This window comes from Aeromicrobium erythreum, from assembly GCF_001509405.1.
In the GTDB taxonomy this organism is placed as follows: Bacteria; Actinomycetota; Actinomycetes; order Propionibacteriales; family Nocardioidaceae; genus Aeromicrobium; species Aeromicrobium erythreum.
Genome location: NZ_CP011502.1, coordinates 1,296,233 through 1,353,903, shown reverse-complemented (window position 1 = coordinate 1,353,903; position 57,671 = coordinate 1,296,233). Strand labels below are relative to the sequence as shown.

Below are 57,671 nucleotides of genomic sequence, written 5' to 3'. Positions count from 1 at the left end.
CGTCGCTCGGGAAGAACAGCTCGGGGTCCTGGCCCGCGCACGCCCAGTCGTCCGCGAGGGCGCGCGGCGTCGGGTGGGCGAAGGCCGCGACCACGCCGTGCGTGGTCAGGACCGACGCGACCGTGCTCTCGGTGCGCGCCACGGTCCTGGCGCGGGTCCTGCCGTTCTGCGTCTCCATCGGTGGTCACCTCCCGGGTGGGTCGTCGGTACGTGCTGGGGTCGTGCCTGCTGCGGCACGGGTCGGGGTCGGGTCCGGATCTGCATCGGTGGGTCCGGACATGCGAAGGGGCCGCCCCCTCGAGTCGTCTGACTCGCTGGAGCGGCCCCGGGCCGGTGCAGGGTGCACCTAGGTCATGGGTCGCTCCGTCGCGGGCAGCTTCTCGCCTCGCGGGTCCTGGTCCTCGAGGGAGACGTGCTGCGAGACCATGAAGGCAGCGTGCAGCGCGCGCGCGGCCCAGGGGCCGTTCGCTTCGAGGCTGCTGCGATACGTGGTCACGGGTGGTCTCCTGCTGCGAGGTGAGGGGTGGCCGAGTGGCGCACCGGGGACCACCGTAGGGGGCGCGGCACGTCGTCGCCAAGCGATTAACCGAGCCGGTGCCGTGAGCGGGCCCGACGCACCACGCCCGGCGCGGTGCGCGGGGCGGCCCTAGGCTCGTGGACATGGCCACTCTCGTCCTGCTGCGGCACGGCCGCACGACCGCCAACGCCTCCGGTGTGCTCGCCGGGCGGACGCCCGGGGTGCTGCTCGACGACCACGGACGCGACCAGGTCGCGCGCGCGGGCGAGCGGCTCACGGACGTGCCGCTGGCGGCCGTGTACTCGAGCCCGATGGAGCGATGCCGCGAGACGAGCGCAGCCGTCCTGGCCCACCAGGACCCCTCGATCGTGCTGCGGGTCGAGGAGGCCGTCAGCGAGTGCGACTACGGGTCCTGGCAGGGACGACCGCTGAAGGAGCTGGCGCAGGAGCCGCTGTGGAAGGTCGTGCAGTCGCAGCCGTCGGCCGCCGTGTTCCCCGGCGGTGAGTCGATGACGACGATGCAGGCGCGCGCGGTCGAGGCCGTGCGCCGGATCGACGCCGAGGTGGAGGCCGAGCACGGCGCGTCCGCGGTCTGGGTGGCGGTCAGCCACGGCGACATCATCAAGGCGGTGCTGGCCGACGCGCTCGGGATGCACCTCGACCTCTTCCAGCGCATCCAGGTCGACCCGGCGTCGATCTCGATCGTCCGCTACACCGAGGCCCGCCCCTACGTGCTGGCCCAGAACACCCATGCCGGCGACCTCGGCTGGCTGCGCCCGGCCGCCGACGCCGCGGCCACCACCGACGCGGTGCCCGGCGGGGGTGCCGGGCCCCGGGCGGCCGCAGATGGTCCCGGCGGGGGTGCCGGGCCCCGGGGTCCGCAGGCCGGGTCCGAGGACGGGACGGCGACGCTGGACGCCCTGGACGACGGGTCGGCGGAGCTGGCGGGCCCGGGCCGCTCCTGACGTCGCCGCACGGCGGTGCGTGGCGACGGACCCTAGAGTGGAGGCATGGCCACCATCGTCCACGGATTCGACTGGCCCGACCGTTTCGTCGTCGGCACGGTCGGCTCACCCGGCGCACGCACGTTCTACCTGCAGGCGAGGGCCGGTCGTGAGCTCGTGAGCGTGGCGGTCGAGAAGGAGCAGTCGGCGGTGCTCGCCGACCGGCTCGACGAGGTGCTCGACGAGCTGATGGCCGAGGACGGCAACCCGTTCAGCATCCCGGCGAGCGCTCCGGACGGCCTGGCCGACCACGAGCCGCTCGACCAGCCGGTGGAGGAGCAGTTCCGCGTCGGGGCGATGGGCCTGGGATGGGACCCCTCGACCGCGCAGATCGTCATCGAGGCGTTCCCTGTGCTCGACGTGGAGGCGGAGGCCGACGCCGAGGGCGTGGTCGAGGTCGACCCGCCGGAGGCTCTGGTCGTCCGCATCCCGGTCGGTAGCGCCCGCGCGTTCGCCCAGCGGACCCGCGAGGTGGTCTCGGCAGGCCGTCCGGCGTGCCCGATCTGCGAGGTGCCGATGGACTCCCCCGACGACCACGTCTGCGAGCTGCCCGACGAGTTCCGGTGAACGAGCTCCCGTTGTCGGCCGACGTCGAGCCGGCGCTGCTGCACGACGAGCTGGTGCTGACGGGCCGGGTCGTCTCGGCCTCGAACGCGACGTTCGTGGCGACGATCGGCGACGTGCAGGTGGTCTACAAGCCGGTCGCCGGCGAGCAGCCGCTGTGGGACTTCCCCGACGGGCTGCTCGCGCACCGCGAGCTCGCGGCGTACCAGGCGTCGAGGGCCACGGGCTGGGACGTCGTCCCGCCCACCTGGCTGCGCGACGGGCCGCACGGTCCGGGCATGGTGCAGCGCTGGCAGACCAGTGATCCCGACCAGGAGGCCGTGACCATCGTCCGCGCCCGCCGCGTCCCCGACGGCATGCTGCACGTGTTCGACGGGGTCGACGAGCGGGACCGACCGGTCGCCCTCGTGCACGAGGACACGCCGGCGTTGCGGCGGATGGCCGTGCTCGACGTCGTGCTCAACAACGCCGACCGCAAGGGCGGGCACGTGCTGGAGATGGCCGACGGCCACCGCTACGGCGTCGACCACGGCCTGACGTTCCACGCGGAGCACAAGCTGCGGACGGTGCTGTGGGGCTGGCTCGGCCAGCCGCTCACCGACGACGAGCTCGACGGCGTGCGTCGGCTGCGCGCCTCGCTCGACGACGCGACCGGTCTGGGCGGCGTGCTGCCCGACCTGGTCACGGCCGCGGAGGTGCAGGCGTTCGGCGACCGGTGCGACGCCCTGCTGTCCGCCGGCACCTTCCCCGCTCCGCACGGACCCATGCCGGCCGTGCCGTGGCCCCCGTTCTAGGAGGAACCATGACGTCCCCGGACACCTTGCTCGTCGGCTGCGGTCGGCTGGGGGCCGACGTCGGCCTGCGCCTGGCCGCGCTCGGCCACCGGGTGGTCGGCATCCGCAGGCAGGCCGACCAGGTGCCGGCCCCGCTCGTCGGGCTCTCCGCCGACCTGTCGCGCGAGGAGCCGACGTTGCCGGACCTCGACCTCGACCTGCTCGCCGTCGTGCTGACGGCGCGACCGCGCAGCGAGGAGTCCTACCGCGCCACGTACGTCGACGGCATGCTGCGGGCGCTCGACGCCCTCGACCGACAGGGCGCGCGCCCACGACGCGCCGTGCTGGTGTCCTCGACCGCCGTGAACGGCGACGGCGACGACGTGATCACCGAGCAGACGCCTCCGGCGCCCGCCGACGCTCCCGCCGCCGTGCTGCTGGAGGCCGAGCAGGCGTTCCTCGACCGGGTGTCGACGGGCAGCGTGCTGCGCCTGTCCGGCCTCTACGAGGGCACCCCGCGCCTCGCCGACGAGGTGCGCGCGGGCGAGGTGAGCGACCCGCACCGGTGGACGAACCGGATCCACCGCGTCGACGCGGCGCGGGCCGCCGTGCACCTGCTGACCCAGGTCGAGGAGCCGGCCCGCGTCTACCTCGGCACCGACGACGAGCCGGCCCTGCGCGGCGACGTTGCCGCGTTCCTGGCCGAGCGGCTCGGGCTGCCCGCTCTGCCGCCGGCAGATCCGGCGCAGGGCCACGGGAAGCGGATCTCGAACGCCCTGCTGCGCTCCACCGGCTGGACGCCCGACTACCCCACGTACCGCGAGGGGTTCGCGAAGGTCGCCGCCACGCACTGACCCGGCACAGCCACCGCGGAGGTGCCGCCAGCGCCGACCGTTCGCGCTGCCGGTTCGAAGGACCGCGACTAGCGTCGAGAGGGCATCCCACCCGATCCTAGGAGGACCCCCGTGACTACCATCGCCATCGTCGGAGCCGGCCGAGGACTCGGAGCCGCAGTCGCTCGCCGCTTCGGCAAGGAGGGCTTCGCCGTCGCCCTGCTGGCTCGCAACGCCGAGCGCGTCGACGCGCTCGCCGCCGACCTCCAGGCCGAGGGCATCGACGCCCGTGGCTGGACCACGGACGTCCGCGACCCCGACTCGCTCGCCCGGACGCTGGAGCAGGCCAACGAGACGCAGGGCCCGATCGAGGTCCTGCAGTACAGCCCGCTCCCCCAGAAGTCGTTCCTGCGACCGCTGCTGGAGACCACCGTCGACGACACCAAGGGCGCCATCGAGTTCTCCGTCTACGGCCCGATCGCCGCGGTCCACGCCGTGCTGCAGAACATGCGCTTCGTCGGCAAGGGCACGGTCCTGTTCATCAACGGCGGCACGGCGGTGCGCCCCGCGCCGAAGTTCGCCGGCACGTCGCTCTCGTTCGCAGCCCAGTCCGCCTACGCGCAGATGCTGCACGACACGCTCGCCGACGAGGACATCCACGTCGCGCAGCTCGTCATCCCCGGGTCGATCGAGGAGGGTCACCCGCAGAAGGACCCGACGGTCCTGGCGGAGACCCTCTGGTCGATGCACACCGGCCGCGACGAGTTCCGCGTCTTCGCGACCGACATGGACGACGAGGTCTCCGAGACCTCCGACTGACCCTGCGCACCGGGCGCCGGGCTCAGTGGCAGGAGCCCGGCCCGGTGTGGCAGGCCGACGTCGGCTGGGGCTCGACGTCGAGCGAGGGGTTGCGGTCGAAGAACCCGACGGGCTTGAGCCAGAACGAGACGATGTCGGCCGGCATCACCGGCCAGTCCTCGGGCCGCGTGATGTGGTGGATGCCGAACGTGTACCAGAGCACCACGTCGGTGTCGGCGGTCGACCGTCCCTGCTGCACCCACTCCGGCAGGCCGTGGTCGACCCTGCTCTGGTTCACGAACTCCCCGGCGGGCCAGCGCTCCTCGGCGTCGTGCGGGGTCACCCAGACGGTGTGGCCGATCACCTGCGCACGCTGCAGCACCGGCGAGGCGGGATCGAAGAACGACGGGATCGCCCCGCCGGGCACGAGCTTGTAGGAGACGGGCGTGCCGAGCCCGTTGAGCGACTGCTCGTTGACCACCTTCCAGGCGCGCTGGCTCTCCCAGCGGAAGTCGTCGTGACCCTCCACCGCGATCGGCGTGCTCACCTGCCGGATGCCGAGACCGAGCGGGTTGTCCGGGCCGATGGGGTCGACGACCGTCTCGCTGCGCACGACGGTGTTCGTCCGGCCGTCGGGCTCGAGGTCGAGCCGCGCGACCAGGAAGTGCTGGTGGTACGGGGCGTACGTGCGCTCGTCGACGAGCGTCCCGTGCGGGTGCGGCTGGCCCTCCTCGACGTGGGTGACGACCATGATGCCGGTGGCGCGCACCTCGCACTCGATGTTGCCGTCCTCGTAGAAGCGCCAGTAGGTGATGTACTCGTAGTTGGCGACCGTGACGTGGAACGACACGACGAACCGGCGCTGCCGGCGCACCTCGGCGCTGGGTCCGTGAGCACCGTGGTCGACGTGCTTCCAGCCAACCGCACTGTCCTCCTCGTGCAGGCAGATCGCGTTCGCGATGGTGTACGGCTCGCCCGAGCTGTCGTGCAGCACGGCGTCGAGGTAGCGGATCTCGCCGAGGCAGTCGCAGCCCAGCTCGAGCGACTGCGTCATGAAGCCGAGCCCCCACTCGCCGATGTCGAAGGCGGTGCGCCGGTAGTGGTCGATGCTGGGGTCGCGGTAGGGCACGACCATCTCGGCGAAGCTCAGCTGGTGCGCGACCTTGCGCGTACGACCGGCGTCGTCGTAGGTGACGGCGTGCAGCGTCATCCCCTCGCGGTGGTTGAAGCCCACCCGCATGGTCCAGTTCTGCCAGCGCAGCTCGTGCCCGTCGACCTCGAACCCGATGCCCTCGGGCTGGACGATCTCCAGCGGCTTGCGCGGCGGGCGATGACCCTTGAGCCGGTCGGGCACGTGCCGGGGCACGTACTCGCCCATCACGTCGGGGCGCGGCACGCTGTGGGTGTCCTCCACGCGCAGCAGCTCCATGCTGTTGAGGTCGATGACGCAGTGCAGGCCGTTGACCGGTCCGGCGTAGGGGTTGGCACCCTCGGCCGCGCGGACCCACGTGTCGGACCAGCCGATGCGGCGGTCCCGCCACTCCTCGGGCATCACGGCGTCGCCGTAGGTCCAGGTGTCCATGAACACGAGCGAAAGGTCGGTGATGCCCCGCTCTGCCAGCGCGGCGACGACGTCGGGATGCGCGCGCAGCACGGCGTCGGCCTCCTCCCACTCGTCGACCGTCACGTTCGCCTGCACGCCAGGCACGTGCGCGAAGTGGGTCACGGCGTCCGTGGAGAGGTCGACGCGCGCGCGGAAGGTGCGGTTGGTGGCGCGCTCGAGGCAGATCGCCTCGACCACCCGTGGCGGCACCGTGCCGTCGGCGGCGAATGCGTCGAGCGCCTGCTTCGAGGGCTGGAGGCCCTCGATCGAGCAGTACCGCCAGCCCTCCCCCACGCCGTGCTCGGCGAGGAGCAGGGCCGTGGTCGCGCGGAACTCGTCGGACGTCAGCGGGTCAAGCGGATGGCTCACCTGCCGATCATGCCTGTCAGCAGGACGCGATGGCGAGGAAAACGTCGCGATGTCATCGGAACGTCACGGAATCGGTACCGCTGACCCGCGAGCGACGTGGTCGTCAGCTGGTGGCGGTGTCGTCGGCGGCCCGCAGCCGCCCACTGCCACCGCGGTCCTGCGGACGCGAGCGCCACTGGATCGCGCCGATCGACAGCATCCGCAGCTGCGTGGCGGTCGTCCGCGCCACCTCGCGCTCGAACGCCGGCGTGCCCGGGCCCTGCAGCAGCCGCTCGACCGCCGCGACCATGGCGACGACGATGAGGTTCGCCGACGTGCGGAGGTCGTCGTTGGACCAGTGGACGGCACCCGGCAGGCGGGCGAAGTCGGTCGCGATCTCGGCCTCGAAGAGGTCGAGCTCGTGGCGGATCGCCGCGCGCACGCCCGGCAGACCGCCGACCCGCTCCCGGCTGATGAAGCCGAAGTGCTCGGGATCGGCGCGGACCCGGTCGACCAGGACCTCGACCGACGGGCCGATGACCCCGCCCACCGACGGCTGCGCGGCGCGCACGTCGCGCAGCGTGCGCCGCAGGCTCGAGAACGACTCGTCGACGAGCGCCAGGCCGAGGTCCTCCGCCGACGTGAAGTGCCGGTAGAACGCGGTCGGCGCGATGCCGACCTCACGAGCCACGTGACGCAGCGAGAGGGCCGACAACGAGCTCTGCTCGGTGAGCGTCAGGGCGGCGTCGAGGATGGCCCGACGGGTGCGCTCCTTGCGCTCGGTGCGCGTGGGGAGCGCGACGGGCTGGTCGTCCATGACCTAGATCATACGCACCGGTGGACACGTGACCACCAACGCGACGCCCTGACCTGCACAAACACCGTACGTGCCCGCAGTCACAGCCTCTGGACGTTGACATCCGGGATGTCACATACCGACAGTTGGTGGACAGGTGTCCACCGACACCATCCATCCCGACCCGTGAAGGACAGCGTCCGATGACCTCCACCGCCGCGCTCCCCCCGCTCGCCCAGCGCGTGCTGGGCTCCCGCCTGCTCGCGTCGCTCACCTCCCCGCACGGGGTCGACCACTACCTGCGCCAGATCAACCCGATGTGGGCCGCCACCGACGTCCGCGCCCGCGTCGTCGACGTGACCCGCGAGACCGACGGCGAGCACCCCGTCGCCACCTTGACCCTCGAGCCGACGAGCACGTGGCGCGGACACCGGTCCGGCCAGTACGTGCAGGTCGGGCTCGAGGTCGCGGGCCGTCGCACCACCCGCTGCTTCTCGATCTCCTCCGCCGCGTCGCTGCCCGGCGAGCGGTTCACCATCACGGTGCGCGCGCACGAGGAGGGCATCGTCTCCAAGTACCTCGTCCGCGAGGCCCAGCCCGGCCTGATCCTCCACCTGAGCCAGGCCGAGGGCGCCTTCACGGTGCACGAGAGCGCGGCGACGCCCACGAACAACCACCTCGTCATGATCTCCGGCGGGTCCGGCATCACCCCCGTCATGTCGCACATCCGCACGTTCCTGCGCGACGGCTACGACGATCACGCCCAGCGCAAGATCACCTTCGTCCACTACGCCCGCTCCCCCGAGGACCAGATCTTCGCCGAGGAGCTGCGCGAGATCGCGGCCGCCGACAACGGCATCACCGTGCACCTGCGCTACGGACCGCACCTGTTCGACGCCGACGAGCTGCGACTCATGGTCGGCGGCGACTACACCGACATGGACACCTGGGTGTGCGGACCCGCCGGTCTGGTCGAGCTCGTGCAGGAGGCGTACGGCGACTCCCCCCGGCTGCGCGTCGAGTTCTTCAAGCCGCCGGCGTTCGCCAAGGACGACGACGCCGAGGGCACCCTCGCGTTCAACCTCGCCGGGTCCACGGCCTCCAACGACGGCTCGAGCATCCTCGAGCAGGCCGAGGCCGCGGGCCTGACGCCCGAGTTCGGCTGCCGCATGGGCATCTGCTTCTCGTGCACGTCGCGCAAGACCGAGGGCACCGTCCGCAACATCCTCACCGGCGAGACCTCCTCGCTGCCCGACGAGGACGTGCGCATCTGCGTCTCGGCCCCCGTCGGCAGCTGCGCCGTCGACCTCTGACCACCGACCTTCACGACCTCCTCATCCCGGAAGGACACGACATGACCACGATCCCGTTCGTCCCTCGCGCCAAGAAGACCAAGACCCGCGCCTCCGACCCGAAGGTGCCGAACCTGACGCCGGAGCAGCTCGAGGCGTTCGGCAACGAGATGGACGCGCTGCGCCAGCGCATCCTCGCCGACCTCGGCGAGGAGGACGTGAAGTACATCCGCGGCGTCGTCAAGCGCCAGCAGCAGCTCGAGGTCGCCGGCCGCGCCCTCTTCTACGTGCCGCCGGCGTGGCCGCTGGCCGTCGCCGCGCTCAGCCTCTCCAAGATCCTCGAGAACATGGAGATCGGGCACAACGTCATGCACGGCCAGTACGACTGGATGGGCGACCCGAACCTCAGCTCGCGCATCTACGACTGGGACAACGTGTGCCCGGGCGAGCAGTGGAAGTACAGCCACAACTACATCCACCACACGTTCACCAACATCCTCGGCAAGGACCGCGACATCGGCTACGGCATCCTGCGCATGGACGCCGACCAGAAGTGGCACCCCTACTACCTGGGCAACCCTCTGTACGCGTTCCTGCTGATGGTCTTCTTCGAGTGGGGCGTGGCGATGCACGACCTCGAGGTCGAGAACATCGTCAAGGGCAAGCGCAAGATCGAGGAGAACGCGCACATGCACTCCGCGATCATGAAGAAGGTCAAGAAGCAGGCCCTGAAGGACTACGTCGTCTTCCCCGCCCTCACCGGACCGCTCTTCCCGCTGACCCTCGCCGGCAACGCCGCCGCGAACCTCGTCCGCAACGTGTGGGCGTTCAACATCATCTTCTGCGGCCACTTCCCCGCGGGTGTCGCGACGTTCACCGAGGAGGAGTGCGAGGACGAGTCGCGCGGCCACTGGTACTACCGCCAGCTGCTCGGCTCGGCGAACATCAGCGGCGGCGAGCTGCTGCACCTGATGTCGGGCAACCTGTCGCACCAGATCGAGCACCACCTGTTCCCCGACATCCCGGCCCGCCGCTACCGGGCCATCTCCGTCGAGGTCCAGGAGATCTGCGAGCGCTACGGCATCGAGTACAACACCGGCCCGCTGCACAAGCAGCTCTTCAGCGTCGCCAAGAAGATTTGCCGCTTCGCCCTCCCCGACCGCAAGCCGCGCCAGGCCGCCCCGGCCCCCGCCGAGGCCACCCCCGCCGCCGCCTGACGGACCAACCCCACACCGCCCCCACCCGCTCGGGTGGGGGCGGTGGTGGTTGATGGGGGGTGGGGATGTTCGCGCCCTCGTTGGTGCGCTGCCTCGGCTGGTGCTGGGGGTGGTCTCCGAAAGGGCCTCGACCGGGCGGCTGGCAGCAGCGTTGGGTTGGGCACTCGGGCTGTGAGTCGCATGGGACGAACGGATCTGCGTTCGTGCGTACGACTCACAGGCTTCTGCGTCTGCTACGGGATCCCGTCACCCATGCAGAAGCGTCCGGCCTCGAGCGCGTGAATGAAGAATCGTGGGTGGACTTGAGGGTGGGGTGGGCAGCGCTTCTCCCTTCTCGTGGCACGGTCCATGAGAAGGGAGAGCCTCTGCCACGCCTGACCCCCTCGGCGGTGAATTCTCCACCTGTACAGCGCTGAGAAGGTGGCTGCTCCACCGCTGGGGGCGATTCGGTGGCACGCCCACCGCTCGACCTCAAGACCAACCCGCAGCCCGAGAACCCGAGCCGCCGCCGCACCCAGCCACCCGGTCGAGGCCCTTGCGGAGACCACCTCCACGACACGCCGCACCAGCGCAGCCCCACCCACGAGAGAATCCGCACCGACGCACCCCCACCCGAGCGAGAAGCCGCACCGACGCAGCCGCAGGTCGGCGCCCCCTGTGGACGAGCACTGGGCCTCCCGGAGTCGCGTGGGGAGGCTGAGGGGATGAGTCCTCTCGACTGCTCGCTCTCGACCACGGCCGCCCTGACCGCCGCGTGGCGGTTCGTCGACGGCGGCTTCGGGTACTCGGCGCCGCAGCTGTTCGTGCTCGTGCTCGACCGACGGGCGCGGATCGTGGGTCCGGTGATCCACCTGTACGACGAGCACCAGGCTGCTGCGCCCGACGACGGGATGCTCGGCCTGCTCGTCGAGCGGCTCGCGGAGACCGTCGAGGAGCTGGCGCCGGGAGGCGGGGTGGCGCTCATGAAGGCCCGGCCCGGTCGCTCACCCGTCATGACGGCGGCCGACCTGCGGTGGTGCCGCGCCCTGCACCGTCACCTGCAGGCCGCGGCGTTCTCGAGCCGGGCCCTCTTCTTCGCCACCGACCTCGGGCCCCGCATCGTCGCGCCCGACGAGCTGATCGGCTAGGTGCGGGCGGCGAGCACCTCTCGGCCGCGCTCGGACTCGGGGAAGCGCGCCACCATCGCGCGCAGCTCGTCGGCGCCGACGTTCGCGCCGAACGGCTCCGTCCCCGGCTCCAGACGCACTCCGTCGGCCAGGGGCCCCACGACCACGGGATCGAAGCCGAGCTCGTCGACGAGCCGCGACGCCGCGGCCACGGCGTCACCGTCGTCGCCCGCGACCGCGATCGCCCGCCGGTCGGCCGAGCCCGACGGCTGCGCACCGTCCTCGAGGTCGTGGTAGCCCATGTGGTTGAACGCCTTCACGACGCGCGCCTCGGGCAGGAACGCCTGCACGACCTCGCTGGTCGACGTGCGGGGATCGGTCAGGTCGTCACGGACGCCGTCGACCTCCCACCAGTAGTTCATCGCGTCGACGACGACCTTGCCGCTCAGCGCCTCAACCGGGACGGTGCGGTGCTTGCCGAGGGGCAGTGCCAGCACGACGACGTCGGCGCGGCGGGCAGCGTCGTCGGCGACGGTCGACGTCGCACCGGGTGCGAGCACGTCGACGGTCAGCTCGATGTCCTCCGCCGGGCCCGAGCCCGCCACCAGCACCTCGTGGCCGGCCGCCACGGCGAGGCGGGCCAGGACGGTGCCGACCTTGCCCGCGCCGAGGATGCCGACGGTGGTCATGCCTGCGCCGCCGCGGCCGGCACCGTCGCGTCGGCCGCCAGCAGCTCGCGTACCCGCGGGATCACCTCGGTGCCATACAGCTCGACCGACCGCAGACGGTCGGCGGCGGGCGTCGACCCGGTCGTGTAGATCATGTCGAACCGACCGACGCCGAGCGTGCGAATGGCCGCAGCCATCTTCTGGGCGACCGTCTCGGGCGACCCGAGGTAGAGCGAGCCGTGCGCGATCTCGCGCTCGTAGTCACGCGCCGTGACCGGCGGCCAGCCGCGGTCACGGCCGATGCGGTCGCGCGACGCCTTGAAGTGCGGCCAGGCGATGCGTGCGGCGGCCTCGTCGGTGTCGGCGACGAACCCGGGCGAGTGCATGCCGACCGGGTGCGCGGTCGTGCCGAACTTCTCCGCGGCCCGGCCGTACAGCTCGAGGTAGGGCGCGAACCGGTCGGGCGACCCGCCGATGATGGCGATCATGAGCGGCAGGCCGTAGTGCGCGGCGCGGACGACCGACTGCGGCGAGCCGCCGACCCCGACCCAGGTGTCGAGGTGGCCGGAGTCCGTCTTCGGGAAGACGTCGGCGCCCTCGAGCGGCGCGCGGGTGGTGCCCGACCACGTCACCGGCTGCTCCTTCAGCAGCTCGGTGAACAGCTGGATCTTCTCCTCGAAGAGCACGTCGTAGTCGGCGAGGTCGAAGCCGAAGAGCGGGAACGACTCGGTGAAGGAGCCGCGGCCGAGGATCACCTGCGCCCGACCGTTCGACAGCGCGTCGAGCGTCGCGAAGCGCTGGAACACGCGCACCGGGTCGTCGGAGGACAGCACGGTCACGCCCGACGCCAGCCGGATCCGCTCCGTGCGCGAGGCGATGCCGGCCAGCACCGTCTCGGGGCTGGAGATGGCGAAGTCGTCGCGGTGGTGCTCGCCGAGCGCCATGACGTCGACGCCGACCCGGTCGGCGAGCACGGCCTCCTCGACGACCTGGCGGATGGCGTCCGCGTGCGACAGCAGCTCTCCGTCGGGTCCGAGGGGGATGTCGCCGAACGTGTCGAGCCCGAACTGCACGGCGGGGGTCGTCGTGGTGTCGTCGGTCTGCGTGGTCATGCTGGTCACCTTCCGCTGTCGTCTCTCGACCAAAAGTAGTTCAAAATTCATCTACTTCAAGCACCGGCCCTCCCCCACTATTCCGCCTGCCCCACCCGCGGCCCGTCAATCCCTGCGGGACAGCCCCGGAACGCGTACGGTTCAGCCACCGACGGTCGTGGAGAGCGAGGGGATCAGACGGTGACGGTGCACGAGGTGGAGCGACCCGCGTACGGACGCCACCGGTCCGAGACGCCGACGGGCGAGCGGCGCATCGTCCTGCGCCGACCTGGCACGTGCAGCCTCTGCTCCAGCGCGCTCGCACCGCGCACGACCGCCGTCGCCGACCCCGACCACGGCTCGGTCCGGTGCGTCGACTGCGAGGGCGGTGCCGCCCTGGCCGCCGCGGCGCGGCACCGTCGGACCGGTGACGACGAGCTCGCGCCGGCCGTCTCTCCCACAGCGCACGCCGACCTGCGGCACCGCCTCGACCAGCTGCGCGACCACGACGTCCGACTGCTCCACGGGCGTCGGGTGCCGGGGTCCTCGACGACCCTCGACCACGTCGTCGTCACGCCCGGCGGCGTCTGGGTGGTCGCCGAGTCCGACCTCGAGGGCGACCTGCGCGTCGTCGTCGAGGGCGGCCGGCTGCGCCCCCGCAGCGAGCGTCTTGTCGTGGGCCGACGCACCGTCTCGCGGCCCGTCGACACGGTGCTCAAGCAGGCCGCCGCGGTGCGCGACGTCGTGGGCGCCGACGTGCCGGTGCATCCCGTCCTCTGCGTCGCCGGCGACGGCCCGGCCGCCGACGGCGTGACCACCCGCGGCGTCGCGGTGGTGCGTCCTGCAGAGCTGGAGAGCTTGCTCCTGCGCTCCGGCGACGCCGGCATCGACGTCCCGGGCGTCCGTCAACGCCTGGCCGTCGTGTTCCGCGTGGTCTGAACGTCGCGCGCCGTCGCCCCCGCCGCGGCGGGCCACCGACTCAGCCCGGCGGGCTCGCCGCCGTCGTGCGCAGCAGCGCGACGAGCGCGCGTCGTGTCCGACGCCCCTCGGGGATCGCTCGGGTCATCCACACGTGGAACATGCTCGTCACCTCGTGCACGCGCAGGTCGACGTCCGCGTCCCGCGCCCGTTCCGCGAGCGTCTCGACCGCCGGACGCAGGATGTCCCGGTCGCCCACGAGGACGTCGACCGGCGGCAGTCCGTCGAGCCTCGTCGCCTGCGGGCTGACCTCGGGGTCGGCCGGGTCGCGTCGGCCGGCCCACCAGCGCCCGGCCGCGCGCAGCCCGGACTCGGCGAGCATCGGGTCCGACGCCTCCAGGTCACGCACCTCGGGCTCCGACAGGGTCGCGTCGAGCCAGGGCGAGAGGCAGACGACACGACGTGGCTCGGGCCCGTCGCCGTCACAGAGGCGACGTGCGACGACCAGCGCGAGCGCCCCGCCGGCCGAGTCGCCCATGACGACCGTCGGCAGCCGGTCCACGTCGTCGGCCGCCAGCGCGACGAGCGCGGGCAGCACGTCGTCGACGGTCGCGTCTGGGGCCAGCGGGTAGGCCGGGACCTCCACGAGGGCCGGCGTCCGCGCCAGGGCCGACACCAGCCTCCAGTAGTCCGACGTCAGCGGGTGCACGTAGCCGCCACCGTGCAGGTAGACCACGCGGACGACGGGACGACGACGTCGTGGCTGCACCGACCACACGGTCATCCCGTGCCGATGCGCGCGTCCCACCCGGTGCACCCACCGGACCCGTCGTGTCGGCGGGGCGTCGCCCGACTGCTGACGCCTCCTGGCGGTGCGCAGCGTGCGCTGCGCGCCCTCGAACGCCTGCTTGTCACGACGCAGCCACATCAGCCGCATGTACAGCACGGTGAACGGATGCCGCCTGCGAGGATCGGTGGACCAGCCGAGCATGTGTTCCCTCTCGTCGACGTCGTCCTCCCACCAGTACCAGGGGACGTCCGAGACCACCACCGGGCCGTCGACGCGAGCGACCCGTGCCGTCGACGAACTCTTGGCGGCTCCTCAGGGACGGACGCGCCCTTCTGACCTGCGGTCCGACGCTGTCCACGCAAGGCTTGACGCATGATCACCTCGCGCCTCCCGAGGTCAGCATCCGTCTGGCGACCGCTGCTCGTGCCGACGATCATGCTGCTCACCTGGGACGTCGGGGTGACCGTCGCGTTCCAGCTGCACTGGTTCGAGTTCCCGGGCATCACGATCCAGTACACGCTCTACGGCACGGCCATCGCCCTGTTCCTCGGCTTCATGGTCAACGCGGGCTACGCGCGGTGGTGGGAGGCGCGCACCCTCTGGGGCAGCATCGTCAACCACTCGCGGAACGTGGCACGCGAGGCGACCACGCTGCTCGACCCGACCGTGCCGAACGCGCGGCGCGAGCTCGGCCCCGACATGGTGCGCGCCCAGATCGCCTACGTGCACAGCCTGCGGACGTCGCTGCGCCAGCAGGACCCCCCGCCGGAGATCGACCGCTACCTCTCGCGTGACGCCGCCGTCCGGGTCAAGAACGCCAGCAGCGGCCCGACGGCCACGCTCACCCACCTGGGTCGGCTCCTCGCCGAGGCGCGTCGTCGCGGCATGATCGACGACTTCGCCCGCGTGCAGGTCGAGTCGACGCTCAGCGTCCTGACCGACGCGCAGGGCGGCCTGGAGCGGATCAAGAAGACCCCGCTGCCCGTGCAGTACCGGCTGCTGCCGTCGTTCTTCGCCCGCACGTTCTGCATCATCCTGCCGTTCGCGGTCTACCAGGACCTGCAGTGGTGGACGCCGATCGGCTCGGGCCTGGTCGGCATGATGTTCCTGCTCGCGGTCCAGGTCGGCAAGGACCTCGCGGACCCGTTCTCCGACGACGTGCACGACGTCCCGATGACGGCGATCAGCCGCACGATCGAGATCGACCTGCTCGAGATGATCGGTGCGGACGCCCCCGGCCCGGTGAACCCCGTCGGACAGGTGCTCTGGTGACACGACGGCTGCCGATCCGGCACTGAGCGGAAGCACCCATCCTGCCTCGTCCGGGGCACGCCGCGCAGCGCTTCGCAGAAGGTGCGCGAAACTTGTTCATTCGCCGGACGTGGCGTCGGACGCGGTCCTAGGGTGCACCGAGTCCTACCGATCGGAAGTCCCCCGTGATCCCACGCCCCGTCCCCCTGCAGCGCGCCGTGCTCGCGCTCGTCACCGCCTCCGCCCTCCTGCTCGGCATCCTCGCCGGCACCGCACCCGCCCAGGCCGCCACCACGGTCGTCACCGGCACCATCACCTCCTTCGACGGCCACCCGGTGTCCACCGGGGTCGAGCTCTACGTCAACATCGCGGAGCCCGGCCAGACCCCGCTGTGGAGCTCGACGCAGCAGGTCTTCAGCGACGAGAACGGCGTCTACCGCTTCGACGAGGGACTGGACGCCACCCAGTACCGCATCGGCGTCGCGCCGCAGTCGCTGTCGAGCTACGACGAGGAGACGGGCGAGACGACCTTCACGAACCTCGCACCCGTCTTCCACCCCGCCGCCCGCACGGTCGAGTCCGCCACGACCGTGAAGGTCCCCGCCGGACGCACCACCACCGTCGACATCACCTCCCCCGAGGGCGGGGTCGTCTCCGGCACCGTCACGGGACAGCCCGACCTGCGCCACGACAACCTCGCTGTCATCGCCCAGTACCGCGACCCGGCGACGGGCACCTGGGGAACGGCCGGCTTCGCACCGGTCTTCGAGGAGGGCCACGCCTACGACCTCGTCCTGCAGCCCGGCAGCTACAAGCTGCGCTTCTACGACGGCAACGGCTACCACTACACGGAGTACTGGAACGACGCCGCCACCCGCGACGCCGGCCAGGACGTGACGGTCACCGCCGGCGGCACCCTCCCCGGCGTCGACGCCGAGCTGGCCCGTGCGGGCCGCATCGAGGGTCGTCTGACCCTGGCCAGCGGCGCCCCGGTCGACACCGACAACTCCTTCACGACGATCGAGCGACGCGACCCGGCCACCGGCACGTGGTCGCAGGTCGACGACGTCGACGGTGGCTACCTCGACGCGGAGGGGCGGTTCGGCTTCGGACCCCTCGTGGCCGGCACCTACCGCGTGAAGGCCGTCTCGAACGAGTACCCCGACACCTACTACGGCGGAGGCACCGAAGGCACCCCGATCACGGTCGAGACCAGCCAGGTCGTCACCGGCATCGACCTCAGCCTCACCAAGCCCGGCTCGGTCTCCGGTGCCGTGCAGCTGCCGACCGGCAAGGCCGCTCCCGGCGCGACCGTCGTCGTCTACGCGAAGGCGGAGTCCGGCACCTGGACCCAGGTCGACGAGTCGTCGACCGACAGCCGCGGCGGCTACGTCATCGGCGACGTCCCGGCCGGCACGTACGCCGTGCAGGTCTTCCCGGGCAACCCGGCGTACGCGCCCCAGGTCTACCTCGGCAAGACCTCGCTGGACGCGGGCACGCCGGTCACCGTCAAGGACGGCACGCGCACCCGCCTGTCGACCGTGAAGCTCGCCGCCGGCGCCACCGTGTCGGGCACCATCACGCTGCCGAAGGGCGTCAGCGACCGGGTCGCGCGCACCGTCGACGTCATCGACCCGGCGTCCGGTGACCTCGTCTCGAGCGTGGTCGCGTCGAAGCGGGGCTCCGGCACCAGCTGGACGTACGCCGTGCCGGGTCTGGCCGCCGGCTCCTACCAGGTGCAGTTCGCACGCTCGAGCGGTTCGTCGCTCGCCACCGGGCTGTACTTCAAGAACGTCCCGGAGACGCAGGGACGCGCGAGCGCCACGGCGGTCAAGGTGACGGCGGGCAAGACGACGCCGTCGGTCAACGCGACGCTGCGCACCGGTGCCACGATCACGGGCCGTGTGCTCGACACGCGGGGCGAGCCGCTGCGCTGCTCGGTCCTGGCCGTGTCGGCCGACGGCACGCTGACCACGCGGTCCGCGGTGTCGTCCTCCTCGACGGGCACCTTCACCATCTCCGGGCTCAGCGCCGGGCAGTACAAGGTCCTCGTCCAGGGCGACGAGTCGGCGTGCGTCGCCGACCCTCAGTCGAACGACGAGACCTCGGGCTACTACTTCGACGGCGACGACACCGCAGGTCGCACGACCTGGGACCCCGCGCAGGCGAACCTGGTGACGGTCGAGGGCACGGGCACGAGCGCCCTGGCCGACCAGTACTACGGCCCGGTCGAGGGTGACACGTTCGACAGTGCACCCGCCCCGACCGTCACGGGCAAGGCCGCCGTCGGCTCGCGCCTGGCGTCGGACACGGCCGGTGACGCCACCCCCGGCCAGGACGGCATCGCCTACCAGTGGCTCCGCAACGGCAAGCCCATCAGCGGCGCCACCGAGACGGGCTACACGGTCGTCGCGGCCGACGCCGGCACGGTCCTGACCGTCCGGTACACCTGGCGCAAGGAGGGCTACGTCGATGTCGTCACGGCCTCCCGCGACGTCAAGATCGGCGCGTCCAACCTGGCCAAGCCGACGATCTCGGGCACGCCTGCGGTCGGCAGGACGCTGAAGGCCGCCCGCGGCACGTGGGCTGGCACGGGCTGGACCTACGGCTACCAGTGGTACCGCGGAGACGCGGCCATCAAGGGCGCCACGGCGTCGACCTACACGCCCACGCGGAGCGACCGCTCCAAGACGCTGACCGTGCGGGTCACCGCTCGCAAGACCGGGTTCGCGAGTGCCACCGCCGCGAGCGCGGGCACGAAGGTCCGCTGACCGCAGCAGGCACGTCGAGGCCGTCCGTCCCCTCGGGGTCGGGCGGCCTCGCCGCGTCGGGCCGGACCGGTGTCAGGCGCGGCGCCGCGCGAGGAGCGCGGCTGCCGTCAGGACGATCGCGACCCCAGCCACGGCGGAGGCGGCGAGCACCGAGGTCGTGCCGTCGGCACGGCCCGTGACCGCGATGCCGAGCATCGCCCACGCCCCGGCAGCGGCGTACGCCACGTTCCCGCCCGTGCGGACCAGCACCGCGAGCAGCGTCACCGCCGCCACCGCGAGCACGCCCAGCTGCCAGCCGACGGACTGCGCCGACACGACCTCGAGGTCGACGAGCGCGGTCGAGAGGTTGAGGAAGAACGCGGCAGTGACCCAGCCTGCGAAGAGGCCGACCGCCGCGCGCGTCAGCACCGCGAACCAGCCGGGCTCGGACGAGGAGCCCCTCGTCGTCAGCCCCACGGTGAGCACGGCGTCGACCGCAGCGACCAGCATGAGGAGCAGCGCGAGCGCGGTCGCGATGCTGCTGTCGAGGGCGGCCAGCAGGATCCACAGCGCCCCGCCCAGGTAGAGGACGACGAAGTCGACCTGCAGACGTCGCGGCACCGCACCGGGGCCGCGGACCAGCGTGGCCACGGCCTGGACGATCGCCAACGTGTAGATGACGCCCCAGATCGAGAACGCCCAGCCGACGGGCGTGATCAGCAGCTCCGGCCCCGAGCCCTGGGCGGGCGACGCACCCGGACCACTGATCGTGACGACGGGCGCCACCACCTCGAGCACCGACGCGACGAGCACCGCCCACGCGAGTCCCTGGGTGCCGGTCCGGGCCGCTGCGTGCGTGCTGCGCGTCGTCGTCGCCATGCCTCGAACGTACCGACGATCTGCGGGTCCGGCCCGCCGAGACGGCACGCGGGCGCGGGTCAGGTCGTGGCTCCCTCCGGCGCGCGGTCCGGGCGCGAGCCCACCTTCTCCAGCCGCACCACCACGTCCTTGTAGGTCGGCTGGTTGCTCGTCTCGGCGACGCTGTCGAGCGGGACGAGCACGTTGGTCTCGGGGTAGTAGGCCGCGGCTCCTCCGCGCGGTGTCGGGTAGGCCACCACCGTGAACCCCGACGCGCGACGGTCCACGCCGTCGTCCCAGACCCCCACGACGTCGACGGTGTCGCCGTCGGACAGGCCGAGGTCGAGCAGGTCGTCGCGGTTCACCATCACCACCTGGCGGCTGCCGTGGATGCCGCGGTAGCGGTCGTCGTCGGTGTAGGGGACGGTGTTCCACTGGTCGTGCGAGCGCAGGGTCTGGAGCACCAGGTGGCCGGCGGGCGCGCGCGTCGCGCGACCGCGGTTGGTGGTGAACCGTGCCGCGCCCGTCTCCGTCGGGAAGACACCCTCGTTCACCGGGTTCGGCAGGGTGAAGCCACCCGGGCGCGTCACGCGCCGGTCGTAGTCGTGGAAGCCTGGGACGATGCGGGAGATGCGGTCGCGCACGTGCCCGTAGTCGGCCTCGAAGTCGGTCCACGGGATCGCCTGGGAGCCGTCGAGCGTGGCCCGCGCGAGGCGGCACACGATGGCGACCTCGCTCAGCAGGTGCGGCGACGCGGGCGTGAGCCGTCCTCTCGTGGTGTGGACCTGGCTCATCGAGTCCTCGACGGTCAGGAACTGGGGACCGCTGTCCTGGACATCGAGCTCGGTGCGGCCGAGCGCCGGCAGGATCAGCGCGGTCTCCCCGCACACCGCGTGGGAGCGGTTGAGCTTGGTCGAGACCTGCACGGTCAACCGGCACCGGCGCAGGGCGGCCTCGGTGGCCTCGCTGTCGGGCGCCGCGCGCACGAAGTTGCCGGCCAGGCCGAAGAAGACGCTCACCTCGCCGTCGCGCATCGCGCGGATCGTCCCGACGGCGTCGCGACCGTGCTCGCGCGGCGGCTCGAAGCCGAACTCGTCGCGCAGGGAGTCGAGGAACGCGTCGGGCATCTGCTCCCAGATGCCCATCGTGCGGTCGCCCTGCACGTTGCTGTGCCCCCGGACCGGGCAGGGGCCCGTGCCCGGGCGACCCACGTTGCCGCGCAGGAGCAGGAAGTTCACGATCTCGCGGATCGTCGGGACGGCGTGCCGCTGCTGGGTCAGCCCCATGGCCCAGCAGACCACGACGCGGTCGCTCTGCAGCACGTCCTCGTGCACGGCACCGATCTCGTCCAGCGTCAGGCCGGTCTCCTCGAGCACCTCCGCCAGGTCCACGCCCCGCACGTGCTCGGCGAACGCCTCGAAGCCGTCGGTGCTCGACTCGATGAAGTCGCGGTCCAGCACCGTGCCCGGCGCCCGGTCCTCGGCCTCCAGCAGCATCCGGTTGAGCGCCTGGAACAGCGCGAGGTCGCCACCGGGACGCACCTGCAGGAGCCGGTCGGCGATCTCGGTCCCCCGACCCACCACGCCGCGCGGCTTCTGCGGGTTCTTGAACCGGCGCAGGCCCGCCTCGGGCAGCGGGTTGACGGCGACGATCCGCGCACCGTTGAGCTTGGCGGTCTCCAGCGCCGACAGCTGTCGCGGGTGGTTCGACCCAGGGTTCTGGCCGACGAGGAAGATCAGGTCGGCGTTCTCGAGGTCGAGCAGGCTCACCGAGCCCTTGCCGGTGCCGAGCGTCTCGTGCAGCGCGAAGCCGCTCGACTCGTGGCACATGTTGCTGCAGTCGGGCAGGTTATTCGTGCCGTACGCCCGCGCGAACAGCTGGAAGAGGAACGCCGCCTCGTTGCTCACGCGTCCCGACGTGTAGAAGGACGCCTGGTCGGGCGAGTCGAGCGACCTCAGCTCGTCGGCCACGAGGGCGAACGCCTCGTTCCAGCCGATCGGCTCGTAGTGGTCGGTGCCCGGTCGCTTGACCATGGGCTCGGTCAGGCGACCCTGCTGGTTGAGCCACCGGTCCGATCGGGACGCGAGGTCGTCGACCGGGTGGGCGCGGAAGAACTCGGGCGTCACCCGACGCCGCGTCGCCTCGTCGTTGATGTGCTTCGCGCCGTTCTCGCAGTACTCGTTGCGCGAACGGTGCCCGACCTCCGGGTCGGGCCAGGCGCACCCCGGGCAGTCGATGCCGTCGACCTGGTTCATGGTGAGCAGGGTGCGGGCCGTTCGGGGAACGGTGGTCTGCTCCAGCGAGTACTCCAGCGCGTGCCTGACCGCCGGCACGCCGGCTGCCCAGGCGCTGGGCTCGTCGACCGTCAGGCCCGTGGTCTCGTCGTCGTGCGGTGCGTCGTCCATGGTGTTCCTCTCGACGTGCTGGTCGGGCGGCTCGGGCTCAGCCGTGCACCCATCCCGGGTGGGCCGGCGGCTCCTTCTCGACGTGCTCGACCCGACCGCGGTGGATGGTGCCGCGCCAGGCCTCGCCGACGTCGCCCACGGTCTCCACGAACGTCCGGAAGCGGTCCAGCTCGGCGCTGACGATCGGTCGCAGCAGGGCCTCGGCCGCTCGTCGGGGCACGACGGGCGGGCACGGCACGCGGAGGGTCAGGGTGACGACGCACGTGTCGGGACCGGTGGCACGGAACGTCGCCTCGCCCTCGTGGACGACGCGGCTCCCGAGCGTGTGCCACGCGACGAGGGTGTCGGGATGCTGCTCCACCACCTCGGCGTGGAACTCGTGGCGCAGCGGTCCGAGCCGGACGAACCAGCGCGTCACGGCCGGACGGACCTGCTCGACCCGGTGCACGTGGCGCGCGAAGCGCGGGAAGCTCTCGTACTGCGTCCACCGGTCGTAGGCGGTGCGTACCGGCACGCGCAGGTGTCGCTCCTCGTCCACGGTCCCCGGGCCCCGGTGGCCCCACGGCCTAGGCGCACGCACGACGCCCTCCTGGTCCCCTCGGGGCTCGGGTGCAGCGCATGTCATCCTCCGGTCGGGTCGGCGTCGACACCCCGGGCGTACCCGCCGCGTCGGCGTCCATGCACTTCCCGCCGATGAACGCAGCCCCATCGACGTGGCGGCTGGTGCCGCAGGGAGCACGTCGGGGCTCGGTGCAGGTCGGGGAAGAATTCCGGGCGAAACCCGGACACCCCGGGTGCGCCACCCCTAGAGTTCAGACGTCTTGCTCAAACATCCAGGGGAACTGTGAAGAACACACGGCTGTCCGTCCTCGCCCTGCTCGTGGTCGCTCTCGTCCTCGGCCTCGCGCCAGCCGCGTCCGCAGCCGACGAGCCGCGCCTGCCGGACTTCGTCGGTGGATCGACCGACGCCCCCGGCGTGGAGGTCCGCATCGAGCGCTCGACCACCGGCCAGACCGACGGGCCCTTCGAGACCGCCGCCACGACGACCACGGACGCGTCGGGACGCTACCGCGTCACGCTCGCGGAAGGCCTCTACCGCGCGACCTTCAACGCCCAGCCGAACGGCTCCGCCGAGTCGAGGCTTCGCGGCAGCGCGACCTACCGGTCGGACTCCTGGTCGGGCGGGGAACCCTACTTCTCCGTCCGCCCCGACTACCGCGGTGGCCCCTGGTCCCAGGAGCTCGAGACGACCTACCTGCCCTCCCGGACGGGCAGGCTGAAGGGTCAGATCACGTCGATCTGCCAGGATGCGCGCCCTCACGGCCGCAGCGAGGTCTACGCCGCTGACGACGCCGACCCGGCCCGGGCAGGCAGCTTCGCCTTCTACGACGCCACCGGCTACGACGTCACCGGCTTCGAGGAGCCCACGAAGGTGCTCGTGCGGGCTGACGGCTACCTGCCCAGCTGGGTGGGTGGCGACGACTTCGCGTCGGCCACGCCCTTCACCCTGCCGACGACCGGCGCGACCCCCACGGCCGACACCCAGGGCCCCGACGTCACGTTGGAGCCGGCGTTCGAGGACGGAGTCACGTCGACCGTGCGGGGAACGGTGGTCAATCGGAGCTACGACGGGGTCTCGGGCCTGGAGGTGCGCCTCTACCGCTCGGTCACCGACACGCCCGAGGGACCCTGGGTCCTCGAGGCGACCCGGACCTCTGGATCGGGCCGCGGCGCCGGGTCCTTCACCGCCCCCGTCCCCCAAGGCCTGTACCGCGCGACGGTCAACGAGATTCCCGACGGCTCGCCGGCCTCGCGCACCTACCTGCCGCGGGCCTGGCGCCACTGGAGCGCGCCGAAGCTCCAGGGGACGGGAGTCGAGGACGCCACCAACATCTGCGTCAACCGGGGCACGGTCGAGCTGGGGGCACAGACCGTCGAGCCCGCCGGCGGGACATTCGCCGGGCGCGTGACCGACCGTCGCGGCGAGGCGCTGAGCTGGGTCGAGGTGGCGCTCTACGCCGACGACGCCACCGATGGCGACCCCATCCGCACCACCCGGACCGACGGGTTCGGCCGGTGGGAGATGCCCGCCATCAGTGGCGCTGCGAAGCTGCGTTTCACGCCCGGGAAGACCTACGTCAACGGGCAGCAGCTCGTCGTCCACCGCACGGCGTGGAGCGGCGGCGCCTCCGACGCCGACTCCGCACAGACCGTCTCGGCCGAGCGCGGCTCGACGACGTCCGTCGACGTCCGGCTCCTGGACGCCCCGCTCGTCGTCCAGAAGAACCCGACCGTCCCGCCCCGGCCCCTGGCCGGGTCGAGGGTGACGGCCAACCCCGGGTACTCCACGGTCAGCGCCGCCACGCAGCGCTACCAGTGGCAGCGCTACGACGGACGTCGCTGGACGACGATCTCCGGCGCGACCCGGCGGGCGTACCACCCCACCGCGTCCGACGTGGGACACCAGCTGCGCGTCCAGGTCACCCACGTGCCGCCCCGCTCCTACGAGGGCGTCGCGCCCGTGACCGTGGCGTCGCGCGGATCGAGCACCATCGTGCGCACCAAGGCCCACGTGCGCGCGAGCGCGAAGGTGAAGGGCAGCAGGAGCTTCGACGTCTCGGCGAGGATCACGCTCGGGGGGACACCGCGACCCACTGGCACCGCCTACGTGCAGTGGATCGCCCTCCGCCCCAAGGGTGACTACCTGTACCCCTCGGGGAAGACCTACGAGCGTCGCGTCCGCTACTCACGAGGAGCGCTGCGCACCACTCTCCGCACGCCGCGCTCGGGGTACTGGGCGTACGCGGTGATCGTCCCTGGGACCAAGACCGTCATCGAGCACTACGACGACCACTACGTGCGGCTCAGGTAGGCGTCGTCGACGCCTCGACCGCCGGCGGAGCCGGACCGACGGTGGATCGGCCCGTCGGTGTCGCCGAGCCCGCGTCCGGTGCCGCCACGACGGACGGCGACGACCTCGGCGAGGATGCTGATGGCCGTCTCCTCCGGCGTGCGCGCGCCCAGGTCGAGGCCGAGCGGCGAGTGCAGCCGTTCGAGCTCCTCGCTCGTCAGGCCGGCGGCGCGCAGCTGCTCGAGTCGCTCCCGGTGGGTGCGCCGCGAGCCCATCGCCCCGACGTAGGCGACGGGGAGGCGCAGCGCGCGGGTCAGCGTCGGCACGTCGAAGCGGGCGTCGTGGGTGAGCACGCACACCACCGTCCGAGCGTCGATCCGACCGGCGGCCACCTCGGCGTCCAGGTAGCGGTGCGGCCAGTCGACGACCACGCGGTGGGCGTCAGGGAACCGGTCGGCGGTCGTGAAGGCGGGCCGGGCGTCGCAGACGGTGACGTCGTAGCCGAGGAAGCGTCCAGCCCCAGCCAGGGCGCGCGCGAAGTCGACGGCGCCGAGGACCACGAGTCGCGGCGGCGGCGTCCACGTCTGCACGAACGCCCGCACACCGGACGCGAGCGGCGAGCCGTCGGGTCCGCAGTGCACGACACCGGTGGCACCGCTCGCCAGCATGGCCTGGGCACGCTCCTGCAGCGCCCGACGTAAGCCGGTCGCGCCGCTCGCCGGCGTCGCTGCGTCAGGACGGGCCGCCTCAGCAGGAGCTGCGTCGAGGGTCGCGCCGTCGACGACCAGCCGCTCCCCCACCCGCCGCCGGTCCGGGTGCTCCAGCACCGTCACGACCGCGACGGCGCCGCCGGTGGCGACCCGCGCCGCCACGTCGGCCAGCCCGTCGTCTGGCCCCACGCGCTGGACGAGCACCTCGATGCGCCCGCCGCAGGTGAGCCCGACGTCGAACAGGTCGTCCGCCGCGAAGCCGAACGTGCGCAGCGTCGGCTCGCCCGACGCCAGCGTGGCCTCGGCGAGGTCGACGACCGCTGCCTCCACGCAGCCGCCCGACACCGACCCGGCGATGCGACCGTCGCCCGCGACCACCATCGTCGCGCCCGCCTGGCGCGGCGCGGAGCCGGACGTGCCGACGACCGTGGCCAGCGCGACGGGCGAGTCCTGCACCCAGCGAGCGGCGCTCGCGAGGGCGGCGTCGGCGACCGTCACCGGCGCATCAGCCTCTCGCCCGTGCGGACCGCCTCGCGGATCCGCGTGTAGGTGCCGCAGCGGCACACGTTGCGGATCGCGTCGAGGTCGGCGTCGGTGATGGCCCGACCCTCACGTTGCACTCGCTTGACGAGCGCCACCGCGGTCATGATCTGGCCGGGCTGGCAGTAGCCGCACTGCGCGACGTCGTGCTCGAGCCAGGCCTCCTGCATCGGGTGCAGGTCGTCTCCGGGCACGGTGTCCGCCAGACCCTCGATGGTCGTGACCTTGTCGGTGGGCCGGATCTTCTCGACCGGCACCGCGCACGGGTTGAAGGCCTTGCCGTTCAGGTGCGACGTGCACGCCTTGCAGACGTTGATGCCGCACCCGTACTTCGGGCCGGTGACGCCGAGGACGTCACGCAGCACCCACAGGAGGCGCACGCCCTTCTCGACGTCGACGGTGACCTTCTCGCCGTTGAGCTGGAAGCTGTACTTGGGCATGTCGGGCTCCTCAGGAGACGAAGGTCAGGCCGTTGGTCGGCGAGGCCGGCACGGGCGGGACGAAGGACTTGGGCGTGAAGTGCAGGGGTTGACGGAAGTTGACGGGGAACTCGGTCGGCATGGTGCCGGTGGCCCGCGCGTAGGCGCAGGCCACGGCGGCAGCCGACGCGGCGACGCCGGCCTCGCCGATGCCGCCCGGCTCGGTGCTCTCGGACTCCATCACCTCGCACCGGAACTCCAGCGGCGTGTTCCACTGACGGGTGTAGGCCGAGTTGTCCCAGCTCGCCTCGAGGAAGTGACCGTCGACGAGGTGGTTGCTGTAGGTCAGGACCTGCGCCATCCCGTCGCTGAACCCGCCCATCATCTGCGCCTCGATGCCGAGCGGGTTGATGGCGAGGCCGCAGTCGACGACCACGGTCGCGCGGAGCACGCGCGGACCGGTCACGGCGTCGCGCACCTTGCGGTTCACCGTGGCCGGACGGCAGTCGAGCTCGACCACCACCGCGGTCGCCCCCTTGTACTCCTTGTGGATGGCGATGCCCTGGGCGACGCCCTTCGGCAGCTTGCGCCCCCACTCGCCGAGCTCGGCGGCACGGTCGAGCACGCGACGGACGACGCCGCTCTTGGTGAACGTCCTGCGGAACTCGACCGGGTCGGTCCGGAAGCGGGCGGCGAGCTGGTCGACGATCAGCTCGTTCGCGACCCTGACGTCGGGTGAGTAGATGTTGCGCACCGAGCTGGTGTTGAACCGGCTCTGGTCGTAGTTCGACTCGTTGAGCAGCTGGGTCACGACGCCGAAGTTGTAGGGCAGCTCCTGCGTCAGCAGGAACACCGTCTCGGAGAAGCCGAGGTTGCCCAGTCCCGACGGCAGCGACGCGACCTCGGCGGTGATGCGCTCGCCCAGCCCGTGCGTGAAGTCGCAGGAGACCGACGTGTGCCGCTGCTCGAAGGTCGCGACCGTGTCGCCGAGGACCGTGGCGCGGATGCGCGACGTCGCCATCGGGTGCACGCGACCCTGGCGCGGCTCGTCGGCCCGGTGCCACATGAGCTTGACCGGGACCCCGAAGGCCTTCGAGACCTGCGCGGCCTCGATGGCGCCGTCGCTGAAGAGCTTGCGCCCGAACGAGCCGCCCCCGGTGACCACGTTCACCTCGACCTTCGACTGCGGCAGGCCGAGCAGCTTGGCGATCTTCGACTGGGCGTCGATCGGCGACTTCAGACCGCTCCAGATCCGCGCGGAGTCCTTGCGCACGTCGGCGACCGCGCAGTTCGGCTCGAGGGCCGACCCGCTGCGGAAGTGGAAGGTGAACGAGCCCTCGACGGTGGTCGCCCCCAGCGCGGGCACCGCCAGCGGCAGCTCGGCCGCCTTCAGCTCGCGGGTGACGTCATCGGCCTTCTTGCCGGGCACGGTCCCCTCGGACCACTGGACGTCGAGCGCGCGGACCGCGTCGATGCACTGGCCGAACGTGCGGGCGCGGACGGCGACGCCGGTGGGCACCATGCCCACGTGCGTCACGCCCGGCATCGCTCTGACCTTCGCGGCGTTGCGGACCTTGACGGGCTTGCCGTTGAGGGCGGGCGCGCGGCACACCATCGTCGGGAGCGCGTTCTTGACCTTGAGGTCCATGGCGAACGTCTTGCGGCCCGTCACCGCGTCGAGCGCGTCGATCCGGCGCTGCGGCGTGCCCACGACCTTGCGCTCGCGCGACTCGTCGAGGGTCACCTCGACCTCCCGCGTGCGCGAGGTGTCGACCTTCTGGGCGGCCTGCCCGTAGGTGACCGACGAGCCGAGCGCGTCGAGGATCGTGCCGCCCTTCGTCGTCAGGCTGGTCACCTGGGCGCCCAGCATGATCGCCGCCGCCTCGAGCAGCGACTGCCGTGCGACGGCGGCGGCCACGCGGATCGGCGTGTACGTCGAGATCGTGGTGTTCGAGCCGCCGGTGAGCTGGTTGAACAGCAGCTCCGGGCGCGCCGGGGCCAGTGTCACGTGCACGCGGTCAAGCGGGAGGTCGAGCTCCTCGGCGAGGATCATGGCCGTCGACGTCGTGATGCCCTGCCCCACCTCCATGCGCGGGAGCGCGAAGTGGGCGTCGCCGCGACGGTCGATGCGGACGGCGACGAGGTTCGACGTCGGGAGCGCGCACTGCGTCAGGAAGTCGTTGAGGTCGTAGGCCTCAGGGATCTGCGGGACCGACGGCAGCACCACGGCGGCCGACGCGGGCGAGGCACCGAGGCCGAGGTCGGCGGCGACCAGCAGACCGGCACCGCCGATCACGTAGCCGAGGAAGGTCCGGCGGGTGGGAGCAGGAGCGGGCAGGGCGGAGTCAGGTGGGATGGGCACTGCAGCACACTTTCGTCGGGGCTGAGGGGATGGACGAAGTGGGGGATGCGCAGCACTGTGTCACGGGTCACGCGGTGGTGCAGACGAACTAGTCCGGTCGGACCATCCTCAGGTGCCCTCGACGGAGGTGTCGCGGTCCTCTCCGGACGCGAGGTCGTCGCACGCGACTGCGGTGGCAGATGCGGCGCTCAGGTACGCATGTGCGCCCCGGTCTCCCACCAGCGTCGCCGCACATGCGGACCAGTGGTCGCGCCCCATCAGCACGGGGTGACCGGGGCGGGAGAAAAATTCTGCGCGGGCGAGCGCGTCGGGCGCCGAACCCTGCGCCGCGACCCGCGCGACGACGTCGGAGCCGACGTCGGGCAGGTCGACGAGATGGATCATCACGGCGTCGGCCGAGGTCGCGGCGACGGCACGCAGCCCAGCGCGCAGCGACGCCGACATGCCCTCGGACCAGTCGTCCGCGACGACGACGCGCGCGTCGGGCGGGACGAGGGCGCGTGCCGTGTCGGCGTCCGCGCCCAGGACCACGTGCACGGGATCGCACCCGCCCTCGCGAAGCACCCGGACGGCGCGCGCGACCCACGGCTCGCCGTCCGCGTCGACCACCGTGGCCTTCGGCCGACCGAGTCGTCGCCCGGCCCCGGCCCCGAGCACCAGTCCGTGCAGCTCACCCACGCGCGCCTCCTCTCCCCCCTGAGTGTGACGTTTGCGGGGCGAGAACGCTGATTCCGCCCCGCAAACGTCACGCTCAGCGGGGGTGGGCGTCCTCCGGGTGTGCGTGCGCCGGGTCGGGGTGGGAGCGCTCGAGCGCGGCACCCTCGACGTCCATGTCGGGCAGGATGCGGTCGAGCCAGCGCGGCATCCACCAGGCCGACTCCCCCAGCAGGTGCATGACGGCCGGGACGAGCAGGATGCGCACGACGAACGCGTCGACCAGCACGCCGAAGGCCAGCCCGAAGCCGACGGACTTGATCATCCCGGAGTCGGCGAAGATGAACCCCGCGAAGACGGACACCATGATGAGCGCCGCGGCGATGACGACCGACCGGCCCGCGTGGAACCCCCGCTGCACCGCCACCCGCGCCGGCGCGCCGTGCGCGTGCGCCTCACGCATCCCTGACACGAGGAACAGCTGGTAGTCCATCGCCAGCCCGAACAGCACGCCGATGAGGATGACCGGCAGGAAGCTCAGCACCGGGCCGGGGTCGTGCACGCCGAACACCGAGCCGATCCAGCCCCATTGGAAGATCGCGGTGAGCCCGCCGAACGTCGCGAGCAGCGACAGCACGAAGCCCAGCGTCGCGGTGAGCGGCACCAGGATGGAGCGGAACACCAGCACGAGGATCAGCAGCGACAGCCCGACGACGACCGCGAGGTAGACCGGCAACGCGTCGGAGAGCTGCGCGCTGACGTCGATGTTGCCCGACGTCGCGCCGGCGACACCGAACGACGCCACGCCGTCCGCGCGCAGGTCGCGCACGTCGCGGACCAGCTGCTCGGTCGCCTCGTCGGACGGTCCGGTCTTCGGCACCACCTGGAACGCGAGCAGCATCTTGTCCTCCGACGCCCCGACGGGTGCCACCGCGGTGACGTCGCCCTGGTCGCGCAGCAGCTCGCCGAGACGTAGCTGCTCCGACGTCAGCGTGGCGTCGGTGACCGGGTCGTCGAGCGTCGCCACGACGAGCAGCGGGCCGTTCGCGCCGGGCCCGAACGCCCGCTCGACCGTGCTGTACGACTGGTAGACGACCGAGTCCTCAGGCTCCGACGTGGCCGAGTTGAGGCCGAGCCGCATCGAGAGCGCGGGGATCGCCACGACGAGCAGCACGACGACGGTCCCCACGACGGTGAGCCACGCGCGGACGGTGCTCATCGGGCGGTCGGCGGGCAGGTGCGCACCCTCGGGCTGCGGCGCCTGACCGCGCTCCTTGCGGGTCAGGGCACGACGGCCGAGCAGACCGAGCATCGCGGGCGTCAGCGTGATGGCGACGAGGATCGCGACGAACACGCAGATCGCGCCGACTGTGCCCATGACGCCGAGGAACCCGATCCCGACGACGTTGAGCGCGAGCAGGGCGATCAGCACGGTGCTGCCGGCGAACACGACCGCGTTGCCCGACGTCCCGTTGGCGAGGCCGATCGACTCGTGCACGTCCATGCCGCGCGCGAGCTGCTTGCGGTGCCGGTTGATGATGAAGAGCGAGTAGTCGATGCCGACCGCCAGGCCGAGCATCACGCCGAGGGCCGGGCTGACCGACAGCATCTCGACGGCCCCGGACAGCGAGAGGCTGGCCAGGACACCGACGCCGACGCCGAGCAGCGCGTTCAGCAGCGGCAGGCCCGCCGTCACGAACGTCCCGAGCATCACCACGAGGACGATCGCGGCCACGACGAGGCCGACGGCCTCGCCCGGCCCGAAGACGTTCGGGATCTCCTGGGAGATCTCGGCGGACGGCAGCACCTCGACGCCGTCGACCGGGTCGTCGGTGAGCGCGGCCAGCACGTCCTCTCGGACCTCCGGCGTCACCTCGACGAGCTCGTCCGTGAACTGCACCTGCGCGAGGGCGGTGGTCCCGTCCTCCGAGACCTGCCGCAGACCCTCACTGAGCTTCAGCAGTGCCGCGCCGTCGTCGAGCGTGCGACCCTGCGCCTCGAGCTCCTCGCGACCCTGCGCGAGCTCCTCCTCCTGGGCGGCGAGCTGCTGGCGCTGCGCCTGCGACACCGAGGGCGCGGCCTCGAGCTGCTGTCGCGCCGCGGCGAGCTGCCGCTCTCCTGCCTCCAGGCGCTCGCGTCCCTGCTCGAGCTGTCGTCGGCCGTCCTCCAGCTTCTGGACCTGCGCGGCGGCCTGCTGCTCGACGGCGAACGGGTCGACCGTGCCCGCGACACCGTCGACGCCGTCGACCTTCTTCAGCACGGCCGCGATGCCGGCCCGCTGCGCGTCGGAGAGCGCCTTGCCGTCCTCGCTGCGGAAGATCACCGTCGCGCTGCCGCCGCTCGCGTCGGGGAACCGGTCCGCGAGCTGGTCTGCCACGCGCTGCGTGGGCGTGTCGGGGATGGTGACGGTCGACGTCAGCGCGCCGCCGAAGAGCGCGAAGGCGCCGGCAGCGAGGGCGAGGACCGCCACCCAGGCGGCCAGCACGGTCCAGGCGCGGCGGGCCGCGAAGCGACCGAGTCGGTAGAGCAACGATGCCATGGTGGTCTCTCTCGGGTCTCGAGCTGACAGGTGGTCAGGCCCTGGCGTGGCGGTAGCCGCGCCCGAGCTGGTCGGTCATGCGGACGACGAGCGACGTCCACAGCGCACGGGAGTCGTCGTCGACGACGCCCCGGGTCTCCTCGCACCAGCGCTGGGCGACGAAGGCGGTCCCGTTCATCAGCGAGGTGACGAGCAGCTCGCGGCCGAAGGTGTCCGTGGTGTCCCCGGGCTCGAGCGCGGTGGCGAGCAGCAGGTCGCGCAGGCGGTGGAAGGCGTCGTCGATGACGTGGCCGTAGCGCCGCGGCAGCGTGTCGTCGACGCTGAGCACCGACCACAGGAACGACATCTGCGGCGTCAGGTCGGTCTGCTCGAAGACGGCGGACATGCGGGCGAAGGTGCTGTCGAGGGTGTCGTCGCCCTCGACGCGACGCGCCGCGGACTCGAGCGCGTCGACGGCCTCGCCGATGCTGCGGGCCAGCACCTCGGTGACGACCGCCTCGAGCGTGGCGAAGTGGTTGAACACCGTCCGTCGCGACACGCCGGCGCGTTCGGCGAGGGCCTCGGTGCTGAGCTGCACCGATCGCGTCTCCGCCACCAGGTCGGCGGCAGCGGCGAGGATCGCCTCGCGGTGCTGCTCACCGCGCTGCTGGCGGCGGTCGACGTTCTCGGTCATCCTTCCAGACTAGGCAGGTCGTTGCACTGAGTGCATCTTCTGTCGATGTCGCCGTGGTCACATGGTGGCGACCGCCGGCGGCGTCTCCGGCTACGCCGCCTCAGCGCTCTCGGCCGGCCCGGAGGACGCAGCGGGCTCGGCGGACTCCGGAGGCTCGGGGGTCTGCGCAGCACGCGCCCGCGTCCGTCGCATGCGCAGCAGCTCGATGCCGAGCGGGACCACGGAGAGACCGGCGAAGCCGATGGTGATGACCTCCACGTGCTGGGCGACCAGCGGGATGCCGCCGAACAACGCGCCGAGCGCCACCATCCCACTCCCCCACAGCACGGCGCCGACGACGTTGTAGGCCGTGAACCGACCACGAGGCATGCGGGCCACGCCGGCCACCGTGGGCGTGAAGGTGCGGATGATCGGGATGAAGCGTCCGATGATGACCGCCGCGTTGCCCCGACGCTCGAAGAAGTCGTGCGCCCGGTCGACGTACTCGGGCCGCAGGAACCGTGAGGTCTCCCGCCGGAAGACGGCCGGCCCGTACCGGCGACCGATGAGGTACCCGAGCTGGTCGCCGGCGGCGGCCGCCAGCACGACCCCGATCATCACCAGCCAGATCGGCACCCCCACGACGTGGGACGTCACGAGCGCGCCGGACAGGAACAGCAGGGAGTCCCCGGGCAGGACGAAGCCGAGCAGCAGGCCCGTCTCGGCGAAGACGACGAGCATGACGACGAGCACCGCGGCCGGCCCGAGGGTCAGCAGGAGCGGGGTGAAGACGGCGGTCATGAGGCGATCGTCCCCGGCTCCACCTGACTGCCACCTGACTGCGCCCTGCCGCCCGTTCCACCGTGGAGGACACCCTCACCGACCGCCTCGGGTCCGGCGTCCTCGCGGAACACCAGCAGCCGGTAGGTCCAGAACCGGAAGACGGTCCCGAGCAGCAGGCCGACACCGTTCGCGCTCACGTTGTCAGCCAGCCGCGACGTGAGGTGCAGGAGGTCGTGCGAGACCAGCAGGCACACCACCGAGAAGCCGAGGCCCACGACGTTCAGCAGCACGAACCACGCGACCTCACGGCGTCCCCACCGTCGTCCCGACCACGTCAGGGCGGCGTTGCCGGCGAACGTCACGATCATCGCGATGCCGACGGCGAGCACCCGGGCGACGCTCGGGTCCCACGACCGGAACGGCGGCAGGACGAGCAGCTCGTTGAACGCGACGACGTCGACGACGTAGCCGGAGCCGCCGACCACGAGGAAGGTCAGCACCTCACGCGTCAGCAGCCGTCGCAGCAGCGTCATGCGGCGCCGACCTCGACCCGGCGTCGTGGGGCGAGGGCGTGGCGCAGCTCCTCGCGGCGCCACACGAGCGGGAGCCGCAGCGCCTCGAGCGCGATGCTCGTCGACATCTTCGACGCGCCGGCCGTGCGCTCGGTGAAGACGATCGGCAGCTCGCGGACCCGCAGTCCGGCGCGCTCCGCCCGCCACGTGTTCTCCACCTGGAAGCTGTAGCCCTCCGACCGCGAGGTGAGCGCCCCGACGGCGACGAGCGCCTCGGCCCGGAAGGCCTTGAAGCCGGCCGTGCAGTCGTGGACGTGCAGCCCGAGCACGGCGCGCACGTAGACGTTGCCCGCCCGCGACAGCAGGCGCCGCCGCCAGGGCCACCCGCGTGACCCGCCTCCCGGCACGTACCGGGAGCCGACGGCCACGTCGACGTCGCGCAGGGCGTCGAGCAGCGCCGGGACGCGCTCCGGCGGGTGCGACAGGTCGGCGTCCATCTGCACGATGCCCTCGTAGCCGTGCTGCAGCGCCCACTGGAAGCCCGCACGGTACGCGGCGCCGAGGCCGTCCTTGCCCGAGCGCTCCAGGAGGTGCACGTGCGGTCCGAAGCGCGGGTGGGCGCGCACCACGTCGGCCGTGCCGTCGGGACTGGCGTCGTCGACGACCAGCACGTCGGCGTCCGGCGCGGTCGCGGCCAGGGCGTCGAGGAGCACGACGATGCTGTCGCGCTCCTCGTAGGTCGGGACGATGACGATGTTCCTCATGGGTCCTCCTCGGGTCAGCCGCAGTCGGCGGCGGGGACGGGACGGGCGAGCCCGTCGCGCAGGTAGACGGTCGAGCCGCACACGTCGGCGACGCGGCGGTAGCGGCGGTGCAGCACGGCGGTGGCGTCGTGGGTGTGCAGGCCCCAGGAGTGCAGGCTGCGTCCGGTGACGACCCAGGTCGGCGCGCGCGGCCCGGCGAGCACCGCCGTGAAGCCGGTCAGGTCGGGGTCGAGGGTCTTCGTGGGCAGGCTCCACAGGGACGGGTAGGGCGACGTCAGCCTGCTGCCCTGCACGACGCCCGGGTGGCCCCAGGCCACGACGAGGGAGTCGGCCCCGACCGAGGCGGCACCGATGGCCTGCCCGACCCGCTGGTCGCGGGTGAGGTCGTCGGCGCGGGCGGACATGACCGTCGCGCTCAGCACTGCCGGCACGAGGCAGCTCGCCGCGGCGACCGTCGCGAGACGGGGTCGGGCCGTGGAGACCAGCCCGACGCCCACGGCGAGGGGCAGGGCCAGCTGCACGAGGTAGTGCGTCCAGAAGTTGCCGCCGATGGCGATCGAGACCGCCGCCCACCCCGCCCAGGCCAGCGTGACGACGGCGACGAGGCGCACGTCGCGACGCATCCGCCGCACGCCGAGGAGCAGGACCGCCAGGGCGGGCACGACGCCTCCGACCACGGCGGCTCCCAGCAGGTGCAGACCTCGCGCGTGCGCGGCGACGCCTCGCGACGACGCCAGCGCAGCCCCGGCGGCCACGCGGAACGGGTACATGGCGTACCAGACGCCACCCGGCGACGTGCCGTGCAGCGCGGCCCACCCGAGCACGACCGCGCTCACGGCGACGCCACCGGCGGCCGCCCCGGCGAGGGCGACGAGCAGGGTGCGCGGACGCAGGGTCCGCGTGACCGCAGCGAGCGCGACCACGCCCGCTGCCACGACGAGCACGTCGACCATGTTCTGCTTCACGAGCAGCGCGGCCACGAGCCCGGCCCCGGCCAGCCCCCCGCCGAGCAGGTGGTCGCGGCTTCGCATGCCGCGCCACGCGAGCACGACGCCGAGGACGCCGAGCGCGGTGAAGGGCGCTGCCAGGAGCTCGCCGTTCACCTCGTAGGCGCCGGCGGCGGGCGAGGCGAGCAGGGCCCCCGCGACGACGCCCGTCCAGGCCGCCGCGGTCGCCGAGCCGGTCGCGCGGCGCACGCCGGCACCGACCGTGACGACGGCGACGAGGACGGCCAGCGCACCCACGACGCGGAGCCCGACGGCGCCGCCGAGCCCGTCGGCCAGCTGGTACAGCGTGATCAGCAGCGGCGGGCGGTCGACCCAGTAGTGCCCGTAGAGCGACGTCCCGGGACTCCACTGTCCCGCGACCGCCAGGAACCCCGCCTCGTCGGACCCGAGGCCGCGGTCGGCCCAGGTCATCCGCAGCAGCCCCGCGAGCACCCCTGCGGCGCACGGCACCCACGCGACCCCGGGCAGGGTCGTCGCCACGCCACGCACACGGGTCGTGCCGGTGATGCTGGTCATGGCGCCACGCTAGGAGCGGCTACCTGTACGCCACCTGAACGTCGCTGCTCGATCACGCCGCGCTCACCCGGACGTCGGGCAGGATGAGGCCGTGGCCAGGATCGGCGTGTGCGAGGACGACGCATCGGTGCGGCGCGTCCTCGTCGAGGGGCTGCGGCTCTCGTCGCACGACGTGGTGCTGGCGCGCACGGGACGCGAGGCGATGGAGCTGTTCGGCGCCGACGCGGAGCTCGACGCGCTCGTCCTCGACATCGGCCTGCCCGACGCCGACGGCCGTGACGTCTGCCAGGCGCTGCGGGCCGGCGGGCAGCACGCGCCGGTGCTGTTCCTGACGGCGCTCGACGCCGTGCACGACCGCGTGTCGGGGTTCCACGCGGGAGGCGACGACTACGTGCCGAAGCCGTTCTCGATCAGCGAGGTGCTGGTGCGTCTCGAGGCCCTCATGCGCCGTTCGCGCAGCGCGCCGGCCGAGGCCACCGGGCTCGTCCTCGACCCCGAGCGCTTCTCGGTCCGCTCCCCCGGCGGTGAGCAGCGGTTGACGCCGACCGAGTTCAGGATGCTGGCGGCCATCGCCGCCCGACCGGGCGAGGTCGTGCGGCGACGCGCCGTGGTCGCGGCCGGCTGGCCCGACGGCGCGATCGTGCACGAGAACACCATCGACACCTACGTGCGCCGCCTGCGCGTGAAGCTCGAGGCCATCGACGCCCCGGTGACCCTCGAGACCGTGCGCGGGGTCGGGTTCGTGCTCCGATGAGCCGCTCGCCCGGGGTGCGCGGACGACTCGTGCTCACGACGGCGCTCATCACGACGGGCGCGATGGCGCTCATGCTCGTGGTGGTGCTGCTCGCCGCGAACCAGCTCATGGCGTCGCAGGTGCAGACCGCGCTCGACGACCGCATCGACACCGTGGCCGCGTCGCTCGCAGCACGCCAGGGACGGGTCGAGGTGCCCGACGTGGGGGCCGACACCGTCCTCGACGGCGTCTGGGTCTTCGACGCCTCCGGCGTGCAGGTGTCGGGCCCCGACGCCAGCGCCCGGACGACCGCGGTGGTCGACGGTCTGGCCGAAGTGCGTCAGGCGACGACGCTCGAGCGCGGCGAGCGGCTGTTCCGGGCCCGACCGGTCGCCGTCCCCGGACCTGACGACCTCACCGCCGTCGTCGTGGCCACCGAGTCGCTCGACGTCTACGAGGCGAGCCGCGACATCCTGCTCGGGGCGCTCGGCGTGGCGGCGCTGCTCGTGGTGGCGGGGACCGCCGCTACGACGGCGTGGACCGTGTCGCGCACGCTGCGCCGCGTCGGCGAGATGACCGAGTCCGCCGACGAGTGGAGCGCGCACGACCTCGAGGCCCGCTTCGACCTCACGGGCGACGACGAGCTGGCCCGGCTCGGCCGGACGCTGGACCGCCTGCTCGACCGCGTGGCGCAGGCGATCCGCGCCGAGCAGCGCCTGACCGGGGAGCTGGCGCACGAGCTGCGCACCCCGTTGACCGCGCTGCGCGGCGAGGCCGAGCTGGCACTGCTCGGGACACCGCCACCCGACGTCCGGGAGCGTTTCGTCCGGGTGCTCGAGCAGGTCGATCGGCTGAACGGCACGATCACCGCGCTGCTGGAGGTGGCGCGCCACTCCACCGGGTCGCCACGCCAGGCCGACGTCGGCGAGGTGGTCGCCGCGCTCGTCGCCGCGCGACCTCCCGCGGACGTCCGGACCGACGTCGCCGCTGCGGCCGGGCTGCACGTGGCGGCCGCCGCCGAGCTCGTCGAGCGGATCGTCGGACCCGTCGTCGACAACGCCGTGCGGCACGCCCGCACGCGGGTCGAGGTCGTGGTGCGCCGTCGCGCGGGCCGGGTCGTCGTCGAGGTGAGCGACGACGGGGCCGGCCTCGACGCTGCGCACGGCGAGGACGTGTTCCGCGCCGGCTTCCGACGCAGCGACGACACGGAGGGCGCCGGCCTCGGCCTTCCCCTCGCGCGTCGGGTCGCGGCGACCGTGGGAGGCACCGTGAGCGTGACGTCGGCGCACGACCCGACGACGTTCACCATCGACCTGCCGCCTGCCTGATTGGACGGGCGCACAGGATCGACCTTCGCTACGGTGCTCGCGTGGACGACGACAGGAAGCGCTCCGCCATCGTGGGCGTCGGGGCCGTGGCGCTGGCCGTGACCGCGATCGTGGCCATCTCGAACGACGGCGGCGCCGACAACCGCGCTGTGTGCGTGGACCGGTCCACCGACACCCGCGTCTCCGACGAGCGCTGCGACGACGACTCCTCGATCGAGGGCGGCTCGTCCGACAGCGGCGGTGGCTCGTCCGGCGGTGGCGGCTACGGCTGGTACTACATCCCGGCGGGCCGCACGGCGCCCGGCGTCGGCGAGAAGACCTCAGGCCAGGGCTCGTACACGCCGCCTCCGTCGTCGGTGAAGCGCGGAGGCGTGGCCTACGACGGCGGCGAGGTGACCCGAGGCGGGTTCTTCTCCGGCAAGAGCTCGTTCGGCGGCTGACGTGCGACGACTCGCGTCAGAGCCGCGGCCCGACTGGCTCGCGAAGGTCGAGGGCGAGGGACTCACGTACGCCGTCGACCGCGCCGAGGACGGCGAGCAGCTGCCCTACTGGGACGAGTCGGCCTGCTACGTGCTGAGCGAGGCCGAGGTCGACCACCTCGAGCGCGTGACCGGCGACCTGCACGCGATGGCGGTGGAGGCCGCCGGCCGGATGGTCACCGATCCGAGCGTCGTCGAGCGCCTCGGTCTGCCGCCCGGGTCGGGCGAGCTGCTGGCGCGGTCCTTGCACGACCCCGACGAGATCTCGATCTACGGCCGCTTCGACCTCGCGTGGGACGGCACGGGCGAGCCCCGGCTGCTGGAGTACAACGCCGACACGCCCGCCGGGCTCGTCGAGGCGGCGGTCTGCCAGTGGACGTGGCTGGAGGAGACGCACCCGGACCGCGACCAGTGGAACATGCTGCACGAGCACCTGGTGAAGCGCTGGGGCGAGCTGCGCTCGCAGGGCGTCGACGTGGTGCACTTCGCCGTCGGGCAGCAGGAGCCGACCGAGGACTGGGTGACGGTCGCGTACCTGCGTGACACGGCGCAGGAGGCGGGCGTGCAGACGCTCGGCGTGACCGTCGAGGACATCGGCTGGCACCACGACCGCGAGATCTTCCTCGACCCCGAGGACGTGGAGATGCGCTACTGCTTCGCCATGTACCCGACGGAGTGGATGCTCGACTCGATCTTCGGGCAGCACCTGATCGCCGGGCGAGGCACGACGCGCTGGATCGAGCCGCCGTGGAAGCTGCTGCTGGGCTCGAAGGCGCTGCTGCCGGTGCTGTGGGACATGTTCCCCGGCCACCCGAACCTGCTCCCGTCCTACTTCGACGCGCCCTACGCGATGCGCCGCTACGTCACGAAGCCGCTGTTCGGCTGGGAGGGCGACGGCGTGGAGGTCCACGGCGAGGGGATCGCCGAGTCCGTCCCCCGCTCGCACACGGAGGGCCAGCAGGTGGTCTACCAGCAGTACGTCGACCTGCCCGACTTCGACGGCCACCACCCCGTGCTCGGGACGTGGGTGATCGGGGGCCGTGCCGCGGGTCTCGGCATCCGCGAGTCACGCGAGCGGATCACCACCACCCGCGCACGCTTCGTCCCGCACCTGATGGACACGCCCCGCTCGTCGCCCGACCAGGTCGCGTCCTGGCTCGCCGACACCGACCACCGCTGACCTCAGCCCCCACCACCCATCCGAGGAGACCTCCATGGACCTGCTGACCTCCGTCGGCTACGCGCTCGCCTACGCCGTCGTCGGCATCGTCGTGCTGGGCGTCGGCTACGGCGTGCTCGACCTGCTCACGCCCGGGCACCTCGGCCGGCACATCATGGCCGGCTCGATGAACGCGGCTCTCGTCGCCGCCTCCGGGATCCTCGGCCTGGGCCTGGTGGTCTACACCGCGATCTGGCACCACGCCGACGCCTCCTTCGGCGAGGCCCTCGGCTACACGATCGTGTTCGGGCTGTTCGGCGTCGTCGTGCAGGCGGTCGCGTTCCGACTCGTCGACATCGTCATGCCCGACGACCTCGCCGCCACCGCGATGGAGACGACCTTCCACCCCGCGACCCTCGTCCCGGCCGCCACCCAGATCGCGGTGTCGCTGGTCGTGGTCGCCAGCATCGCCTGACGGCTTCCCGCCCGCCGGCGCCTGCCCCCAGGCGGTAGATCAGACGCGTCATCGGCCCTGGCGGTAGGTGACGCGCCCCACGCGGGCCCTGAAGGGCGCGAGACCTACCGCCGACCCGGCCAGGGCGCGCAGGACGGCGACGGGCCCGCCCGTGAAGTTCACGGACGGGCCCGACTCCGGGTGTGACTGGTTCAGCGCTGCGCACGCACCGGGATGGTGTGCAGGGTCGAGCCCGTCTTGACGCCGAGCACCCAGTGACCCTTGCGGCTCATGCCGCGGTCCATCCGCACCGGCAGCGAGAAGCGGTTCAGGCCCGCCTGCTTGCCGGCCCGCACGAGGTAGCTGCCCGACGCGGTCGGACGGCTGCCACGCGGTGCAGCGTTGTAGTACTGCGGCCGGGCCGTGCCGGAGGTCAGGGCGACCACCTGGTACGTCTGGCCGTCACGCACCTGCCACGCGCCGTCGCGGAACGTGGCGCCCGCGACGTAGAACTTCGCGACGCGGTAGGTCACCGACGCGGTGCTCGTGTTGCCCCCCCGGTCGGTGGCGCGGGCGGTGACGGTCACCTTCTCGCCCGAGACCTTGCGGCTGGTCTGGCACGACGCGATGCCCGAGAGGGCGTCGCGGCTCGTGCACGTGGCACGGGGCGCCTGGCCGGCGTAGACCCGACCCTTCGACACGCCCTTGACCGCGACCCGCGGAGCCGTGCGGTCGACGTTGATGCCGGCGACCGTGACGGTCGTGGCTCCGCCGTCGGCCGCCATCACCGTGCGCGTGACCGACTGGCCCGCACCGTTGCGGCCGAGGGTGACGGGCGCCGGGCAGCTGCCGACCAGCGCGCCGCTCGTCGGCGCGCACTGGAAGGAGACGGTCACGGGCGTGCGGTACCAGCCGCTCGCCGACTTCTTGACCGCGCTGGTGACCTTGGCCGTGACGACCGGGTCCTGACGTGCCGTCGAGTCCGACGAGCCGACGAAGTCGGCGTCACCGGCGTAGGCCGCCGCGACGGCCCGCTCCTTGCCGGCCTCGACCCGGTACGCGAGCGTCGCGACACCGTCGACGACGGGTGCGGTGCCGACCGTCTCGCCGTCGACCGAGAAGGTCACGGTGCCGGTCGGCGCGCCGGCGCCGGGAGCCGTGGGCTGCACGGCAGCGGAGAGCGTGTCGCGCGAGACCGTGAGCGTGGTCGACGTCGCGGCCTGCGCGACGGTGACCGTCTGGCTCGTCGAGGCCGCGGCGTAGCGGCCGTTGCCCTCCTGGTCGGCGTCGACGACGCAGGCGCCCGGGTGCTCGAAGGTCACCGTGGAGCCGTCGATGGCGCAGACGCCCGCCGAGGCCTCGTCGACGGAGAGGACGACGGGCTGTCCGGAGTCGCCGGCGGAGGTGGTGACCGCGTAGGTCTGGCCGACCACCGCGTTCGCGGGGGCCTCGGACGTGATGGCGACGGTCTGCGTCGCGAGCGACACCGTGACGGTGACGTCCTGCGTGCTCGACAGCTTCGCGTTCGACGCCTCGACCGTGACCGGGTAGGAGTCGGCGGACCCGTCGGCGGGCGTGCCCGCGAGGGTGCCGGTGCCGTCGCCGTTGTCGACGAACGTCAGACCGGCGGGCAGGTCGCCGGCCACGGACAGCGCCGTGTCGGACGGGAACCCGGCGACCGTGGTGACGGTGAACGAACCGGCCTCGCCGACCGTGAACCCGGCGGTGGTGGGGCTGGTGATCCCCGGGGCCTCGTCGACGGTCAGCTCGAGCGTCTGCGTGGCGGCGGGCTCGTTGCCGTTGCTGGCCTTGAGCTCGACGTCGTGGAGGCCGCCGGTGCCGGCGGCCGGGGTGCCGGCCAGCGTGGCCGTGCCGTCGCCGTTGTCGGTGAGCGTGAGGCCGCTAGGCAGCTCGGACGTCGCCGAGATCGTCGCCGCGGGCTTGCCCTTGGTCGTGATGGTGAAGCTTCCCTCGACACCGGCCGTGAACGACGCCGTCGCGTCGCTGGTGAAGCTGGGGGCCTTGACGACGGGCGTGATGGATGCGTTGAGCGCGTTGGCGAGCAGGCGCGTGCCGTCGGTGGACGCGTCCCAGAAGTCTCCGCGGGCGTCGCTCGACGGCGGGAAGAAGTTCAGGAAGATCGACTTCTCGCCGCGGACCACGAGCGGCTCGCCGGAGCTCCAGTGCGCGACGACCGTCGAGCCGTCCCTCGGCGTCGCCGGGTCGTTGCGGTAGCTGCTGCTCCCGCCGTTGAAGGAGGTGACCCCCGCGAGCAGCGGGTCGTCGGCATCGTCGGCGACGAGGGTCAGGCCCGACCCGCCGCTCTGCGAGCCCGGGATGACGGCAAGGTAGCCCTCGGCGGCGAAGCGGCCGCCGATCTGCAGCCCGGAGTCGTTGTAGCCCGCAAACGTGGCGACCACGACGGTGCCACCCTGGTCGGCGTAGTCGGCGAGGACGTCGCCGAGGGCGTCTGGCTCGCGGAAGTTGCAGTCGTTCCAAACGAGGAGCGCGTCGTACTGCTCGAGCTGGGCCAACGTCGGGGTCGGCAGCGAGCAGCCCTGGGCGGGGAACGCGTCGACCGCCGAGAAGCCGCCCGTGCCGACGAGCTTGTCCTGCACGTCGGCGATCCAGGAGGCCTCGTCCGCCGCGAGCAGCGCGACCTTCGGCTTGGCCTCCGGCTCGGCCTGCGCGGGCAGCGCACCGAACGCGAGGGCGGACAGGACGAGCGCGACGAGCGTCGCGACGCTCACGAGGGACCGGGGCGCGGTCGCGGCCGTACGGCGCGATCGTCCCCCTCCCCCGCGGGCAGGCGTGATGGCATGACGAAGCATGAGTTCTCCCAAGAAAGTGGCTGCGGGGCCGGTGAGGACCGCGGTGCACCGCCGCGTCGCGGCGGAGCTCCTAGCACCGTGGTCGACCCGCAACGTAACAGCGGTTTCGTCGCCGTGTCCTCGGAACTGGGATAAACGTCCGCACGACTTCCGCAGCACAGGACGCACATGCCGGCGGCTCGTTGCGCGCAGGTCGCACCAGCCGTCACACGTCCGGCCGCGCTCATCGCCTCACAGCTCGGTGTCGACCCTCACCAGGAACCAGAGCAGTGTCTCGAGAGGCAGCTCGGGACGAAAGAGCGTCACCGTGCGTTCCCCGGTCGCTTCCGGCTCGAAGACCTCGGCGATCACCTCACCGTCGGCGAGCATGAGTTCCGGCCCCATCCCGTCGCGCTCCCCACCGAGCTTGCAAGCCTCGTCGAGAACCTCCCGGTCGGCGACATGGTTCACCTCCACACTCGGCGATGCGTGCCTCATTAGAGGCGAAGACGTGTCGGGTCCACGGCCTCTGCGTCCCAGAGAGCTCCGTCCCCGTCGAGGACCCACCTGGCACCGTCAGCCGCCTCAGCGATGCGCGCGACGATGTCGGAGACGAACACTTCATCGGCGCACTCGAACGGGCACGCGTGGACGAGGGACATGTCGGGGGCCATGGCGCCTTCGCGTACCTCGAATGGCCCTTCCCGCACCTCCCAGACGGTCTCCGGGGGAAGGTCCGCAAACAGCGTGAAGAATCGCCCGTTCGGAGCAGGAATTTGCACGACCCGGTCGGTATCGCCTCGGGATCGCTCGCCGCCCGAGGCGACCAGCACCGACGCAGGTTGCTCGAACAGGTCCGGGTCGAACGCGAGCAGGAATCCGCCCTTCATTCAAGCTCCTTGATGTAGCTCAGCATCTCGCGGGGCGATTGCACGATAGGCCTACCCTGCTGACCTGCACGACGCCAGGCGGATCGCTCCTGTCCGACGCATCCCCGTTGTCCGCGCCTCTGTACCACTCTGGCGGACATCTACAGAGGAACCATCTGATCCCGGTGATCGCTCACAGAGCCTACGAGGCGCGCTGCTCAGCCCAATCGCGCGACGAACTCCGCCGGTACGCGGTCAGCTAGCCACACCGCTTCGTTGCCTTGGTAGAAGGGGACCCAGCGCGACGCGGCAGCGGCCGCATCGATCACCAGCAGGAGGGGCGATGCGCTCTTTCGCCGTCCTACCATCTCGGCGGTGTCGACGTCCACGGATAGATGAACGAACTGGCGTCCCATCGGGAGCAGCCCGTCAGCCTGGATCTGAACCCAGCTGCGGGGAGCCGTCCCGTGGAACAGGCGCTCGGGAGGTGCCATCGGCTGCCGTTGAATTCGAGCAGGTACCGAGTGTCCGTACAGCGCCCTGATCCGGTCCCCCACGAGCTCATGCCGACGTTTGCCAGCATCCTCGATCATCCGTTCCAATGCCTCACGGTCGACGGACAACCAAGCGCCTCCCCGCTCCCTGAGTGCGAAGACGAGCTGGTCGACCGGCACCCAACCCTCCTGGTCGAGCTCAAGTTCGTAGAGCCACGGCTCGTGCCGAAGCGCATGTGACACAGCCCGGCTGAGGTCTGGCGTCCCCACAGTCATGGTGCATTCTCCTCCGGCAGCCATTCGACATCCTGCGCAGCGACCTCGTAGGCACCCTCTCCGTCGATGTAGATCAGGTAGTGACGGATCGTCCAGAAGCCCCACGTCTCGCTCGGCTCCGCCGCGAGCAGTTCGCCGACCCACTCCGACGGCACAACTTCGACAAGAGTGTCGTATGCGCCCTCGATATGCCAGGCCGTGGAGTGCCCTTCGGCTCGAAATCGGTATGCGCGCACCTTGTGGAACCTCAGGCCCCCTCGGAACATCGAGCCGTCGCGCTCGTAGAGGCAGCGAAGTTCTGCGTCGCCTCCAGAGTGGAGAAGTGTCGCGGCCTCCGTATAGGCGGAAGGTGGCGGCGGGAGCGGTCCGATCACCCGCTTGCCAGAGGCGGAGTTCACTGCGGCTCCCTTCCAGACGGATCCGATGACGGCCCGCTCGTCCTGACCTCCTGAGGTGTGAGGTCGTCACGATCATCCATCCACGTAAAAGAGACGTCATCGATCTGTCGAAGGACCGGCACAGCGCGGAGGGCAGCGGCGATCTCCTTCTGCTGCACGTGTTCGTCACCAGCAGAACGGGCGTACATCAGGACCTGCCAGGCGTCGAAAACCAGCCGCCCTTCGCCGTCCCAGTCGACGCTGAGATCGCGCCCTGAATCAAGTTCGAAGCGGCAGCCCCGACCATGCAAGATGAAGGTGCCGAGCCCTTCCAATCGTCCAGAACGCACAGGAATTGTTCCATCCCGCGGTACTGCGAAGAGTCCCGTCCAGACGGTGGGCCGTTCGAGGCCCTTGAACTGTGTGACGAGCGCATCGAGGCATCGTCCGGCGACCTGGAGAAACTCCTCAACGTGTTCTTCTGACGTCACCATCGGATTCGGGCAACTCCTTCGAGTCCGCCGATCGCGCGAACTCGTCGGCTGTCGGCCAGATCTGAGACCCTCGCGCATCCACGCACGCGGTGGACGATGGGTCCGTCTCCCTCAGACTTGCATCGGCGGACGATGAAAATCAACGAGGTCTGGATCCCCCAACACGAATTCGTTCTCGAAGGCCTCCCAGCCCGCACGGGCCACAAGACCAGCTTCAGCGTCCGACACTGGGACGAGCCACGCGACGACTACCTCACCTGCTGGCCCTGCGTAGGTTGCGAACTCATCCGTGAAGTACACCGGACTGGTGACGTAGAAGCTCGTGAGCCGCGATCCCTCAGTGATCGGACCGGCCGGCCCGACCACGTCACCGCGAAGCAACGCTCGTTCGCTCTCCAGCGCCATGGTTCCGACCTACAGCAGTAACGACACCACGACATCGGTATCGAATCAGGCACCTACAGTGGAACAACGTTTCGCAAGCCGCCGCAGTGCTATGCGAGTTCAAGCGCGAATCTGCCTCTCAGACGATGAAGGAAGCAACGTGCGGCACGCAAGGCAGTATTACCTGTACCGGTTGTAGATCTCCCCCGCGGGCCAATCCTTTTCGTAAACCTCAAAGACTTGCCTGGCCAAGTTCCTATGCCGAAAGTCTGCTGCTCCCGCCTCGACCCGAACAAGAACGTCTCTTAGTTCCGCCCACTGAGTGTCCCGCAGCACATACTCGAGAATCTCGGCCGCTCCGGGAGGCCATTCGTGCGCCAACCTGATCAGTCGTGAGACCGCCGCCCCACGCTCTATCGACCCAGTGACAGCAGCCTTTCGCAGGCACTCCAGCGTAGTTTCTAGTTGTTCGACGCCGAGGTGAGTCCGTGCTAACGCTAGAACATCTGCGATCCACTGATCGAACTCCGCCTCTGCGGACGTCTCACTCATCGAGCGACCTCTTGATACGCGCCCGGCCTTACTGGAGGCGCCGACGACTCGAAGGCCGAATCGGCAGCTTCCTCTGCGAATCTTCCGTACGGCTGGTAGTGACCGGACGCATTGTTGATGGACCGCACCTCTCCATTCACCACCCTGACTTCTCCTGCCGCGCGAACGTTGGATAGGGAACTGGGATCGATCAGTTCGACCCCCCCAAGTCGTGGGATGTCCGAGAGAGCGAGATTCTTGAAGACACGTGGCGCCTTCGCAGCGCGCGCAGCGCGCGAAATGGCGCTGATCCCCCTCGCCGCGCGAACCGTTCCTGCCGCCGCCGACACCCCTGGCGGACCCAGCGGAACGAGCGCGAAAACGACCTGCCCGACGATCCTTAAAGGGGAGTTCGGATCGTCGCCCATGCTTCCGTTCGCGTAGTCGGCGGCCTGTGATCCGTACATGAAGTTGGCGCAGGAGGCTTCAAAGTTCCTCATCAACCTTCGCAAGGAACCAGAGCAAGGTTTCGAGCGGCAGCGCGCGTCGAAAGAGTGTCACGGTGCGTTCGCCCGTCTCTCCCTCCTCAAATACTTCGGCGACTACCTCGCCGTCTGGGAGAGTGAGTTCCAGACTCATACCGTCGCGCTCGCCGACAGAACTAGCAAGCACCGCTCGATACCCTCCGCCGCTCATGAGCGAGGCTCCAAGAAGCCCATAAAGTCGCCGTCGTTACTCATCCGCAAACCTCTCCCGCTCGAGTCGTATACGTTTGTCACTCTGTCCAGGTGCTCCGTCTTCGTCGCATCTGCGAGGATCTCATCGACGATCTGTGCCGCCTTTTCGTTTCTCGCTGTTGGGATGCCAGGCGTCACGCTTGGGAAGACACTGTTCTCACGGCCGGAGTGCTTCTGCAGGGCCCGTCCTGCGCGCGTGTGCCCTGCCTTGTCCGCTGCAGCCGCCGCACGCCTGATGTCCGCTGCCACAAACTGACCGAAGGCCCTAGGAGCTGCTGAAGCGCCCTTCGCAGCGCGGCTAAGTACCGACGCTCCGCGCGCGGCGCGAGCAACACCACTAGCAGCAGACACTCCGGGGGGGCCCAGCGGAACGAGCGCGAAAACGACCTGCCCGACGATCCCCAGAGGAGAGTTAGGATCGCCCCCCATGATTCCGTTCGCGTAGTCGGCGGCCTGTGACCCGTATGTGAAATCGAAATCAACCCGGCCACCGGTCCGCATCTTCATGTCTCTCGCAACACCCTGACCGATCATGTCAACAGTTCCTCCGGCGGCGGTCCGGACGCCGGCATCGAAGTCCCGACGGAACGTGTACATGTCAGAACCGCCCGCACGAGGCTTGAACGAGACCGACCTGAAGATCTGGGCCGTGACGTTCACGAAGTGGCGACCGAGGTTGACGTTGGCTCGCGCCGCCCACGCCTTGTTCTGAGGCTGGTACGGCTCTCCGCCGCCCTTAGCCGCGCACCGAGCGCCCTCACACGGAATGAACAACCCTGTCGGATCCGAGTAGGTGACCGGCGAGTTCTCCGCATAGGCGTAACCGTTCAACTGCTGCGGGTCGTCGGGCTCGACCACCGGATCGACCGACAGGAACCGTCCGAGGCCGGGATCGTACTCTCGAGCTCCGAGGTGGACCGTCCCGCCCGTGGGGTCGACATTCTGGTTCAGGAAGTCGCGCCCGGTGGGCCACGCCGTAGAGGTGGCGTTGCCGAGGGAACGCCCGAACGGTCCGTACCGGCGCTTCGACACAGCGGTCGTGGTGAAGGAGTCCACTCCCACCACTGGCGTGCCCTGGTGATCGTTGACGAGGAGCGTGACCTTGGTGGCACCGGTCCTGGTCGCGATCGGTTCACCGCCGACGGAGTACGTCCTCTCACCTGTGACTGCTGTTCCGGCCCCGGTTCCGGTCTTCGTGAGCTGGTCGCCACCCATCCACAACTTCGCGGTGGTGCCGGTCCTCTCGATCAGACGGTTGCCGTCGGCGTCGTAGAGATACGTCGAGGTCACGCCGTTCTTCGTGACCGTCTTCTGCTGTCCCTCTTCGTCCCAGGTCGTCGTCGTATTCGGCGTCGACGTCTTTACACGGCTCGTCGTCGCACCGGCGGCGTCATAGCCGAACGTCTCGGTCACACTCGACGAGCCCGACGTGCCCGCTGTAGTCGTCGTGGTCGCGACCTTGGTAGGCGCGTGCGGGCGGGCTGCTGTTGCGGCGGGATACGTCGATGTCGATGTCGCTGTGACGGCATTTCCGCTGCTGTTGATGGTGACCCGTTTCAGGGACGTGCGGTTGCCGGACTTGTCGTAGGCGTACGTCTCGTCGTAGGCGTTCTTGCTTCCCAAGTTGCTGGTGGTGGGGGATGTGCAGGTGTTCCCTGAGGACGTCCAAGCGCGGCTGAGTCGCGCGAGGTAGTCGTAGGAGAAGCACTGCCGCCACGTGTTCGCCCCCGTCTGGGCGGAGTCTCCCGACGCCACGTCGTTGATCTTGGTGACGTTACCGAAGAGGTCGTAGCCGAAGCGCTGGTCGATCGCGGTCGCGCCGCTGCTCTGGGTTGCGTACTTGCGTGTCAACCGCCCTGTTGCCTCGTCGTAGTCACGGAGGTCGTAGACAGCCTTCCCGCCCGTCGTTCCGAGCTCTCGACGCAGTACCTGTCCGTACGGGCTGTAGATCGTGTCCGTGAGCAGCGGGTCGTAACCGCCAGCCGTGTCGACCATGTCGAACTTGTCGTAGGTGAAGGAGAAGTTCTCAGCCGGCAGGTTGGCAGCACGAGGCAACGTGACCCGCCTCAGCAAACCGTTCGGGTAGTACTGAGCGCTGGTGACGTAACCGCCGTCCTTGAACAGACCCTCCTCGCTGGAGGGAAGGACGATGCGTGAGGAGGTCACATGACCAGCCGCATCCCACGCGGTGTTCTCGTTCTTGTACTCCTTGTCGCCATCCCATCGCGTCGATGATGCGAGCGCGCCAGGCTGGCCGGCAGGGTCGTACCTCCACTCCGCACGCAGTGGGCCGTTCGCACCGTCGCCGCGCAGCTCTGTCCGACGACCGAGCTCGTCGTACGTCGTCCAGAGCACTTCGCCTCGTGCGTCCGTGGTGGACGTCTGGCGACCCAGCTTGTCGTAGGTGTAGGTGGACTTCCCACGATCAGGGTCGTTCTCGCTGATCATCTGTCCGCGGATGTCGTACGTGCGCGTCCACGTGTTGCCGGCAGCGTTGGTGTACGACGCGAGAGCACCGGCCGGCGTGTAGCGGTATGTCGTGGTGTCGCTGCTCGTGGGCGAATGCTCGATCAGGCTCGTCGTCTGGCCTCGTACGTCGGTGACCGTCGTCGTCGTGATGCCGCCGGCAGGCGGGACCACCTTCACTCGGTCGCCGCCGTAGGTGGTGTTCGTGCTGGACTTCACGGCTCCGCGGGACAGCAGACGTTCCTTCGTCACACGCCCGGCACCGTCGTACTGGTAGTCGGAGTAGGACGGGTAGTCGGCCTCCTGCGCGGTGACGAGCTCGCCCCCGGGGTCCGCGGTCGTGTACCAGGGTCCGTTCCTCTGGTCGACCAGACCTCGAGAGTTGTAGAGCACGCCGGTGACGAGCCAACCCCCGTTCGCGCCTGGGGCCGGGGTCTGTGTGGAGATCTCGCGTCCTAGCCCATCGACCAACGATGTCGACGACTTGTAGTCGCCCGCCCAGTTCAGTGCCTTGGTCGTGATCACGTTGGGCTTGGTCGCCCGCAGTTGGTAGCTGAACGTCGCGGAGGCGCTCTGTCCAGCCGCCTTGTCGCGTCCGGGCGACCAGATTCCTGTCTTGCGGCCGAGCCCGTCATACGTGACGTCCGTTCGCGCACCGTTCACCTCGACCGTCGAGGTCGGGGCGCCCCACGCTCGGTTCTGCGAGACCGTCGACTTCTGGTCCTTCGGGTTCGTCACCGTCACCGAGGTCGGGATACCCGTCGCGGGCGAGAAGGCCGTTGTGGTGGGCTTGCCCCCGTCCGCGTCGATGACCGACGTCGGCCGACCATACGCGTCGTACTCCGTGATGGCGTCGGTCTGGTAGGTGACGCCACCGTCGAAGCCCGCCGCGGACTCGACCTTGACGACGTTGCCGGTGACGGGAGCTGCCGCGTCGTACGTCGTGCGCGTCGCCGAGAGGACGTCGTCCGCGACCGAGGGGCTTGCCGAGCAGGAACCCACGTGCGTGATCGTCGTGGAGGGGAAGTCGAGCATCCACTCCGAGCGGTTCTTGGCGTACGTCGTCTTGGTGCAGTGATCGTCGGTGGTGGTCGACGTGTCGCCCGCGTCGAGCTGGCGAACGGGTAGGCCGTCTTGGTCGTAGCTTGTCGCCGTAGCAGCGTAGCGAGAGGTCCCGTCGCTCAGGCGCGTCTCGATCGTCGACTTGGCCGTGTTGACCATACGCGCGGACTCGGCGGCCGAGTTCGTCGCCGTCGCGTCGCTCAGCCACGGGTCGTTGATCGTGACGTCGAGGATCCTGTTCGCGTTGGCCTGGTCGTGAGCGACGGTGGTACGAAGAAATCCTGCGAGATGATCGGTGTCGTCGATGGCGGTGGAGTATGGGTCGCTCGCCAGGACCGCACGCTTCCCGCCGCCTTGCTTGACGTCCCCATCCATGCCGCGCATGTAATAGCTCGTGCTTGAGCTCTTGACGGCATCGATGCCACTCGTCGTCGTCACCCAGTTGTAGCCGCGCCACTGGTCCCAGGTACGGAACTTCCTCTTCTGGAGGTCGTTGTCCGTGAAGTGCCACGCGCCGCCATCGTCGGAGTATCGGTAGCTCGTGGTGACCGGAGGGTTGAATCCGCCACTGTCTCCGTCAGAGACCGACAGCACGACGTACTTGTGGTAGAAGTCGAGCCGCGGTTTCTCGAAACCGTTTGGCTGCGCATAGCCGGGAAAGCAGCGTTTGGTGTTGGTGTCCAGCGCATTCTCGGATGGCTTGTTCGTGTCCGAGCACTCGGGCTCGCTGTAGAGCACCGAGATCAGGCGTCCCATGCCGCTGTCGATGCCCTTGACGCGGTACTTGAGGAAGGGATCCTCACCGTCGCCCGTGGCGTCGACGCGGTTCGCGAGCTGCTTCCCGGTGAACACCGTCGCTGGGAGGGTCACGTCGGTCCCGACCTTGCCGGTCTGCTGGATGCTGTCGAGCCAGAGCGACGGCTTCGTCCCATCGCCACTCGCCGGGAAGGTGTGCTTGAGCCTCCACACGTTGACCGGTGAGTAGGCGCCAGCATTGTCGAGCACCTCAGTGGTGACCGCCACGAGTCGCTTGCGCGTGAAGAACGTGGGCGCCTTCTTGGCTTCGCAGGAAGAGGTACAAATTTGGTCAGCCGGCACGTCGGGCCAGTGGCTCGGCTCAGCACTGATGCTGTCGCAGTAGGACGCGTCCCCCACACAGCGCTCTGCGACGTCGAACAACACTCGAGCAGGCGCGTCGTTGTGCTCGTACCCCTGCCGCGTGCCGTACTCGATCTTCTTCAGGACGCTGGAACGGTCGTATGTGCGGTCGTCGCTGCCATACGCATTCGACTCCTGAGCGTACGTGTAGGACATCGAGTTCCCATGAGCATCGACGACGTAGTCGAGTGCCCAACGCCAGGCCTGCTGACAAGAGTCCGAGCTGTAGGTCGTTGAGGTGCACCCCATCACCGGAACGGTCGAAACAGAGTCGGCCGCACTAGCCTTGGCATCGAATCGCTTGTTCCGCCCGAAGTAGTAGCTCGTTCCCTCCGTCGTGGTCGCCACCCAGTACTCACCGTCGTTGTCAGCATTGATCTGATCGCTCTTGATGAGTCGGATGCGAGTTCCGTCGTCATTCTTGAAGCGCCAGCTCGTCGTGCTGCCGTCCTGCACGAGCTTGCCCGAACGACCAGCGAAGGACATCGTCAAGTTGTCGTTTCGCCAGCAGAGATCTTGCTTCTCGTCGGCGCCCTCGTCGTTGTCGTCCACGTCGCGACATGGGATGTAGGAGCGTTCCACGGCGCCCGGATCGAGGGAAAAACCCTCACCGATCCACGACGTCTGGTTGTTGGTCGAGACCGTACGGCCGTCGACAGACCCCGACGAGTAGCTGAGGCTGAGGTCGGGCGAAGGTCCATTGATCGCCGGTGGCATCGCGAACGGATAGCTCCAGGTGAACTCGCCACCCTGGCTTCCTGCACTCCACGACGACGCCGGCGAGAGCGGGGACGCAGAGAAGTCACCGCTTGCTCCTGCCGCGGTTGCCGCGGCCATCACCGTCATCGACCGCGCGGATGATGCCGGAACCGAGGCCGTCAGCGTCTGCTTCTCGGAGTTCCGTGTGGTCGGAAGAGCGGTGGCTTCGCAACCATCCTGCGGCCGCTTCTCGCTCGCGCAGGAAGGGACCGCGAAGAGAGTCAGCCGGCTCGACCAGTCTCCGCCGAACGCATCCGCGAACTTCTGATAGCTCAGCCGGACCTCGACGCTCCTCGGCGGAACACCTTCGGCATCTCCGTCGACCGACCCCTTGGGCGATGGAGGAGCAGAGCTAGAGCCGCTCAACCCCGAGCCACGAGCGGGAACCGATCTTTCCCGCGTGCGTGGAAGATCGGGGGACGGAACGTCCACTCCGATGCGGTAGGCCGGCCCCACCCCTAGAGCGTTCTTCACCCTGCCTACCGAGGTGACTGAGACGCGTGTCCCCCTGGTGTCTCGCGGCGTACGCAGCTGAAGTCCGCCAACGCTCTCTGTCCATGCCCCACCACTGAGCGTCGCCTGCGCTGCTCGCTCGGCCGGCCAAGAGGCCTGCGGTGCACGAGTTTTCAGCCTCTCGCCGATCGAGCGCTTCTTGCCGACCCATGGCTTGGCTTGTGCCGTGGCGGCTTCTTCCGGACCAGGCACAGGAGGGCCAGCGACTGACGGAGCTGCCTGGAGCGTCGAGGCGACGAGTCCAAGGAGACAAGTGATGACGACGCTTCCGTGAGTCAGTCGTTTCATGACGCGCCCCCGTAGTTGGCTTCCGTGCAGAACTTGTGGCATTGACCGGGCGCGAATCGCCAACCGCTCTTTTGACGCCGCAGGATGTCACCCGTGCCGTCAAGTGGAAGACCCGCCTGGAGGGAGACGTGGTCGACGTAACCAGCCCACGAGCCACCGGCTGAGTCGCCACCGACCCTGAGACGATCGCTCGTCGACCAGGTCGGCGAGAACGCGTCGCCGTCGACCCCAGCCACGTCGCTCTCGGCTCGCACGCCGGGCTCGGCAGAGGCCTCGTCTGACACCTCGAGGACGAGCTTGTTGCTGGTGGGATTCCACGATCCGATGACGAGGTCCAGACTCTCCTCCAGCACGACTGGGTCCTCCGAACGCACGATCTCGTAGGTGGATGTGCGCCGGTCCCACACGGAGAACGTGTAGTAGTAGGCGATGTCGCTGTCAGGATCTGCAGCATCGACTCGCTCACCGACGATTCCCAGGCGGAAGCGGTCGTTCCCGCCCGCGCTGCCGTAGCTGATCGCAGTCTGTGAACCCTCCATCTCCCGGGAAGGGTCGAGGTATGCCGCGACGGTGAAGCTGCCGGCCGCTGCTTGGTTCGTGGGTTCGAAGACATTCGACTGCCCACTCACGGGCGAGTCCCCCGGGGCGAAGACGAGCAGGTCGTCGTGCGGATCGTTGACAGCGTCTCTCGTCCCGCGTCGCACCCATTGCCCTGATGTCCAGTCGATCCCGTCGTCGTCGGAGATACGCGACACCGAGAGGCTGAGCCCGCGACCCGCTGCTCCGGTGTCCCGGACCGCGCTGGAGCCGAAGTCCTCGTCGAACGGCCAGAGTGACTGCGTCGTCCCGCTCGGGTCCTCGATCTGAAACTCGACGAGTGCGGGCCGCGTGCTGAGATTCCCGGCGTTGTCGACTGCCCAGACGCGCAGCTCGTTGGTGCCCACTCGAGGGCGGTTCGTCGATGACGACCAGCCGTTGACGGTGACCGTCGTACTTCGCGTGTCGGCAGTCAGATTGACTTGCGTCGCGGTGCTCGCCGCAGTCGAGTTCAGGGCCCAACGCACGCGTGACACATCCTTGTCGATCGACTTGACGTCGACGCCGAATGACTCTCCCCACCGCGGATTCTCCGGGACTGTGATCACAGGCGCTGCCGGTCGGATCGGATCGAACTCGACGAAGCACTGGTCGAACGTCCGACTGAACTCCTTCTCGCCTTCGACTTCCTGCGCCTTGACGCGCATGGTGACCGCTTTGCTCGCGAGCGGCTTGTCTTCTGGGGTGTTCAGGAGTGCTCTGAGCTTCGCGAAAGCATCTGCACTGACCACGCCGCCCTTCGTCGCGCGGCTCGGTGAGACCACGTAGTCATACCCCGAGGAAAGGTTCGAAGAGCTCTCTGTCCTACCAGGCTTCATGTAGAAGACGCCACGGACTGAGTCGGAGTCCGGATCGGAGACGGTAGCCCTGAAGATGACTCGCGAGACAACGCTCCCGAGTAAGACGTCTCGACTCCCCGTGCAGGCGACGTCGTTGATGGTCACGCTCGTCGGCTTGTTGGGAAAGCGGTTGTACACGACGTACAGCTGAGCTCCGTTGCTGAAGCGTTTCCAAGCGCGCGGGTTGGTCTCGCTCTCGGCCTGCAGCTTCAGGTAGAGGTACGAACCGGGCGTCGAAGCATTAGCGACGCCTCGGACGCCCGAGGTGGCGGACCACTCGATCTGCTTGCCCTCGGGGCACGGGTCGACGCTCGCGGTGCTGAGGGGACCGTCTCCGACTCTCCCCGGCTGGTTGCTCCAGTTCGTCGATGAGTTGAAGGCCTTCGTCCGCCAGAGGTCGACCTTGGTGACGTCACAGCTCGCACCGTAGACGACCTTCGCCTTGAACTCGGCCTTGAGGATCTGCCGGCGCGCGAGACTACTGATGTCGAAACGGAACAGCAGCCGCTTTGTCGATCGTCCGTTGTAGTTCTGGTAGCCGACGCCCTCGCCGTTGCTGGTGGTCCATCGATAGAACTCGGTGGAGGGATATTCCTTGAAGACCATGGACCACGTGGCTCGGTTGAAGGTGTGTGCGGGATCGATGTAGACGGGGTACTCGACAGCGTGACCAGTCAGTGCTTCCGACACCGGTTGAAGCGTGAGGCTGTCGTCCGCGACGTCCATCGGTATGGAGGTGATGCCGTCACCCGAGACAGGGCCGGAGGAACGCAACTCGACTGCTGTGTCCGACGTCGGCTCGTGCATCTGGCCATTGACGATCGCCTGCCCCGACGAGTCCCACATGAGCGGCTGCGTCGCAGAAGCGACCGTGCGGCCAGTGAGGTCGCGGACCTGGTAACCACCGGCGTTCTTCTCCAGACTGCCGTCGACGACGTCGATGGGCAGGTCGATGGCGTCCAACGTTGGGTTCTCCGCCGCTTGCGGAGTCTTGACCACGAGAACCTGAGTTGTCCCCGCGGGTGTGCTCGTGAGACGGAGGTCGACTCCAGGAAGAACCTCGCCATACGTTGCAGTCGCACCATCGAGCGTCGGCTCGGGAAGCTCGTCGATCCAGTCCGTGGCCATCGTGACGCCGGACGTCGTGACCGTGCTCATGGCACCGTCCCCGCCGCCGGAAAAACTGACATCTCCCGGGGCGGACCTGGGGGCAATTCGTCCATCCGGCCGTCGTGCGAGCTCGTAGTCGAGGTCGCGCCACGTGGTGCCGTCGCGGAACCGGATCGGGACGGTGGAGATCGATCGAGCCAGCGTTCCATCGGGATTGGCGAAGACGGTGTCCGTCTCAGTGCGCTGCTGAGTGACCTCGACCGGTTCATCCCGCTCGGCGGCCTCAAGGACTGCCTGGGAGACGGGGTCAACTGCAGCCTCTGCCTCCGTGGGTTGCGCAGCGACGTGCACGCTGCTGAGTGATGCGGCAACGACGAAGGTCGCCACGAGGGCTACAGGGTAAGAAGGCACACTCCACCAGTCCGGTGTCGTCAGCTGCGCAGGGCGCACTCTGGATCCGTGCGAAGACACGGATCGTCTCGCAGCTCGACTCGAGGGAGTAGAGCGGGACGACGCTCCCACACCGAGTCTTCTCAAACAAGCGATTCTGAGAAAAATCTGAGAAAATCGTTGCGCACGTCCCAGGGTGGCTCCTACGTCGCCGGACGAACAATGGCATCAGGGATCAGGCTGGGGCCAGCTCACCGGACTTTCCTCGATCTGCCGGTCAGAAGCTCACCCCTCCAGACGAGCTGGCAACGCCGCGTAGCCGCGCAGGATCCTCGTCGAGCGTCGCTCGGCGCCGGGCTGGAGGGTCAGGTTCGGGTAGCGGGTGAGGAGGGTGCGCAGCCCGACCTCGCCCTCCATGCGCGCGAGGGCGGCGCCCAGGCAGTAGTGGCGGCCGGAGGAGAACGACACGTGCTGGTCGGCGTTCTCGCGGCTGACGTCGAAGCGCTGCGGGTCGGCGAACACGTCGGGGTCGCGGTTGGCGCCCGCGAGCAGGGTCGTGACGACGGAGCCGCGCGGAACCTCGCGTCCGCCGAGCACCGTGTCGTTGACGACGCTGCGGCCGGTTAGGAGCACGGGCGGGTCGTAGCGCAGCACCTCGTCGACCGCGCGCGACCACAGGTCCGGCTTCTCCTGGAGGAGCTCGAGCTGCTCGGGGTGCTGGCGCAGCAGCGCGATGCCGTTGCCGAGCAGGTTGACCGTCGTCTCGAAGCCGGCGGCCAGCACGAGCCCGGCGGTCGCCTTGAGCTCGAGCTCAGTCAGCTCGACACCGTCGTCGTCCTGCGCGAGCACGAGCTGGCTGAGGAGGTCGTCGCCCGGGTCGCGGCGGACGGCGGCGATGTGGCCGTCGAGCCAGCGCTCGAACGCGCGCAGGGACCGTTCGACGGTGCGGAACCGTCCGAGCGGCAGCCCGAGGTCGAGACTGGGCGCGGCCCCCTCGCCGAACTCGAGCACCTTGTCGCGCTGGTCGTGCGGGACCCCGAGGATCTCCGCGATGACCGTGACCGGCAGGAGCGCGCAGTAGCGCTCGACGAGGTCGACGGTCCCGTCGTCGCTGCTGGCGAGGTCGTCGAGCAGCTGGTCGGCGATGTCCTGGGTCCGGTCCTGCAGTCCACGCACCGCCTTCACGGAGAAGACGCGCGTCACGAGCTTGCGGTACCGGGTGTGCTCGGGCGGCTCGACGGACAGCAGCGACGGCGGCGTCAGCGGTCCGATGGGGGTGCTGCTGTCGGCCCACCGACGCACGGGGCCGAGCAGCCCGCCCGTGCCGAAGTCGACGCCGGCGTGCACGTCGGGGCTGCCGAGCACCTCCTTGACGACCGGGTGCGTGGCCGTGACGTACGCGAAGGCGCTCTTGTGCAGAGCCCCGCTCGCACGGACCTCCTCGAAGAGGTCGAGCGGCAGGCCTCCCCCGGC

48 protein-coding genes (2 of these 48 running past the window's edge) are annotated in these 57,671 nt (G+C 70.4%); 17 read left to right on the top strand and 31 right to left on the bottom strand.

Going from position 1 to position 57,671, the window contains the following annotated elements:
- Together Aeryth_RS17345 and Aeryth_RS17885 are read right to left on the bottom strand one after the other, a co-directional pair.
- Positions 1 to 178, bottom strand: the 5' portion of a protein-coding gene (locus Aeryth_RS17345) for a WhiB family transcriptional regulator (RefSeq protein ID WP_083516306.1). The gene continues 200 nt to the left of window position 1, outside the view; only the first 178 of its 378 coding nucleotides appear in the window; its start codon is at positions 176 to 178; the stop codon falls past the left edge of the window.
- Between the two features lie 168 nt (positions 179 to 346).
- The gene (locus Aeryth_RS17885) at positions 347 to 496 is read right to left on the bottom strand and encodes a hypothetical protein (protein WP_158509189.1); all 150 of its coding nucleotides are present in this window, start codon (positions 494 to 496) and stop codon (positions 347 to 349) included.
- A 164-nt stretch (positions 497 to 660) separates the two neighbouring features.
- On the opposite strand from Aeryth_RS17885, the gene Aeryth_RS06355 reads away from it, so the two are divergent.
- The 5 genes from Aeryth_RS06355 (at position 661) to Aeryth_RS06335 (ending at position 4,510) form a co-directional block, all read left to right on the top strand.
- The gene (locus Aeryth_RS06355; protein ID WP_083516305.1) at positions 661 to 1,482 is read left to right on the top strand and encodes a histidine phosphatase family protein; all 822 of its coding nucleotides are present in this window, start codon (positions 661 to 663) and stop codon (positions 1,480 to 1,482) included.
- A 45-nt stretch (positions 1,483 to 1,527) separates the two neighbouring features.
- Positions 1,528 to 2,088, top strand: a complete 561-nt coding sequence (locus tag Aeryth_RS06350; protein ID WP_067856117.1) for a DUF3090 family protein — start codon at positions 1,528 to 1,530, stop codon at positions 2,086 to 2,088.
- Positions 2,085 to 2,879, top strand: coding sequence for an SCO1664 family protein (locus Aeryth_RS06345; protein ID WP_236749836.1), 795 nt, complete (start codon positions 2,085 to 2,087; stop codon positions 2,877 to 2,879). The genes Aeryth_RS06350 and Aeryth_RS06345 overlap by 4 nt, the downstream gene beginning before the upstream one ends.
- A gap of 8 nt (positions 2,880 to 2,887) precedes the next feature.
- The gene (locus tag Aeryth_RS06340) at positions 2,888 to 3,712 is read left to right on the top strand and encodes a Rossmann-fold NAD(P)-binding domain-containing protein (RefSeq protein WP_067856114.1); all 825 of its coding nucleotides are present in this window, start codon (positions 2,888 to 2,890) and stop codon (positions 3,710 to 3,712) included.
- Between the two features lie 111 nt (positions 3,713 to 3,823).
- Positions 3,824 to 4,510 (top strand): SDR family NAD(P)-dependent oxidoreductase, encoded by a 687-nt coding sequence (locus tag Aeryth_RS06335; protein WP_067856112.1) that lies wholly within the window; start codon positions 3,824 to 3,826, stop codon positions 4,508 to 4,510.
- Between the two features lie 22 nt (positions 4,511 to 4,532).
- On the opposite strand, the gene Aeryth_RS06330 is transcribed toward Aeryth_RS06335, so the two are convergent.
- Positions 4,533 to 6,512 carry a primary-amine oxidase gene (locus Aeryth_RS06330; protein ID WP_257721389.1) on the bottom strand — a complete coding sequence of 660 codons (1,980 nt, stop codon included), beginning with the start codon at positions 6,510 to 6,512 and terminating at the stop codon, positions 4,533 to 4,535.
- A 52-nt stretch (positions 6,513 to 6,564) separates the two neighbouring features.
- A complete protein-coding gene (locus Aeryth_RS06325) occupies positions 6,565 to 7,257 on the bottom strand; it encodes a TetR family transcriptional regulator (protein WP_067856106.1) in 693 nt (230 codons plus the stop codon).
- Positions 7,258 to 7,439: 182 nt separating this feature from the next.
- Between Aeryth_RS06325 and Aeryth_RS06320 the strand changes: the two genes are divergently transcribed.
- The 3 genes from Aeryth_RS06320 to Aeryth_RS06310 all read left to right on the top strand — a co-directional run bounded on the left by Aeryth_RS06320 (position 7,440) and on the right by Aeryth_RS06310 (position 10,872).
- Positions 7,440 to 8,549: a ferredoxin reductase gene (locus Aeryth_RS06320; protein WP_067856103.1), complete on the top strand. Its 1,110-nt coding sequence runs from the start codon at positions 7,440 to 7,442 to the stop codon at positions 8,547 to 8,549.
- A 41-nt stretch (positions 8,550 to 8,590) separates the two neighbouring features.
- Positions 8,591 to 9,745: a fatty acid desaturase family protein gene (locus tag Aeryth_RS06315; RefSeq protein WP_083516304.1), complete on the top strand. Its 1,155-nt coding sequence runs from the start codon at positions 8,591 to 8,593 to the stop codon at positions 9,743 to 9,745.
- A gap of 704 nt (positions 9,746 to 10,449) precedes the next feature.
- Positions 10,450 to 10,872: a hypothetical protein gene (locus Aeryth_RS06310; RefSeq protein WP_067856100.1), complete on the top strand. Its 423-nt coding sequence runs from the start codon at positions 10,450 to 10,452 to the stop codon at positions 10,870 to 10,872.
- On the opposite strand, the gene Aeryth_RS06305 is transcribed toward Aeryth_RS06310, so the two are convergent.
- Together Aeryth_RS06305 and Aeryth_RS06300 are read right to left on the bottom strand one after the other, a co-directional pair.
- Positions 10,869 to 11,540, bottom strand: coding sequence for an NADPH-dependent F420 reductase (locus tag Aeryth_RS06305; RefSeq protein WP_067856097.1), 672 nt, complete (start codon positions 11,538 to 11,540; stop codon positions 10,869 to 10,871). The two genes, Aeryth_RS06310 and Aeryth_RS06305, sit on opposite strands and share 4 nt — an antisense overlap.
- On the bottom strand, positions 11,537 to 12,631 hold the full coding sequence (locus Aeryth_RS06300) for an LLM class flavin-dependent oxidoreductase (protein WP_067856094.1): 1,095 nt from the start codon (positions 12,629 to 12,631) through the stop codon (positions 11,537 to 11,539). The genes Aeryth_RS06305 and Aeryth_RS06300 overlap by 4 nt, the downstream gene beginning before the upstream one ends.
- A gap of 180 nt (positions 12,632 to 12,811) precedes the next feature.
- On the opposite strand from Aeryth_RS06300, the gene Aeryth_RS06295 reads away from it, so the two are divergent.
- Entirely contained in the window at positions 12,812 to 13,549 is a 738-nt protein-coding gene (locus Aeryth_RS06295; protein ID WP_067856091.1) for a nuclease-related domain-containing protein, read from the top strand.
- 40 nt (positions 13,550 to 13,589) lie between these two features.
- On the opposite strand, the gene Aeryth_RS06290 is transcribed toward Aeryth_RS06295, so the two are convergent.
- The gene (locus tag Aeryth_RS06290) at positions 13,590 to 14,519 is read right to left on the bottom strand and encodes an alpha/beta hydrolase fold domain-containing protein (protein ID WP_144433699.1); all 930 of its coding nucleotides are present in this window, start codon (positions 14,517 to 14,519) and stop codon (positions 13,590 to 13,592) included.
- 171 nt (positions 14,520 to 14,690) lie between these two features.
- Here Aeryth_RS06290 and Aeryth_RS06285 point away from each other — a divergent pair, with 171 nt between their 5' ends.
- Positions 14,691 to 15,590 carry a bestrophin family protein gene (locus Aeryth_RS06285; protein ID WP_083516302.1) on the top strand — a complete coding sequence of 300 codons (900 nt, stop codon included), beginning with the start codon at positions 14,691 to 14,693 and terminating at the stop codon, positions 15,588 to 15,590.
- A 164-nt stretch (positions 15,591 to 15,754) separates the two neighbouring features.
- Complete coding sequence (locus Aeryth_RS06280) at positions 15,755 to 18,340, top strand: carboxypeptidase regulatory-like domain-containing protein (protein ID WP_067856085.1); 2,586 nt, start codon at positions 15,755 to 15,757, stop codon at positions 18,338 to 18,340.
- 72 nt (positions 18,341 to 18,412) lie between these two features.
- Here Aeryth_RS06280 and Aeryth_RS06275 read toward each other — a convergent pair whose 3' ends face one another.
- The 3 genes from Aeryth_RS06275 to Aeryth_RS06265 are packed head-to-tail and all read right to left on the bottom strand — an operon-like array spanning position 18,413 to position 22,096.
- Entirely contained in the window at positions 18,413 to 19,198 is a 786-nt protein-coding gene (locus Aeryth_RS06275; protein ID WP_067856082.1) for a hypothetical protein, read from the bottom strand.
- 59 nt (positions 19,199 to 19,257) lie between these two features.
- Complete coding sequence (locus Aeryth_RS06270) at positions 19,258 to 21,582, bottom strand: FdhF/YdeP family oxidoreductase (protein WP_067856079.1); 2,325 nt, start codon at positions 21,580 to 21,582, stop codon at positions 19,258 to 19,260.
- A gap of 37 nt (positions 21,583 to 21,619) precedes the next feature.
- The gene (locus Aeryth_RS06265; protein ID WP_202967712.1) at positions 21,620 to 22,096 is read right to left on the bottom strand and encodes an SRPBCC family protein; all 477 of its coding nucleotides are present in this window, start codon (positions 22,094 to 22,096) and stop codon (positions 21,620 to 21,622) included.
- Between the two features lie 330 nt (positions 22,097 to 22,426).
- On the opposite strand from Aeryth_RS06265, the gene Aeryth_RS06260 reads away from it, so the two are divergent.
- Positions 22,427 to 24,454 carry a hypothetical protein gene (locus Aeryth_RS06260; RefSeq protein ID WP_067856073.1) on the top strand — a complete coding sequence of 676 codons (2,028 nt, stop codon included), beginning with the start codon at positions 22,427 to 22,429 and terminating at the stop codon, positions 24,452 to 24,454.
- Here Aeryth_RS06260 and Aeryth_RS06255 read toward each other — a convergent pair.
- The 10 genes from Aeryth_RS06255 to Aeryth_RS17880 form a co-directional block, all read right to left on the bottom strand.
- Positions 24,436 to 25,641 (bottom strand): XdhC family protein, encoded by a 1,206-nt coding sequence (locus Aeryth_RS06255; RefSeq protein WP_236749835.1) that lies wholly within the window; start codon positions 25,639 to 25,641, stop codon positions 24,436 to 24,438. The two genes, Aeryth_RS06260 and Aeryth_RS06255, sit on opposite strands and share 19 nt — an antisense overlap.
- Complete coding sequence (locus Aeryth_RS06250) at positions 25,638 to 26,123, bottom strand: (2Fe-2S)-binding protein (RefSeq protein ID WP_067856070.1); 486 nt, start codon at positions 26,121 to 26,123, stop codon at positions 25,638 to 25,640. Before Aeryth_RS06250 ends, Aeryth_RS06255 begins: the two co-directional genes overlap by 4 nt.
- A 10-nt stretch (positions 26,124 to 26,133) precedes the next feature.
- Entirely contained in the window at positions 26,134 to 28,464 is a 2,331-nt protein-coding gene (locus Aeryth_RS06245; protein WP_067856067.1) for a molybdopterin cofactor-binding domain-containing protein, read from the bottom strand.
- A 108-nt stretch (positions 28,465 to 28,572) separates the two neighbouring features.
- A complete protein-coding gene (locus Aeryth_RS06240; protein WP_067856064.1) occupies positions 28,573 to 29,142 on the bottom strand; it encodes a nucleotidyltransferase family protein in 570 nt (189 codons plus the stop codon).
- Between the two features lie 73 nt (positions 29,143 to 29,215).
- Positions 29,216 to 31,657 (bottom strand): MMPL family transporter, encoded by a 2,442-nt coding sequence (locus tag Aeryth_RS06235; RefSeq protein ID WP_067856061.1) that lies wholly within the window; start codon positions 31,655 to 31,657, stop codon positions 29,216 to 29,218.
- A gap of 34 nt (positions 31,658 to 31,691) precedes the next feature.
- Positions 31,692 to 32,330, bottom strand: coding sequence for a TetR/AcrR family transcriptional regulator (locus tag Aeryth_RS06230; RefSeq protein WP_067856058.1), 639 nt, complete (start codon positions 32,328 to 32,330; stop codon positions 31,692 to 31,694).
- 90 nt (positions 32,331 to 32,420) lie between these two features.
- On the bottom strand, positions 32,421 to 33,110 hold the full coding sequence (locus Aeryth_RS06225) for a DedA family protein (protein ID WP_067856056.1): 690 nt from the start codon (positions 33,108 to 33,110) through the stop codon (positions 32,421 to 32,423).
- Positions 33,107 to 33,625: a GtrA family protein gene (locus tag Aeryth_RS06220; protein ID WP_067856053.1), complete on the bottom strand. Its 519-nt coding sequence runs from the start codon at positions 33,623 to 33,625 to the stop codon at positions 33,107 to 33,109. The genes Aeryth_RS06225 and Aeryth_RS06220 overlap by 4 nt, the downstream gene beginning before the upstream one ends.
- Positions 33,622 to 34,368 (bottom strand): polyprenol monophosphomannose synthase, encoded by a 747-nt coding sequence (locus Aeryth_RS06215; protein ID WP_067856050.1) that lies wholly within the window; start codon positions 34,366 to 34,368, stop codon positions 33,622 to 33,624. The genes Aeryth_RS06220 and Aeryth_RS06215 overlap by 4 nt, the downstream gene beginning before the upstream one ends.
- Before the next feature lie 14 nt (positions 34,369 to 34,382).
- The gene (locus Aeryth_RS17880) at positions 34,383 to 35,891 is read right to left on the bottom strand and encodes a hypothetical protein (RefSeq protein WP_067856047.1); all 1,509 of its coding nucleotides are present in this window, start codon (positions 35,889 to 35,891) and stop codon (positions 34,383 to 34,385) included.
- Between the two features lie 91 nt (positions 35,892 to 35,982).
- On the opposite strand from Aeryth_RS17880, the gene Aeryth_RS06205 reads away from it, so the two are divergent.
- From Aeryth_RS06205 to Aeryth_RS06185, 5 genes are read left to right on the top strand one after another with little or no spacing between them, the layout of a single operon-like run.
- On the top strand, positions 35,983 to 36,645 hold the full coding sequence (locus Aeryth_RS06205) for a response regulator transcription factor (RefSeq protein ID WP_067856045.1): 663 nt from the start codon (positions 35,983 to 35,985) through the stop codon (positions 36,643 to 36,645).
- On the top strand, positions 36,642 to 37,952 hold the full coding sequence (locus Aeryth_RS06200; protein ID WP_067856042.1) for a sensor histidine kinase: 1,311 nt from the start codon (positions 36,642 to 36,644) through the stop codon (positions 37,950 to 37,952). The genes Aeryth_RS06205 and Aeryth_RS06200 overlap by 4 nt, the downstream gene beginning before the upstream one ends.
- Positions 37,953 to 37,993: 41 nt before the next feature.
- Positions 37,994 to 38,392 carry a hypothetical protein gene (locus Aeryth_RS06195; protein ID WP_067856039.1) on the top strand — a complete coding sequence of 133 codons (399 nt, stop codon included), beginning with the start codon at positions 37,994 to 37,996 and terminating at the stop codon, positions 38,390 to 38,392.
- A 1-nt stretch (position 38,393) separates the two neighbouring features.
- Positions 38,394 to 39,611 carry a glutathionylspermidine synthase family protein gene (locus tag Aeryth_RS06190; RefSeq protein WP_067856035.1) on the top strand — a complete coding sequence of 406 codons (1,218 nt, stop codon included), beginning with the start codon at positions 38,394 to 38,396 and terminating at the stop codon, positions 39,609 to 39,611.
- A 34-nt stretch (positions 39,612 to 39,645) separates the two neighbouring features.
- Entirely contained in the window at positions 39,646 to 40,065 is a 420-nt protein-coding gene (locus Aeryth_RS06185; RefSeq protein ID WP_067856032.1) for a DUF350 domain-containing protein, read from the top strand.
- Between the two features lie 191 nt (positions 40,066 to 40,256).
- Here Aeryth_RS06185 and Aeryth_RS06180 read toward each other — a convergent pair whose 3' ends face one another.
- The 11 genes from Aeryth_RS06180 to Aeryth_RS06135 form a co-directional block, all read right to left on the bottom strand.
- Positions 40,257 to 42,794 (bottom strand): putative Ig domain-containing protein, encoded by a 2,538-nt coding sequence (locus Aeryth_RS06180; protein WP_067856029.1) that lies wholly within the window; start codon positions 42,792 to 42,794, stop codon positions 40,257 to 40,259.
- A gap of 312 nt (positions 42,795 to 43,106) precedes the next feature.
- Positions 43,107 to 43,325, bottom strand: coding sequence for a hypothetical protein (locus Aeryth_RS06175; RefSeq protein WP_144433697.1), 219 nt, complete (start codon positions 43,323 to 43,325; stop codon positions 43,107 to 43,109).
- Between the two features lie 26 nt (positions 43,326 to 43,351).
- The gene (locus Aeryth_RS06170) at positions 43,352 to 43,744 is read right to left on the bottom strand and encodes a hypothetical protein (protein WP_067856023.1); all 393 of its coding nucleotides are present in this window, start codon (positions 43,742 to 43,744) and stop codon (positions 43,352 to 43,354) included.
- 197 nt (positions 43,745 to 43,941) lie between these two features.
- A complete protein-coding gene (locus tag Aeryth_RS06165; protein ID WP_067856021.1) occupies positions 43,942 to 44,493 on the bottom strand; it encodes an RNA 2'-phosphotransferase in 552 nt (183 codons plus the stop codon).
- Entirely contained in the window at positions 44,490 to 44,891 is a 402-nt protein-coding gene (locus Aeryth_RS06160) for a hypothetical protein (protein ID WP_144433696.1), read from the bottom strand. The genes Aeryth_RS06165 and Aeryth_RS06160 overlap by 4 nt, the downstream gene beginning before the upstream one ends.
- The gene (locus Aeryth_RS06155) at positions 44,888 to 45,364 is read right to left on the bottom strand and encodes a DUF6896 domain-containing protein (RefSeq protein ID WP_144433695.1); all 477 of its coding nucleotides are present in this window, start codon (positions 45,362 to 45,364) and stop codon (positions 44,888 to 44,890) included. Before Aeryth_RS06155 ends, Aeryth_RS06160 begins: the two co-directional genes overlap by 4 nt.
- Before the next feature lie 111 nt (positions 45,365 to 45,475).
- Positions 45,476 to 45,769, bottom strand: a complete 294-nt coding sequence (locus Aeryth_RS06150; RefSeq protein WP_067856012.1) for a suppressor of fused domain protein — start codon at positions 45,767 to 45,769, stop codon at positions 45,476 to 45,478.
- A 996-nt stretch (positions 45,770 to 46,765) separates the two neighbouring features.
- Positions 46,766 to 46,975, bottom strand: coding sequence for a hypothetical protein (locus Aeryth_RS17625; RefSeq protein ID WP_144433694.1), 210 nt, complete (start codon positions 46,973 to 46,975; stop codon positions 46,766 to 46,768).
- Complete coding sequence (locus Aeryth_RS06145; protein ID WP_158509188.1) at positions 46,972 to 52,548, bottom strand: RHS repeat-associated core domain-containing protein; 5,577 nt, start codon at positions 52,546 to 52,548, stop codon at positions 46,972 to 46,974. The genes Aeryth_RS17625 and Aeryth_RS06145 overlap by 4 nt, the downstream gene beginning before the upstream one ends.
- Positions 52,549 to 53,258: 710 nt before the next feature.
- Positions 53,259 to 56,195 (bottom strand): DNRLRE domain-containing protein, encoded by a 2,937-nt coding sequence (locus tag Aeryth_RS06140; protein WP_067856005.1) that lies wholly within the window; start codon positions 56,193 to 56,195, stop codon positions 53,259 to 53,261.
- Positions 56,196 to 56,483: 288 nt separating this feature from the next.
- Positions 56,484 to 57,671 carry the 3' portion of a cytochrome P450 gene (locus Aeryth_RS06135; protein ID WP_236749834.1) on the bottom strand. It continues 144 nt past the right edge of the window, so the window shows 1,188 of its 1,332 coding nt (coding positions 145-1,332); its start codon lies off the right edge, out of view — the gene reads right to left on this strand; the stop codon is at positions 56,484 to 56,486.

Coding starts and splice junctions, on each gene's coding strand:
- Aeryth_RS17625 (WP_144433694.1), bottom strand. CDS start 46,975: ATGAGCGGCGGAGGGTATCGAGCGGTGCTTGCTAGTTCTGTCGGCGAG.
- Aeryth_RS06350 (WP_067856117.1), top strand. CDS start 1,528: ATGGCCACCATCGTCCACGGATTCGACTGGCCCGACCGTTTCGTCGTC.
- Aeryth_RS06290 (WP_144433699.1), bottom strand. CDS start 14,519: ATGCTCGGCTGGTCCACCGATCCTCGCAGGCGGCATCCGTTCACCGTG.
- Aeryth_RS06165 (WP_067856021.1), bottom strand. CDS start 44,493: ATGACTGTGGGGACGCCAGACCTCAGCCGGGCTGTGTCACATGCGCTT.
- Aeryth_RS06235 (WP_067856061.1), bottom strand. CDS start 31,657: ATGGCATCGTTGCTCTACCGACTCGGTCGCTTCGCGGCCCGCCGCGCC.
- Aeryth_RS06320 (WP_067856103.1), top strand. CDS start 7,440: ATGACCTCCACCGCCGCGCTCCCCCCGCTCGCCCAGCGCGTGCTGGGC.
- Aeryth_RS06315 (WP_083516304.1), top strand. CDS start 8,591: ATGACCACGATCCCGTTCGTCCCTCGCGCCAAGAAGACCAAGACCCGC.
- Aeryth_RS06300 (WP_067856094.1), bottom strand. CDS start 12,631: ATGACCACGCAGACCGACGACACCACGACGACCCCCGCCGTGCAGTTC.
- Aeryth_RS06200 (WP_067856042.1), top strand. CDS start 36,642: ATGAGCCGCTCGCCCGGGGTGCGCGGACGACTCGTGCTCACGACGGCG.
- Aeryth_RS06340 (WP_067856114.1), top strand. CDS start 2,888: ATGACGTCCCCGGACACCTTGCTCGTCGGCTGCGGTCGGCTGGGGGCC.
- Aeryth_RS06185 (WP_067856032.1), top strand. CDS start 39,646: ATGGACCTGCTGACCTCCGTCGGCTACGCGCTCGCCTACGCCGTCGTC.
- Aeryth_RS06170 (WP_067856023.1), bottom strand. CDS start 43,744: ATGAAGGGCGGATTCCTGCTCGCGTTCGACCCGGACCTGTTCGAGCAA.
- Aeryth_RS06220 (WP_067856053.1), bottom strand. CDS start 33,625: ATGACGCTGCTGCGACGGCTGCTGACGCGTGAGGTGCTGACCTTCCTC.
- Aeryth_RS06250 (WP_067856070.1), bottom strand. CDS start 26,123: ATGCCCAAGTACAGCTTCCAGCTCAACGGCGAGAAGGTCACCGTCGAC.
- Aeryth_RS06355 (WP_083516305.1), top strand. CDS start 661: ATGGCCACTCTCGTCCTGCTGCGGCACGGCCGCACGACCGCCAACGCC.
- Aeryth_RS06285 (WP_083516302.1), top strand. CDS start 14,691: ATGATCACCTCGCGCCTCCCGAGGTCAGCATCCGTCTGGCGACCGCTG.
- Aeryth_RS06270 (WP_067856079.1), bottom strand. CDS start 21,582: ATGGACGACGCACCGCACGACGACGAGACCACGGGCCTGACGGTCGAC.
- Aeryth_RS06230 (WP_067856058.1), bottom strand. CDS start 32,330: ATGACCGAGAACGTCGACCGCCGCCAGCAGCGCGGTGAGCAGCACCGC.
- Aeryth_RS06225 (WP_067856056.1), bottom strand. CDS start 33,110: ATGACCGCCGTCTTCACCCCGCTCCTGCTGACCCTCGGGCCGGCCGCG.
- Aeryth_RS06325 (WP_067856106.1), bottom strand. CDS start 7,257: ATGGACGACCAGCCCGTCGCGCTCCCCACGCGCACCGAGCGCAAGGAG.
- Aeryth_RS06275 (WP_067856082.1), bottom strand. CDS start 19,198: ATGGCGACGACGACGCGCAGCACGCACGCAGCGGCCCGGACCGGCACC.
- Aeryth_RS06155 (WP_144433695.1), bottom strand. CDS start 45,364: ATGGTGACGTCAGAAGAACACGTTGAGGAGTTTCTCCAGGTCGCCGGA.
- Aeryth_RS06150 (WP_067856012.1), bottom strand. CDS start 45,769: ATGGCGCTGGAGAGCGAACGAGCGTTGCTTCGCGGTGACGTGGTCGGG.
- Aeryth_RS06145 (WP_158509188.1), bottom strand. CDS start 52,548: ATGACGGTGATGGCCGCGGCAACCGCGGCAGGAGCAAGCGGTGACTTC.
- Aeryth_RS06305 (WP_067856097.1), bottom strand. CDS start 11,540: ATGACCACCGTCGGCATCCTCGGCGCGGGCAAGGTCGGCACCGTCCTG.
- Aeryth_RS17880 (WP_067856047.1), bottom strand. CDS start 35,891: ATGACCAGCATCACCGGCACGACCCGTGTGCGTGGCGTGGCGACGACC.
- Aeryth_RS06310 (WP_067856100.1), top strand. CDS start 10,450: ATGAGTCCTCTCGACTGCTCGCTCTCGACCACGGCCGCCCTGACCGCC.
- Aeryth_RS06215 (WP_067856050.1), bottom strand. CDS start 34,368: ATGAGGAACATCGTCATCGTCCCGACCTACGAGGAGCGCGACAGCATC.